The following is a 57,153-nucleotide window of genomic DNA, read 5'->3' on the forward strand; positions in this document are numbered from 1 at the left end:
TAACGACCCATCCTGAGAGATTCCTGAACGGCGGGCATCAGGTACGCAAAGCAATCGCACCCGGTCCGTTCGCCACCCCTATCAGCAAACTCGCAGGTTGAGGCAGCTACCGCCTGTCTATGCTGGCAGCATGTCGAACGACAGCGACCCTCCGAGTGCCCGCCGCCAGGTTGCCGGCAAGGGAGTGACCGGGCGGTGATGGAGTGGGCGCTACTCGGCGTCGCGGTGGTGCTGGTCGCTGTCAACGCCGTGTTCGTCGCCGCCGAGTTCTCGTTCGTCACGGCCGATCGCGCCACCGTGGAACGGCAGGCAGCGGCCGGCGACAACCGGGCGGCGAGCCTGCTCGCCGGCCTGCGTACCCTGTCCACCCAGCTGTCCGGTGCCCAACTGGGCATCACCGTGACCAGCCTGGTCGTCGGTTTCCTGGCCGAGCCGTCGCTGGCCGCCCTGCTGCGCGGCCCGCTCGGGCTGGCCGGCCTGCCGGACAGCGGTGTCACCGCCATCTCGCTGGTCCTGGCGCTCGCCCTGGCCACCGGCTTTCAAATGATCTTCGGTGAGTTGGTGCCGAAGAACTGGGCGATCGCCGAACCGCTGCGGGTAGGCCGGGTGGTCGCCGGTGCGATGCGCGGCTTCACCGCCGTCGCCGGGCCACTGATCCGGTTCCTCAACGGCACCGCCAACCGGCTCCTGCGGATCGTCGGCGTCGAGCCGACCGAGGAGCTGGCCTCCGCCCGGTCCCCGCAGGAGCTGGCATCACTGGTCACCCGCTCCGGCGAAGAAGGCACCTTGGACGCGGAGACCGCCGAGCTGGTGTCTCGATCCATCGATTTCGGCGCCCGGACCGCAGCCGACGTGATGACGCCCCGACCCCGGGTCCGGTTCGTGACCTCGGACATGCCGGTGGCCGAGGTCCTCGCGCTGACCGCCGCCACCGGGCACTCCCGTTTCCCGGTCACCGGTGCCGGGGTGGACGAGGTGCTGGGTGCCGTCCATTTCAAGCATGCTCTCGCCGTACCGGCGGCCGAGCGGACGAACCGCCAGATCCGGTCCATCATGGTGGAACTGCCCGAGGTGCCGGGCACCGTCGAGCTCGATCCGCTGCTGGCCACCCTGCGCAGCCGCGGCCTGCAGATGGCGGTGGTGGTCGACGAGTACGGCGGCACCGCCGGCGTCGTCACCCTGGAAGACCTGGTCGAGGAGATCGTCGGAGAGATCGCGGACGAGCAGGACCGGCCCACCGGACGCCACCGACGCACCCCGGACGGAGCCTGGCAGCTCTCCGGTCTGTTACGTCCCGACGAGGCGTCCCGGCTGGCCGGACTCGACCTGCCCGAGGGTCGCATCTTCGACACCCTCGGCGGGCTGGTCATCGAGCGGATCGGCAGGCTGCCGCAGGTCGGCGACCGGATCATCGTCACCGCCGACGATCGAGAACACCCCGATCCGGACGGGTTGCCGCGTCGCGTACCGGTCGAACTGACGGTAACCCGGGTCGACGGTCGCCGGATCGACCGGTTGCTGCTGCGCCGCGCCGGCACCCGGTCCCCGACCGGCCAGGCGCAATCGGCCGGCCAGGGACAAGCGGCCGAGCAGAGGCCGGCCGACGGGACGCAGCCGTGACCGACTCGGTCGCCATCCTGATCGGAGTGTTGCTGCTCGCCGGCAACGCGTTCTTCGTCGGTGCCGAGTTCGCGCTGATCTCCGCCCGCCGTACCCAGATCGAGCCACGCGCCGCCGCTGGCTCCCGGCCGGCCCGGATCACGCTGCGGGCGATGGAACACGTGTCGCTGATGATGGCCGGCGCCCAGCTCGGCATCACCGTGTGCTCACTCGGCCTCGGCGCGATCGGTGAGCCGGCGGTGGCACACGTCGTCGAGCCCGCCTTCGCCGCGGCCAACGTGCCCGAGGCGCTGGTCCATCCGATCGCGTTCGCCATCGCTCTCGTGATCGTGGTGTTCCTGCACATGGTGGTCGGCGAGATGGTGCCGAAGAACATCGCGCTGGCCGGACCGGAACGCTCCGCCCTCGTCCTCGGTCCGGCGCTGTACGGCATCGTCATCGTGCTCCGGCCGCTGATCTGGCTGCTCAACCAGCTCGCGAACCTGGTGCTGCGGGTGTTGCGGGTGCCGCCGAAGGACGAGGTGACCTCGGCGTTCACCCGCGAGGAGGTAGCCGGCTTCGTCGCCCAGTCCCGCCGGGAAGGGCTGATCGACGAACACGAGCATCGGCTGCTCACCGGCGCCCTCGCGTTCAGCGACCGACCTACCGCGCGGGTGGCCATCCCGCTACGGTCGCTGGTCACGGTCACCGCCACGAGCACTCCGGCCGAGCTGGAAGAGCACTGTGCGGCTACTGGCTTCTCCCGCTTTCCGGTCCTCGGTCCAGACCGCGAGATGGCCGGCTACGTGCACGTCAAGGACGTTCTCGGGCTGCCGGACGGCCAGCGGGACCAGCCGGTGGACAGCCGCCTGGTCCGGCCGCTGGTGACGGTCGACGCCGGCCAGCCGCTGCATGACACGCTCACCGCGATGCGGCGGCAGGGCGCGCACCTCGCCCGGGTCGTCGGCACCGACGGGCGGCTGACCGGCCTGGCCGCCCTGGAAGATGTGATCGAGGAGCTCGTCGGTGAGGTCCGGGACGCGACCCGGCCGGTCCTCGGGTAGCCCGGTGTCGGACTCCGCGCCGGATCAGGTCCGGGTGGGCTCGCCCACGGCTTGCCGGGCGAGTAGCGTCGCCCCGGCCACCGCGGCCGGCATGATCAGCACCGCGCCGAGGGGCACCAGACAGCAGCAGAAGACCGCCACGCCGAAGCCGAGCGCCTTGGACCGGTCGGCCCGCAGCGCCGCCCGGCGGTCCGGCAGTCGTAACCCGCGGCGGTAGAACGCCGAGCCGACCAGCTCCAGCGCGAGCCGCCAGCCACCGAGCACGGCTGCGAGCACCGGAACAACGGTCTGGCCGACGATCGGGACGAAGCCGCAAAGGAACAGCGGGATACCGACGGCGATGCCGAAGGCGATCAGCCGGGACGAGTCGATGAGGCTGTGCCACAGCGACCGCCACCATGGCACGTCGACCGCGTTCGGCACGCCACCGTGCTGTTCCTCCACCCACTCGGAGATTTTTTCGTAGAAGGGGTCGCCGATGAACAGGGTGACGGCGGTGAAGGTGAGCACCCCGAGCAGGCCGCCGAGGGCGAGCAGGGCGACGGCGACGGCAGCGCGAACGGCCTCCCGCACACTGCGTGACCAGCCGTCGGCGAACGGGGTGAGCCAGCCGGCCAGGTCGATCACGACGTTGATCCAGGCGACGAACGCGGCGACGAACAGGACGCCGGAGATCAGCGCCGGGATGATGCCGAGCAGCACCATCCTGGGATTTCGCAGGTACGTACCGAAGCCCCGCAGGAACAGCCGGACCCCGTCGAGGAACGAGGTGATCATGCCAGCCGGAGCCGGACCCGGCGGTTGGCCCGGCCTTTGCTCTCCACCTTGACCACCTGCACCTTTCCGATCTGCGCGGTCGAGGCGACATGGGTGCCGCCGTCGGCCTGCACGTCCAGGCCGACGATGTCGACGATCCGGATCTCCTGCTCGTCGGCGGGAATCAGGTTGGCCTGGGTACGGATGATGTCCGGGATGGCCAACGCCTCGTCGCGGGCGAGCACCCGGGTGGCTACTGCCCGGTCCGCCGCGACCTCGGCGTTGACCAGGTCTTCCAACTGGGTCTTGAAGCCGGGTGGCACCTCCGGCAGGTTGAAGTCCATCCTGGCCTCACCGGGTTCCATGTTGCCGCCGGTGACCAGCGCCCCGAAGTCGCGGAACACCACGCCACACAGCACGTGCAGCCCGGAGTGGGTGCGCATCAGCAGGCTGCGTCGCTCGTCGGCGACCGCGCCGGTGACCTGGGTGCCGACCGGCGGCAGCGGGTCGCCGTCGGCGGGGATCAGGTAGAGGTCGTCACCCTTGCGGGTGCCGGCGATCCTGGTCTGCACCCCCTGCCACAGCAGCACGCCGTGGTCCGGTGGCTGGCCGCCGCCGCCCGGGTAGAAGGCGGTCCGGTCCAGCACGATGCCCTGTTCGGCATCGGCGTGCAGCACCGTGCACTGCCATTCGCGCAGAGTCGGGTCGAGCAGGTCGAGTCGGTCGGTGCGACCGTGCCGGGTAACGCCCACAGCTGGTCAGGTTACCGCTGCCGGGGAGTTGAGGAATTCCGAGACCCGCTGACGCAGGTCGGTGCGATGGTTCCAGAGCACGCCGGGCCGGTCGTACAGGTGCAACTGCGCGGTGGGCAGGGCGGCGGCGAGTCGCCGCGCGACCTCGACCGGGTGCAGGTCGTCGCCGGCGCAGCCGATCACCAGGCAACGGGCGGTGACGGCCCGCAGTTCCTGCGGATCGGGTACGGCGACCGCGTCGGCGAGGTCGGCCAGCTCCGGAGCCAGCCCGTCGCGCAGCAACTGATCGATGCGGGTGCGCAGGTACGACCAGGCTGCCGGAGTGTTACGTACCTGAACCGGAGTTTCCGCGGCGATCGCCTCGGCGATCGATGAGACATCGCCTTCGCCGAGGGCTGCGACCAACTCGGCGATCCGGTGCTGGACCGACGCCGGTCGGGGCTGGTCCAGCACGTTCGGCAGGAAGAAGATCGCCTTGTCGAAGCGGTCCGGGCTGTCGGCCAGCAGCCGGGCGAGGGCGCCTGCGCCGAGGCTCATCCCGACCGCCTGCCGGGCACCCGCCAGATCGGCTACGGTCCGCAGGTCGCGGGCCAGGTCGTGGTAGTCCCAGGGGCCGGGCGGCGCGTCGGAGCGCCCGTGGCCACGGAACTGGAAAAAGACCTTGCGGCCGGCCACCGCGCTGCCGAGTGGACGGGTGGTGGCGATGCCGTGGGCGAATCCGTGGGCGAACACGGTCACCGGATCGCCGGCTCCAGTGACCAGCTGTTCCAGTCGTACCCCGTGCGGGGTGGCGATCAGCTCGGTTTCCGGCTCGGGCAGCACCGGACGTCCGGTACGCGGACCGGACGGGCCGGGGCCGTACGTGCGCGGGCCGCCATCTGGTGGCGGCGGCCAGCGAAAATCTCTCACCAGGATCCTCGGCCGTCGCTGATGTCACGTAGCCCGACCCGCACGTCGAGCAGGTAGACCAGGCCGGCGGCAATGCCGATCAGGCCGAAGAGGCTGATCTGCAACAGCAGGGTGAGCACCAGGCAGACGCCGAGAATGGCGAGCCAGGCGCCCTTGGGCAGGGTGCCGATCGCGGGAAACGCCTCAGCCTTCTGCGTGAGACAGTGCACGAGCGCGACGCCCTGCACGACGAGTGCGAAGACAAACAATGCCAGGTCAAGCACGTACCGGACATCGTGATAGAAGATCGGCGCTGCAGAGCCCATGGGTCAAAGCTTATGCCGCGAGCCCTGGATGCGTGCCACCTGCGTCGAGGGCTCGCGGACTCCCGGCCCGGTCAGGCCGCTGGCTCGGCGGCCTTGTCGGCCGGCTGAGCGGCCTGGCCGGTGGCCTTGTCGGCCGGCTGAACGGCCTGGCCGGCGGCCTCGACCTGGGCCGGGGCCTCGGTGGCATCCATATCGGCGTTGACGGTGTCGGCCGCCCGGACCACGCCGGTGCCGACGACCCGCTCACCGTGCGCGACAAGGTTGCCGTAGATGATGACGGCCCGGGCGCCGGCGGCCTGGGCGCCAGCGACCATCGCGTCCCGGTTGCGCAGCGCCAGCGCCCGCAGGCGGTCGAAGTCAGCGCCGTCGGTGGCCCGCTGCCGCAGCTCGGCACTGCTCTGGGTGGCCTTCTCCCGCAGTCCGGCGGTGGTCACCGCGGCCCGTCCGGTCAGCCTGGTCATGGCTACCGGCAACCGGCGGAGCCGTTGGTACGCCAGATCGCCGGCGCCGGCAACGGCGTACAGCGGGCCGGGAATGCGCTTGGTCTTCGACTGGCTCATCGCTACTCCTTCTCGTCCGCCGTGGCGGCGGTCTGCTCGGTCTTGTCGGCGCGGGATTCGGCCTTGTCGGCGCGGGTTGTCCGACGCCGGCTGGTGGTCGGCGGGGCCGGCGACGGGGCCGGCGCGGCGTCACTGTCGACGGCGTCACTGTCGCCGGGTGCGGTGGCGGCCGTAGGTGCGGTGGCGGCCGTACCGTCCGCTCCGTCCGCGTGCCGGGCGTTCTCCCGACGGAAGGTCTCGTAGATCTGGCTCAATGACTGCTTCTGCGACATCGTCAGGTCGGGGTCTGCGGCGATCGCCGCGAGGACGCCTTGACCGTCCTTGTCGTCGAGCAGACCGGCCCGTAGGTACATCACCGGGGTGGACACGCGCAAGGCGCTCGCCAGTTGCTGCAGTACTTCCGCGCTCGGCTTGCGCAGCCCGCGTTCGACCTGGCTGAGGTACGGATTGCTCACCCCGGCCTGCTCGGCGAGCTGGCGCAGCGAGATCCGGGCGTTACGCCGAAGATCGCGAATGAAGCCTCCGATGTCGCGAGGCAGGTCCTTTGGTGTGGCCATGGTTCCACGGTAGCCCGCCGCGCTTGCATCTGCTAGCGAAGTGCTTGCCCGAGTTAGCAAGGTCACCGGAAAGCGCGTCGCGCCGGCCATGCCCGGCCTGACGGTGAGCGGGCACGCTCACAGCGGTCGCAGCTCGCCGACCGGCTGACCACCGCCGAACACCGGCGGCGCGCCCAGGTCGGCCAGTGCCGGCTCGGCGGCGTCGTCATCGCTGACACCGAGCCGTCGCAACGCTGCCACCACCGGCGGGGCGACCGCCCGCGCACCGCCGTCGTCGATCTTGACGGCGACCGCACCGACCCCCGGCACGGCGACCGCGAGCACACCCTCCGCACCCCCCTTGGCGAGCAGGCCCGGCACCGCGCGCATCAACCGGGTGTCCACCCGCCCGGTGCCGGCGACCATTTCGGGGTACGCCCGCATCGCATCCGCCACGGTCCGTTCCACCGACCCGGGCACGCCGGACACCAGCCGCAGGAATGCCCGTGCCACCGCGGCCAGCGACAGGGCCAGCACCGGAGCACCGCAGCCATCCACCCCGACCGCGGCGACCGGCTCACCGGCGTACGCCTCGACGGCGGCCCGGATCCGTTCCTGCAGCGGGTGTTCAGGGTGCCAGTACTCCTCCAGCGGCCACCCCGCCGCCCGGCATGCCAGCAGCATCCCGGCGTGCTTGCCGGAGCAGTTCATCTGCAACCGGCTGGGTCCGCCGCCGGCGCGCAGTACGGCGGCGACCGCGTCGGTGCCGATCGGCAGATCCGGCGGGCAACGCAGCGCCGCTTCGGTCAACTCGGCGCTACGCAGCAGCGCGGCGACCCGGGCCAGGTGGAAGTCCTCGCCACTGTGGCTGGCACAGACCAGGGCCAGATCGGCCGGATCGGCCAGTCGCAGACCGCTGTGCAGCATGCCGATCGCCTGTAGCGGCTTGTTCGCCGAACGCGGGAAGATCGGCGAGGTCACGTCGCCGGCGTGTTCCCGTACCGCCCCGGCCGCGTCGAGCACGACCAACGAACCGCGGTGCACGCTCTCCCGACGACCAGAGCGGATCACCTCGACCAGCGGCACCCCGTCCGCGTTTTCCGATCGGTCCTCCCTCACGCCGCGAGTCCGAGCAGCTCGCGGGCCTGGGCGGCGGTGGCCGGCGGGCGCTGGGCCAGTTGGGCGAGGCTGACTGCCCGGGCGACGAGCTGCATGTTCGATTCCACCGGCCGGCCCTTGGCGTAACTGAGGGTGTCCGCCATGCCGACCCGCAGATGCCCGCCGCCGGACAGCGCGGCAAGCATCACCGGCACACTGGTGCGCCCGACCCCGGTGGCCGAATAGGTGGTGCCCGCCGGCAGGTCCCGCAGTGCCTGGCGACAGGCGACCAGGGCGTCGACGGTGCCCGGCATGCCCCCCGGCACCCCCATCACCAAATCGACGTGGACATGCCCGCCGGCCGGCAACCCGTACCGGCCCAGCAGCCGCTGCAGCGCGGCTAGTTGCCCCAGGTCGAAGATCTCGTACTCGGCCACGACGCCCCGGTCCTGCATCCGGGTGTGCAACTCGACGATGAACTCCCAGCGGTTGAGAAAGACGTCATCGCCGAAGTTGACCGTCCCCATGGTGCAGGAAGCCATGTCCGGGACGGCGTCGAGCACGGCCAGCCGGTCGGTCTCCGAATCGGTGACCGCACCGCCGGTGGACAACTCGACGATCAGGCCGGTGCCGGCCCGCAGCGCCTCGACGGTGGCCCGCAGCCGGCCCAGGTCGAGGGTGGGCTCGGCATCGTCGTCACGGACGTGGACGTGGATCACCGCCGCGCCGAGTGCGGCGCATTCGGTCGCCGTGCGCACCAACTCGTCGAGGGTGACCGGCAACGCCGGCACCTCGCTCTTGACCGATTCGGCCCCGGTCGGCGCGACCGTGATCAACGTCGTTGTCGTCATGCGGCGATCCTCGCACACCGTACGACCGGTGATCAGAGTTCGATCGCCTGACCAGGGTTCGACCGCCGCTGCGGATGGTCAGGGTTCGATCGCCGCCGCGAACTCGCCGACCCGCAACGCGGCATCGTCGGCCACGTTACGTTTGACCACCGCCAAGGTGATCATGCCAAGTTCGTAGTGCCGGACCGCGGTGCCGGCGAACCCGACCGCGCGACCGCCGAGCATCACCGCGGTACCGGCTGGCGGCGGGTCCTCGCTGGCCACACCGTCGAGGTGCAGCAGCACCAGCCGTCGCGGCGGGCGGCCCAGGTTGTGCACCCGGGCGACGGTCTCCTGCCCGCGGTAGCAGCCCTTGTCCAGGTGGACCGCAGGCCCGAGCAGCCCGACCTCCGCCGGGATGGACCGGTGGTCGGTTTCCAGGCCCACCCTCGGGGTACGGGCGGCGACCCGGACAGCCTCGTACGCCCACAACCCGGTGGGAGTCACTCCGGCGGCCGCCGCCTCGGCGACCAGTTGTGCCATCGCGGCCCGGGGCACCATCAGGTCCACCCCGAGCGGTACTCGACGCGCCCAGCCACCGGAGTACGGGCCATCGGCCGGCAACGGCGCCACCGGATACAGCGCGGTGGGTCGGCCCGGGATCGAGCCGGCGGCGAACTTGGCCTCGGGGATCGCCAGCAGGTCGGGCTCGTCGAGTCCGGGCACGCCGAGCGCGCCGACGGCCAGGGCTGCGCGCGGGCCGACCAGCGACAGCAGCGCCCAGTCGGCGGTCACCACCGTCGGATCGACCTGACTGAAAAAGCGCATCTTCAGCAGGTACGCCAACAGCTCGTCGGCCATCTGCGGCTCGGTGTCCAGCCAGGTGGTCACGCCGTCCTCGGCGACCATGGCATGCTGCTCGACGTGCCCGTGCGGGGAGAGCACCAGCAACTCGGTGCCCTGTCCGGCGGTCAGGGTCGCCAGATGCTGGGTGGTGATGGTGTGCAGCCAGCCGATCCGCTCGGCGCCGGCAACCGCGAGCACGCCACGGTTGCTCCGGTCGACCAGGCCGACGTCGGTGGCCAGTTGACGCTGCTCACGCATCGGGTCGCCGTAGTGGGCGGCGACCGCGGCGTCGCGGGAGCCGGGCGTCACGGCGGCGACGTCGACCGCCCCGGCGATGTCGATCATGGCTCGCCTCCGCACCGTCGGCAGGTGCCGAACAGCGCCATGTGGCCGATGTCGACCCGGAAGCCGCGCTCGTTCGCCAGCGCGGTGATCAGCGGCTCGGCGAGTGCCGGGTCCATCTCCGAGACCGCCTTGCAGGATCGGCACACCAGGTGCACGTGCTGATCGTCGGTGACCGAGTGATAGGTCGGCGATCCGTGCGACAGGTGGGCATGGGTGACCAGCCCGAGCTCCTCGAGCAACTCCAGGGTGCGGTAGATGGTGGTGATGTTGATCCCGGCGGCGACCTCGCGTACGGCGTTGTGCACCTGCTCCGGTGTGGCGTGCCCGAGGTCGTGCACCGCTTCCAGGATCAACTGGCGCTGCGCGGTCAACCGAAGCCCGCGCGAGCGCAGCATTTCAGCTAGAGATGATTCAGCCACCGTCGCCATCATAACCTCGTCGTAACGTGACGGCCCGCAGTCAGCCGCCGACCCGGATCAGTCGGGCGGACAGGTGCGGCGAGAGCGGCTGCCCGACCGCGGCCATCTCCTGGGCGTAGAGCAGGGCACCGTCGACGATGCCGAACAACCGGTGGCCACCGGTGACCTCCTTCGCGGTGGCGGTACGCACCACGGCGTCGGTAGCCAACTCGACCTGCACGCCGGTGACCCGGCCCAGGTAGAGCTCCATCACCCCGGTCGGGCTGATCATGAGCGCCTCAAGCTCACCGGTGGCCTTGCCGTCGGCCCCGGTCACCGCCCGCCACCAGCCGAGCTCCCGGCCGGACTGGCGCACCGGGCGGGACTGCCCGTCGAGCAGCCAGGCCCGCGACTCGTACTGCAGGAACGGCCGGCCGTCGTGGCTGATCCGGATTTCCTGCGCGTAGTCGAAATCCTCGATGGTCGGGAACCCGCCACGGCCCCGGCCCCGCCACACACCGATGTACGGCAGCAGCGCGCTCAAGGCCGAGTGCAGCTTCGGGCCGACCCGCAGGTCATGGCTTTCCTCGTACGGGTACGGGTCCACCGGCGGGGCGTCCAGCCACGGCGGCCGTACCGGATCCTCCGCCGCGCCCGGTCCGCTGCTGTCCGCCGCGCTGCTCGCGCTCATCGATCCTCCACCTCGTCGGTCTGCGTGCCGGTACGCGCCGCAGGGGCCCACGCCCGGGGAACGTCACACCGCCCGGGGTTCACCACCGGCCACGGCAGAACCGGACCGCGAGGTAGATCAGGCCACCGGCGAGCGCGCCGAAACCGGCGACCAGCAGGCTGACGAACCCGATCTCGGTAACCATGACAGGGTCATCCTATGCTGGCCGCATGGCTCGCACTCTCGTCGTGAAGGCGACCGCCGGCTCCGACGAACCGGAGCGGTGCGCCCAGGCGTTCACCGTAGCGGCTACCGCTGCGGCCGCCGGCGTCGAGGTATCGCTCTGGCTGACCGGGGAGTCCGCCTGGTTCGGGTTGCCTGGTCGGGCCGCCCAGTTCGATCTGCCACACTCGGCGCCGCTGCCGGATCTGCTGGCGGCGGTGCTGGCCGCCGGACGGGTGACGGTCTGCACGCAGTGCGCGGCACGGCGGCGGATCGGCCCGGACGAGGTCATCGCCGGGGTCCGCATCGCCGGGGCGGCCGTCTTCGTCGAGGAGATCATGGCCGACGGGGCACGGGCCCTGGTCTACTGATTCGTCGGCCCGGCCCGGTGGGCCGGTCAGCAGTCCGCTGTGGAGACGCTGTTGCTGGTGGTGGTGACCCGGATCTTGCCGCCGTCGGCCTCCACCACCAGCCCGCCGACCGTCGGATCCCACTGTACGTACACCGGTGGTTGGTCGGAGAGCACCGTGGCACCGGGCGAGATCGGCTGGGCGGCTTGCTCGGCCGTCTCGGCCGGCCCGGAGCCGACAGCGACGTCGGTGTGCCATGAGCCCCCGTTGGGGCAGCGGACCCGCACCGTCGGCGCCAACTCGATGTCATCCACGCCGAAGGTCTCGATCACCGTCTGAGCGCGCGACGTCGGTGGGACCTGATTCGCGACGGGTGTCTGCTCGGCCGGCGGGCGGCACCCGGTGCTGATCCGCAGCTCGACCACGCCCGGACGCGGCACATCGCCCCGGATCGCGACGAACTCACCGGCATCGGCGCCCAGTCGTGACCCCCCGGACGCACCGCCGTGCCGGGTCAGGGCCGCGTAGTCGGCCGGCAGCCGCTGCGCGATCCGGTCCAGCAGCGCCGGTCCGGCCGTGGGCGTGGTGTACGCGGTCAGGGTCCGGGTGAGCTCCGCACCGGTACGCAACGGCGTGATCCGGCAACCTTCGACGATTCGCTCCGCGCCGACGACCACCACGCCGGCGTCACCGACCGCGGCGATCAGGTGCCCGGCGGCCCGCTCGGCGACCGACCGCGCCTCGTCGATGCCGCGTTGCTCGCGTACGGTCGGTCCGTCCTGTCTGGTCGAGACCGTGGCGAGGCCGACCAACGCGACGATCCACATCACCGCGACGGCGGCCAGCAGCCAACGCCGCCACCGCTGTCGCGCCGGGGCGGACGCCGGTGCCGCCGGTGCCACCGGTGCGCCCGGCGGCACCGGCGGTCCAACTGCTGGTGGGTCGTGACTCACCCGGCCATCGTGCCAGGTGCCGACCAGCCGGTCGCCGGTCAGGACCCGAGTCGGCCGCCGGACAGCACCGCCACCTCGACGGACGTCCCCGTCCGCTCGCCGGACAGGTCCCGGGCCCGTTGGTCGGGCCGCTGTTCCGGCCGCAGGCTGGTGGCGCCGTCGGCGACGGTCGGTTCCAACCGCAGCCCGGCCTCGGCCAGGCCGTTCGCCGATCCGGTCCGCCGCCAGTCGCCCCTGCCCGGTTCGGCCTCGTCGGGCACGCGGTCTCCAGCCGGCCCGCCGTCGTCGGTGCCGGCCGGCAGGCCGTCGCCTACAGGCAGACCGTTACCTGCCGGCGCGGCCAGTCGGTAACCGACGCCGCGTACGGTTTGGATCTCCAGCCCGCCGCCGGCGCTGCGCAGTTTGCGACGCAGCCGCTTGACCGCCGAATGCAGGATGGCCGTGTCGCCGAGATAGGCCCCGCCCCAGACGGTGCCGAACAGTCTTTCGTAGGTCCAGACCACGACTGGCGGGGTCGCGAGCCGAGCCAGCAGTTCCCGCTCCAAGCGGGTCAGGGCCAGCGTCTCGCCCCGCCAGATCACCAGGTGACCAGGCACGTCGACGACCAGGTCGCCGAGGACGATCGGAGCGGCGGGCGCCGCGCTTTCCGCCGGTTCCGGCGGGAACAGCATTGCCCGAAGTTCCGCTAGATCCGTACAAATCACCACAGTTCCGCAGTCGTCAAGCCGTCTCACCACTCGTTCGCGAACCGCTACGTCAGCGGTGACACACACGACCAGTGGCACCTCACCGTTGACCACCGCATTCCTCCCCAGGTTGCTGCGTGTCATCAGACAACGCCGTTTAGTCGCCGTAGTCAACAGCGACGGTCACCGATCCCCGCGCCGCCCTCCGCTCGACCATAAGCTGTCTGATTACTGCCTGAAAACTGCCTGACAGAGCCCATTGATCACCAACGCTGCCCACTAAAGCATGACTCGTAGCCGTCGTGCGGGGACAATGCGTAGATCCGTGTCCACACACGCCGGGCGGAATCCGGGCTTTCCGGTCCGCTGACCCGGCGGCCTGACGAATACGGGCCGCCCACGAGCTTGGGGGGACCGTGGTCGACCTGACTCGCCGTCGTGCCAATACGAAGAATTCTCATCTTTGGCGGACCAGTGCCCAGGCACTGCGCCGCGCACTGATCACCGGGCTGGTCGTGCTGCTCGGCATCGCCGCGCAGCCCGCCACCGCCCTGGCCGTACCCGACGCCACCGCCGGCGCACCCGGTGGCGGAAGCACGCCAACCGCCGTGATCAGCCCGGACCTGATCACCGCACTGGCCGCGGAGGACACCGCCGACTTCCTCGTCTACCTGCGGGAACGCGCCGACCTGCCGCAGGCGGTCAGCGCGGCCGAGGCCGGCCTGCCCGCCGGGGACCGGCGGGCCGATGCCCGAGCCGCCGCCGTGTTCCGTGAACTGACCACCACCGCCGAGCGTAGCCAGCAAAACCTGCGCAAACTGCTCGACGAGCGGAAAGCCGGCTACACCGCGTTCTGGATCGCCAACGCGATCCGGGTCACCGGGGACCGGCAACTGGTCGAGCTGATCGCCGCCCAGCCCGAGGTGTTGCGGCTCGACCCGGCCCGCAGCTACCCGCTGCTCACCCCGGAGCCGGCCACACCGGTGGTCACCCCGACCGCGGTCGAGTGGAACATCACCAACGTCCGCGCGCCACAGGTCTGGTCGGAGTTCGGCACCCGTGGCGAAGGCACCGTGGTGGCCACCATCGACAGCGGCGTCGAGTACGACCATCCCGCGCTGGCCGCCAGCTACCGGGGAGCTGACGGCACCGGCGGATACGACCACGACTACAACTGGTTCGACCCAGCCGGGATCTGCCCGGCCGGCACCCCGTGCGACAACGACGGTCACGGCAGTCACGTCACCGGCACCATGACCGGGGATGACGGCGGCGCCAACCAGATCGGGGTCGCGCCCGGCGCCCGCTGGATCGCGGCGAAGGGCTGCGAGTCCAGCAGCTGCTCGGACGCGTCGCTGCTCGGCGCCGGCCAGTGGGTGCTCGCCCCGACCGACACCGACGGGCAGAACCCGCGGCCGGACCTGCGCCCCGACGTGGTGAACAACTCGTGGGGCGGCGGGCAGAACGATCTGTGGTACGAGCAGACCGTCGACGCCTGGGTCGCCGCTGGCATCTTCCCCGCGTTCGCCATCGGCAACGATGGCCCGTCCTGCGGGACCGCCAACTCCCCCGGCGACTACCCGCAGGCGTACGCGACCGGCAACTACGACGTCAACAACGTCATCGCCGCCCGGTCCAGCCGGGGTGCGTCCCTGGTGGACGGCGCGATCAAGCCGAACATCGCCGCGCCCGGCACCGCCGTGCGCTCCAGCGTGCCGGGCGGCGGGTACGCCGCCTTCAGCGGCACCTCGATGGCCTCCCCGCACGTCGCCGCCACGGTCGCGCTCGCCTGGTCGGCGGCGCCGAGCCTGCGCGGCGACATCACCGCGACCCGTGCCCTGCTCGACGGCACGGCCATCGACACCGACGACACCAGCTGCGGCGGAACCGCCGCCAACAACAACAACTTCGGCGAGGGCCGGCTCGACGCGTACGCGGTGGTCGAAACCGCCCCGCGCGGACCCGCCGGCCGGGTCACCGGCCTGGTCACCGGTGACGGTGAGCCGCTGGCCGGCGCGACCGTCGCCACCGCCGAGCGCAGCGTGACCACCGCCGCCGACGGCAGCTACTCGCTGACCCTGCCGGTCGGCGAGCACCCGCTCACCGTCAGCGCGTTCGGCTACCAGCCGGCGACCGCGACCGTCACGGTCACCGAGGACGGCACGGTCGAGCAGGACTTCGACCTGGCGGCCACCGTCCTGGTCACGATCAGCGGCCGGGTCACCGACGGCTCCGGCCACGGCTGGCCGCTCTACGCCCGGGTCGAGGTCGACGGGCAGCCGGGTACAGCCACCTACACGGACCCGGCCAACGGCCGCTATTCGCTGACCGTGCCCGGCAACACCGCGCTGTCGCTGACCGCGACCGCGGTGCCGGCCGGCTACCAGCCGACCAGTGTCGAGGTGCCGGCCGGTGACACCGACCGCACCGTACCGATCCGGGTGCCGGTGACCGCCGAGTGCGTCACCGACGGCTACGTGGCCGGCTTCGACGAGCCGATGCTCGCCGAGGACTTCCCCACCACCGAGGCCCCGGACGGCTGGTCGGTGGTCAACCGCACCGACGGCGGCGGCTGGGCCTTCGAAGACCTCGCCGGTCGGGGCAACATGACCGGCGGTACGGGCGGCTTCGCCATCATCGACAGTGACGACCTCGGCATCGGCGAGACACAGGACACCGACCTGATCACCCCGGTGCTCGACCTGTCCGGCATCGACGCGCCGTACCTGCGGTTCGCCAGCGACTGGCGGGCGGTCGGGCTCAGCGACAGCGCCGAGGTCGGCGTCTCGCTCGACGGTGGTGACAGCTGGACCACGGTGTGGCGCTACACCGCCAGCCGGCGCGGCCCGCGCGTGGAGGAGATCCCGTTGACCGAGGCCGCCGGCGCGGCCGAGGTGCTGATCCGCTTCCACTTCCAGGGCACCTACGCCTGGTGGTGGGAGGTCGACGACGTCGAGGTGGTCAACCGCACCTGCACCCCGCTGCCCGGTGGCCTGCTGGTCGGCACCACCACCGACCACACCACCGGGTCCGCGCTGAACGGGGTGACCGTGGCCAGCACCGCCGACCCGGACATCACCGCGGTCTCCGCGCCCACGCCGGACGATCCGGCCCTGCCGGACGGCTTCTACCAGCTGTTCTCCCCGCTCGTCGGCGAGCAGGAGTTCACCGCCAGCCGGCCGCCGTACCAGGCGCGGACCCGCACCGTGACGGTGGTCGCCGACGGTGCCCGCCGCGCCGACTTCTCGCTCAAGGCCGGCCGGGTGGTGCTCAGCCCGACCAGCCCGGTGATCTCCCACCAGCCGTACGGCAGCACCCGGCGGTCCACCGTCACGGTGACCAACACCGGTAGCGCACCGGCGACGGTGGAGATGCTGCCCAGCGGCGGCGGCTTCGAGTTGCTGTCGCGTCCCGGAGCGGCGTTGGCCGAGCACCGGGTCAAGGGCATCAGCAAGCAGTGGCGCGGTACGGCGTACGGGGCACCGGCCGGCGGCGCGCCGACCACCGTCACCCCGGCCCGGGCCGCCTCCGCCGCGGCCGACGCCTGGACCCGGGCGCCCGACTACCCGACGGCGGTGTTCGACAACGCGGCGGCCACCCTGGGCGGCAAGATCTACTCGGTCGGCGGTGGCAGCACCACCGGCACCGAACGTGACGCCTGGGTGTACGACCCGGTCACCGACGCCTGGAGCGCCCTGCCGGATCTGCCCTCGGCGCGCAGCAAGCCGGTGCTGGCCGCGGTCGGCGGCAAGCTCTACCTGTTCGGCGGGTGGGGACCGGGCGGTACGCCGGTAGCCACCGTCGACGTGTTCGACCCGGCGGTCGGGGCGTGGAGCACCCTGCCGGGGGTGACCAGCCCGGCGGCCCGGGCGGCGGCCGGCTCGGCGGTCATCGGCGACACGGTCTATCTGGTCGGCGGCTGCGTCGACGGCACCTGCACCGACTCGGCGACCGTGCTCGCCTTCGACACCACGACCGGCACCTTCCGGTCGCTGGCCAACTACCCGCTGGTCGCCTCCTGGCTGGCCTGCGGCGGCATCGGAGAGCGGATCTACTGCGCCGGTGGCGCGGGCGCCGTCGAGTACCGGTCGGCGTACGTCTACGACCCGGCGGCCGACAGCTGGAGCCCGCTGCCGGACCTGCCGCTGGACCTGTGGGGCGGGCAGTTCGCCGCCGCCGGCGGGCTGCTGGTGATCGCCGGTGGGGTGACCGCCGCGTCGACCACGATCACCAACCGGACCGTCGGGTACGACCCGACCACCGGCAGCTGGCGGGATCTGCCGAACACGCAGTTCGCCCGCTACCGAGGGGCAGGTGCGTGCGGTGCGTACAAGGTGGGTGGCTCGCCGTCGTCGTTCGTCGGCTCGCCGCAGGTGGAGCTGCTCGCCGGACTGGAACTCTGCGACGTCGGTGCGGACCTGCCCTGGCTGGGTACCGACCCGGGCAGCTTCACCCTGGCACCGGGTGCCTCCCGGTCGGTGACGGTGACGCTGTCGGCCACCGCCGAGGCCGGGGTGGACCAACCCGGTCGGTACACGGCCACGTTGGGCGTGAGCTCGGACACGCCGTACCCGGTGGGCACGGTCGCGGTGCAGATGAACGTGTCACCGCCGGCGTCGTGGGCCAAGGTGCAGGGCACGGTCTCCGGCCGCAGCTGTGCCGGGGTCGAGGTCGGGGTGGCCGGGGCGACCATCCGGCTGAACTCGCTCACCGACCCGGGCACCGGATACACCCTGCGCACCGATGCCACCGGCGGGTACGCGTACTGGCTGCCCCGCGGCCAGTACGAGATCATCACCGCCAAGGACGGCTGGGTGCCGCAGGTCCGGCAGGAACGGCTGCCGGCCGGGATCGTCACCACGGTCGACAGCCTGCTCGAACCGGTCGATCCGTGTCCGGCCCGTCTCGGCGGGATCTGAGGCAGGACCTGAGGCGGGATCTGCTCCCGCCTGGTTAGGCAAGGGTGCCGGGCCAGCCCAGCTCTGGCCCGGCACCCGCCGGCGGTCAATCCGTTGGGGTCACGGATTGACCGGGCACCGCACCCAGTTCCGGTCCGGGACGAAAGACCAGGAACAGGTATGCAGGGTTTGGCCTTTCCGGTTACGCAGGACCGCTTTGTCGCCGGATACGTCCCAGACGAATCCACCGCTGTTCCAGTAGACGGTCCGGGCGGTGTCTTCACCCGGACCGGAACGCAGCCAGATCCGACCGCCGTTGGCCTGGATGACGACGTCTCCGAATCGATAGGTCCGGCCGCTGTCGTCATGCACAACGTAGCCGCGCAGGTTGATCGGCTCGGTCCCCCGGTTCACCAGTTCCAGCCATTCACGATTCACCAGAGCGTGCGTCCCGTCGTCCGGGCCGCCCGGGTTGTACTGCACACTGTGCACCCGTAGTTTTTCGGCCACGCCTGCGGCGACCGGCGTGGCTCCGCTAATCGACGTGGTGACTCCGAACATCACCGCCGCCATGAATACGACAGTTCTCCGCATGATTCCCCCCACGGAACGAACAATTTTCGCGAGCGCCGGAATCTGTTGATTGATTCGCGATTCACTCGCTACCGGCTACGAAAATTGTGTTCGACCGGACCAGGAGAATGCCAGAGAGTGACGTCATCAAGTCAGTTCGACGTGAGCCTCCGGAATGGTGGCCGCCGGTGGCCTGTCAGCGCTGGCGCGCGACCCGGTGCCGGGGTGACGCCACCAGTCAGCCGTTTTAGGTGTCGATAGCGCGACAGTGCCATCGGAAATGAGTCGGCGATATGACAGAACCGCCGCCCGGAAAGATTCCCGGGCGGCGGTTCGGATCAGCAGCCCCGATCAACCGCCGACGGTGACGTTCACCTCGTTGACGCCCTGCACGGCGGACACCGGGGTGTCGCCGTTGCCGTGCCGGGACAGCGCACGCAGCGTCCAGGCGCCCGGCGCGGCGAAGAACCGGAACTGGCCGGCCGGCGAGGTCACCACCTCGGCGGTGAACTCTCCGGTGGCGTCGAGCAGTCGCACGTACGCCCCGGCGACGGCCTCACCGGCGGCGGACCGGACGGTGCCGGTGATGACGGTCTCCTTGGCCAGGTCCACACCGGCCGGCAGCGGCGCCGACTGGTCCGGCGCGGCGCACCCCGCCGCCGTCGCGGTGCTCGACGACGGGGTCACGGCGCTCGACGATGTCACGGCAGTCATGGTCAGGCCTTTCCGGGCTCGTCGCCGAGCACCACGGGTACGCCGATCAGCGAGCCGTACTCGGTCCAGGAGCCGTCGTAGTTCTTCACGTTGGTGTGTCCGAGCAGTTCCTTGAGCACGAACCAGGTGTGCGAGGAGCGCTCGCCGATCCGGCAGTAGGCGATGGTGTCCTTGCCGTCCTCCAGACCGGCGGCGGCATAGAGGGCGCGCAGTTCGTCGTCGGACTTGAAGGTGCCGTCCTCGTTGGCCGCCTTGGACCACGGCACGTTCACCGCCGACGGGATGTGCCCGGCCCGCTGCGCCTGCTCCTGCGGCAGGTGCGCCGGGGCGAGCAGCCGGCCGGCGTACTCGTCGGGAGAGCGCACGTCGACCAGGTTCTTGGCACCGATCGACGCCACCACCTCGTCGCGGAACGCCCGGATGGACAGGTCCGGCTCCTGAGCGACGTACCGGGTGGCCGGGCGGGCGACCACCTCGGTGGTCAACGGACGGCCGTCCAGCTCCCACTTCTTGCGGCCACCGTCGAGCAGCTTGACGTCGCCGTGGCCGTACAGCTTGAAGTACCAGTACGCGTAGGCGGCGAACCAGTTGTTGTTGCCGCCGTAGAGCACGACGGTGTCGTCGTTGCCGATGCCCCGCTCGGACAGCAGCGCCTCGAACTGCGACTTGTCGATGAAGTCGCGGCGCACCGGGTCCTGCAGGTCGGTCTTCCAATCGATCTTGATCGCCCCGGCGAGGTGGCCACCGTCGTAGGCGCTGGTGTCCTCGTCGACCTCGACGAAGACGACGCCCGGGGCGTCAAGGTTCTTCTCGGCCCAGTCGGCCGAAACGAGTGCGGTGTCGCGACTCATCAGATCACTCCCTGGTTGGTTCTCCCCCGCGCCGGGCGGATCGCCGGCCGGGCGAGGGGCGAGTTGGTGGTGAGTCCGCCGCAGGTTGTCGCACCCACGCGCAGACCCGGTAGGACGGATCACGGGCGTGCGACGGCGTCGCTGCCGGGCGATGGTGAGGGATCTCGGGCGCCGCCACCGACCTACGGAAGGGTCGGTGCGAGCCTGCCGGTCAGCCCGCCGTCAACGGACGGGGCGACACAGGCAGGTGGCCACACGGCACAGGTCGACCGCGCGCCGCTTGGTGAGGAACTTCCCCATGGGCACGGAGCTTACCAGCCTGTTTCCGGCCGGTCACCGCATCGACCACGCACTGAGACGGGGACCACCCACCTCGGTGACCCTCAGCCCAGCGTGTTCAGCGGCACGTCCCGGGCGGTCGCGGAGATCACCAGACCGGCCGGCTCCGCCCGTACCTCCTGCAGGTCGAGGTCGAACGGAAGCGTCGGCAGCGGTACGGCGATCGAGATCTGCTGCGCGTACGCGTTGACGAAGGCGCGGGCCGCCTCGTTGCCCGGCAGCTCTTCGGCGTCGAGGTCGTCGAAGCGCAGCAGTACCTCGCCGTCGGCCGTCTCGAGTTCGGCGGTGCCGGTGAGGGTGATCCGCTGCCCGAGGATTTCCACCGGGGCGGTCACCCCGAGTCGTCCGTCCTGTTCGGATAGTTGCAGGCCGGGCTGGCCGATCAGCTGCACCACGGTGTCGTACGCGACGGTGGCGGTGCCCGCCACGCTCGCCGCGGTGACCTCGCCCTGGCCGGTGCGCAACACGTCCAGCGGGGCCCGGACGTCACGGGCGTCCACATCGAGTACCGGCAGCCGGACGCTGTTGCCGTCCACCGCGGCGGAGACGTCGCGCAGCACGATGGAGACCGACCGGTACCGCCCGGCCGCCACCTGGGTCAGGAACGGAAAGCCACCGATCGACACCTCGGCCGTGGACGCCTCGATCTGCTGTGCCGCGATCTGCTGGTCGATCTGGTCGGCGACGGCCCGTTCCGCATAGGCGACGGCGACCCGGTCGGCGGCCACCAGCATGATCGCCAGGATCAGCAGCAACACCACGGCGACGGCGAGCAGCCGGCGAGCCCACCGCCGCCGGGGACGGGCCGGCGGCCGGGCATGTTCCTGCGGGTACGCCGAATAGATCGACACACTGCCTCCTCGCCTGCGGGCCGTCGATACCGGGCCGTCGAGCCGTACGGTAACTACCCAACCTGAGGAAGGCTCACCCGTCACAGGCGTACCCAATGTTTCGCCAAGGCGTCGGCCGAAGTGTGCTCAGCCGGGCGTCAAGTTCAGTTGAAGATCAGTACGCCGAGCGCGTACGACAGGGGGGCGGCCAGGGCGAACCCGCCCAGCGGGCCCTGCATGTGCCGGGCCACCCACATGGTCGGCGGATCCCCGGCCATCTGCCGGCTGGCCTCGGCGTACCCGGTTGCCAGGTCGACCAGTACCGCTGCGCTGGCCGCGACCAGTCCGACCAGGGCCGCGGTCACCGGGGTGAAGCCGACCACGTAGATGCCGAGCACCGCGCTGGTCAACGTCCCGCCCATCGCGCCGATCACCACGCCGGCCGCACCGCGCGGCACCTGAGGGGCGAGCCGTGGCCAGGCCAGCACCGCGTCGGTCAGCCGGGCGAGCATCAAAGCTGTCCCGGTGCCCGCCAGCGCCACCACGATGGTCTGGGTGCCGCCGAGCTGCAGCCGGCTGAGCACGATGAGGGTGGCGAAGGCGACCACACCGACGACGATCTGCCCGGTGGCGCCGAGCGATTCGGTGACCCGTGGCCGGTCGGCGGGTCGGATCAGCTGGGCGAGCACCGCGACGACGAACCCGCCGGCCGCGGCGTAGCCGACGGGGGCCAGGCTGGCGATGGTCGGCAGCAGGGCACCGATGTCGGCGGCGGCGGCCGCGGCGAGGCTCACCGCGCCGACCATCGGCATCGCCGGCGGCCGGATCGCCATCGTCCAGGAGACGACGAACAACAGCTGTACGCCGAAGACGACCACGGCGAAGGGCAACCGCGCCAGCCCCGGACCGGCGGTCTGCCCGCCGAAGATCAGCCCGAGGGCCAGCAGGACGGCGAAGCCGGCGACGGTGAACGACATGGCCCGACTGACCGGTACCGATGGTGCCGCAGGCCTACCGTCACCGCTCGGGTCGCCCCCGCCGGCGGCACCGCCGGCGGGGGCGTCGGTGGGGCGTTCGGGACGGGCACCGACGCTGGCTTGACCCGGTTGCTCGGGCTGCGCCGGCGGCACCGCCCGGGCCGCCGTCACAGCCGCCGCCGCGGTCGCTGACCCGGGTGCCGGCCGGGTGGCCGGTCCCGGACCGGGAGCCGGGGCCCGACCGGGAACCGGACCGGGCGCCGGAGCGCGACCAGGAGCCGGGGCGCGACCGGCTCCCGGCCCGGCTGCTGGTGGCCGGCCCGCGGATCCGGGTGGCGGCCCGGCCGGACCGGGGACCGCGGCCCGGCCGGGTACCGCACCCGGTGGTGGACCGCTTCGCCCGCCAGGTCCGGCCGGACCTTGCCGTTGGCCGTTGGGCCACTGCTCACGACCGGTCTCGGATGGCGTGGAGGGATACACGCCCTGATCGTGCCAGACGTACCGGGTGCACCGCTGGCGGCCGCCGGGATAGTCAAGGCTTCAACCTGTTCACCAGCGCCTTCGGCGCGGTAGTGCAACCCTCAACTGTTATGGCGGATCGCACAGATGAACGGCCGGCCGCCCGGGTGTTTCCAGCACCTAATCGGTTAAGCTCATGACTTAACCACCCGTCAGCGAAGCCGGGGTGCAACACCACTGTCTGCGGTAACGGCCGAAGGGCCGGTGACCGCGGTCACCATGCGCGGCCCGAGGAGGGCCGCGAGGACGGAGGTGATGTGTGGAAATCCTGCTGCTGGTGACCGCCCGCGCGGGCGAGCCGTCGGCTGTGCTGCCCGCACTGGACCTGCTGCCCCACTCGGTGCGGACCGCTCCGCGCGACGTCCGCACGCTGGTCTCCGGGCCGAGCCCGGACGCCGTCCTGGTCGACGCCCGCTCGGAGCTGTCCGAAGCCCGTGCGACCTGCCGGATGCTGCATGCCACTGGTCTGGGCGTCCCGCTGGTCGCGGTGGTCACCGAGGCCGGTCTGATCGCACTCAACGCTGACTGGGGCGTCGACGACGTCATCCTGGCCAGCGCCGGCCCGGCGGAGGTGGAGGCCCGACTCCGGCTCGCCGTCGGACGGCTGACCAACGCCGCCTCGGGCGCCGGCGGACTGATCCGGGCCGGCGAGCTGAGCATCGACCCGGACACCTACGCGGCAAAGCTCAAGGGCCGCCCGCTCGATCTGACCTACAAGGAGTTCGAGCTGCTCAAGTTCCTCGCCCAGCATCCCGGCCGGGTCTTCACCCGCGACCAGTTGCTGCGCGAGGTCTGGGGCTACGACTACTTCGGTGGGACGCGCACGGTCGACGTGCACGTACGACGGCTGCGCGCCAAGCTCGGCTCCGAATACGAGTCGATGATCGGCACCGTACGCCAGGTCGGCTACAAGTTCGTCGTGCCGCCGAACCGTTCGGCGCTGCCCGACACCGAGCCCGCACCACTGCCTGTCTGAGCTCCTGGCGTGCTGTCCTGAGCCTTGGCACGGCCTAGCACAGCTTCGTCGGTCCGGCAGGTCGTCCAACTGAACATGAACCGGGGCGCCATCCGATCCGACCGGATGGCGCCCCGGCCTTTAGAGCAAATAGACTAATTCGCCCGAGTTTTCCAGCTTGTCCTGACCGCCGGATGTGAAACCTCCTAGCCTCGGCACGACGGCGAGGCACGGAGGGCAGGGTGGCAGTGCTGGCAAGTCCCCGCGGGTTGACGCTAGCCGCACTGACGGTGACCGTGGTGCTGGCCGGTGCGTTCGTCATCGGCTACGGCACCGCCGCCGAGAACCGGACCAGCCCGACTCCGAGCCCGGCTCCCGCGCCGGTGCCCAGCAGAAACGTTCCCGACCCCGACCTCGGCCGGCCGCCGAGCCTGCCAGCAGCCACGACCCCCCAGCCGACGGCGCCGGTCGTGCCGTCGGCCCCATTGGCTCCAACGACCCCGGCCACTGCGGCAGGACCTGATCCACCGGTGGGTTCGCCGCCATCGACCGGTCTGCCGCCGTACGATCCGATCGCCACCGACCGTAGCGGGCCGTTCGGTACCCGCCGGACCAGCGGCAGCGCGGCGATCGCGCTCACCTTCGACGACGGCCCGCACCCGGTGCACACCCGGCAGATACTCGACGTCCTGCGTCGATACCGGGTCACGGCAACGTTCTGCCTGATCGGCCAGAACGTGGTCCGGTACCCGGATCTCGTCCGGGCGATCGCCGACGACGGCCACACTCTGTGCAACCACTCCTGGAACCACGATTTCGACCTGGGCAGCCGCTCACGAGCGGCGATCCGGGCCGACCTGATCCGCACCTCGGCGGCGATCCAAGACGCCACCGGCGGCCGGCCGGTCTCCTACTTCCGCCAGCCCGGCGGATTCTGGACCCCGGCGGTCGTCGGAGTCGCCCGGGAGCTCGGTATGGCCTCGCTGCACTGGAGCATCGACCCGGCCGACTACTTCCAGCCCGGGGCGGGCAGCATCACCGCCACGGTGACCGCACAGGCCGTACCCGGTTCGGTCGTACTGCTGCACGACGCCGGCGGCGATCGCACCGGCACCGTTCTCGCGCTGCGTTCCATCCTGCCCAACCTGCAGCGACGGTTCCTGGTCGACGCGCTGCCGCCGATGGCCGAGCCAGCCGAGCAGCGCAGCCGCCGGCTGCATCTGAAGACCGGCCAGCTCTGAACTCTGAGGACCGGCCAGCTCTGGCCACGGCCGACTCTGGGCCTACGGCAGACGCGGCTACCGTGATGCCATGGTTGCTTCCGTGACACCGGCCGGTCCCGCCGTACGCGTCGAACAGTCCGACCGGCTCGACGCCGGACAGGTCCGCGAGGTGCTGGCGCTGGCCGACACGGCCGCCGGGACCGACGGCGCGGATCCGCTGCCGGAGCAGGTCGTCATCGCACTGGGCACGGCGTCCGCCGCCCGGCATCTGCGGCTCACCGACCCCGGCGGCACGCTGGTCGGCTACGCCCACCTCGACCTGGCCGATCCCGGCGGCCCGGTCGCGGAGCTGGTGATCCACCCGGGTCAGCGGCGGCGCGGCCACGGACACCGGCTAACGCGTGCCCTGCTCGACGCGGCTGCCCGGGCCGCCCCCACGACCGTACGCCCCGGCTCCGGCCTGCGGGCCTGGGCGCACGGCGACCATCCGTCCGCCGCCGCGCTCGCGCTGGATCACGGGTTCACCCGGGACCGGGTACTGCTTCAACTGCGCCGCAGGCTCACCGCCCCGCTACCGGAGCCGGTGCTGCCGGCCGGAGTGGTACTGCGGGCGTTCCAGCCGGGCGTCGACGACGACGCATGGGTGACGGTCAACGCGCGGGCCTTCGCCGATCATCCCGAACAGGGCCGCTGGGGGCTGACCGAGTTGCGTGCCCGGACGGCCCAGCCGTGGTTCGATCCGAGCGGGTTCCTGCTCGCCGAGGAGCAGACCACCGGCCGGCTACTCGGATTTCACTGGACGAAGGTCCATCCCGACCCACCGGTGGGCGAAGTGTACGTACTCGGCGTCGATCCACGGACGCACCGTGGCGGTCTCGGCCGCGCGCTCACCCTCGCCGGTCTACGGTATCTGGCCGGCCGTGGCCTGGACCGGGCGATGCTCTACGTCGACGAGTCGAACGCCGCGGCGGTACGCCTCTACACCCGGCTCGGCTTCCTCCGTCGCTCGGCGGACGTGAACTATCGGGCGGAGTGACGAGCACGATCACTCCGCCCGGCCCGGCGCGGGATCTGCTCAGCCGAACCGTCCGGTGATGTAGTCCTCGGTGGCCTTCACCTTCGGGTTGCTGAAGATGCGCTGCGTGTCGTCCATCTCGATCAATTTGCCGGGCTGGCCGGTGCCGGCGATGTTGAAAAAGCCGGTACGGTCGCTGACCCGGGCCGCCTGCTGCATGTTGTGCGTGACGATCACGATGGTGAAGTCCGCCTTCAGCTGGTGCATCAGGTCCTCGATCGCCAGGGTGGAGATCGGGTCGAGCGCCGAGCAGGGCTCGTCCATGAGCAGCACGTCCGGCTTGACGGCGATCGCCCGGGCGATGCAGAGCCGCTGCTGCTGACCGCCGGAGAGGCTGGAACCGGGTCGGTTGAGCCGCTCCTTGACCTCCTCCCACAGGTTGGCGCCACGCAGAGTGCTCTCCACGAGTTCGTCGAGGGCCGCCCTGCGCATCCGGCCGCCGTTGAGTTTCACCCCGGCGGCCACGTTGTCGTAGATGGACATGGTCGGAAACGGGTTGGGGCGCTGGAACACCATGCCGACCTGCCGCCGTACGGCGACCGGGTCGACGCCGACGCCGTAGAGGTCTTCGCCGTCCATGTCGACCTTGCCGGTCACCCGCCCACCGGGCACGACCTCGTGCATCCGGTTGAGCGAACGGAGGAAGGTCGACTTGCCGCAGCCGGACGGGCCGATCAACGCCGTCACGGACCGCGGCTCGATGGTCATGTTGACCTGCTCCACGGCTTTGAAGGTGCCGTAGAAGATGTCCAGGTCGGAAACTTCGATGCGCTTGGCCACTGGGAGGGGTCCTTTCCGCGGTCAGCGGTTCGGCAGGGAGAAGAACCGGGAGATGAGGCGGGCGATCAGGTTGAGTCCCATCACGATGATGAACAGGGTCAGCGCCCCCGCCCACGCACGATCCACGCCGAACTCCGGCCGTGCCCCCGGGATGCTGTACGAGTAGTAGGTGAACACCGGCAGCGACGCCATCCTGCCGTCGAACAGGTTCCAGTTGAGCGAGGTGGTGGCTCCGACGATGATCAGCAGCGGCGCGGTCTCGCCGATCACCCGCGCGATCGCGATGGTCACGCCGGTGGCGATGCCGGGTGCGGCGGTACGCAGCACCACCCGCAGCACGGTGCGCCACTTCGGCACCCCGAGCGCGTACGACGCCTCGCGCAGTTCGTTCGGCACCAGCTTGAGCATCTCCTCCACCGAGCGCACCACCACCGGCACCATCAGCACCGACAGCGCGACCGAGCCGCCGATGCCGAACCGCACGCTCGGACCGAAGAAGATCGCGAAGAAGGCGAACGCGAACAGCCCGGCCACGATGGACGGGATGCCGGTCATCACGTCGACCAGCAGGGTGACCGCCCGGGCCAGCCGGCCTTTGCCGTACTCGACCAGATAGACGGCGCACATCACACCGACCGGCACCGAGATGAGCGCCGCCGCCCCGGTCATCAGCAGGGTGCCGACGATCGCGTGCAGCGCGCCGCCGCCCTCGCCGAGGACGCCCCGCATGTCGCTGCTGAGGAAGGTTGGGTCGAACCGGTTGATGCCGTTCTGGGTGACCGTGATCAGCAGGGACAGCAGCGGCAACATGGCCAGGGTGAAGGCGATGCTGACCATGATGGTGACGAATCGGTCCTTGGCCCGCCGGCCGCCTTCCACCTGCCAGGAAACAGCCGGCAGCACGACCAGGATGAGCAGCACGCCGATGGCGAGCGAGAGCGGGACGGCCATGCCGAGCGTGACGCCGCCGAGCAGGCCGACGGACAGGCAGGCACCCACCACGGCCCAGGGCGCCCAGGAGGGCAGCACACCGCGGGTGAGCGTGCTGGTGACCGCCGCCGGTGGCGGGGTGATGGTGGTCATGCGTTCGCTCCCGAGAAGTCCCGCCGGCGGGCCACCACGGCCCGGGCGGCGAAGTTGACGAGGAAGGTCAGCGCGAACAGCACCAGACCCGAGGCGATCAGGGCGTTCACCGCGATGCCGCTGGACTCGGGGAAGTCGAGCGCGATGTTCGCCGCGATGGTGCTGCTGTTGACCGAATCGATCAGGTTGATGGTGATCACATCGGAGGCGGACAGGACCATCGCGACGGCGAGCGTTTCGCCGAGCGCCCGGCCCAGGCCGAGCATGCTGCCGCTGATGATCCCCGAACGGCCGAACGGCAGCACGGTCATCCGGATCATCTCCCAGCGGGTGGCACCGAGCGCGAGGGATGCCTCCTCCTGCAGTCGAGGGGTCTGCAGGAAGACCTCACGGTTGACCGCGGTCATGATCGGCAGGATCATCACCGCCAGCACCAGCCCGGCGGTCAGCATGGTCCGGCCGGTCGCCGAGGTCGGGCCGGCGAACAGTGGGATGAAGCCGAGGTACTGCTCCAGCCAGCGGTAGACCGGGACGACGTTCGGGGCCAGGAAGAAGATGCCCCACAGGCCGTACACCACGCTGGGCACGGCGGCGAGCAGGTCGACCAGGTAACCGAGGCCGGCGGCGATGCGGCGCGGCGCGTAGTGCGAGATGAACAGCGCGATGCCGATCGCCAGCGGCAGAGCCACCACCAGTGCGATCACCGCGGCGAGCACGGTGCCGAACAGCAGTGGGGCGACGTACGCGATGAAGTTCTCGCCGCCGGGAAGTTCCTCGGGATCGGCGATCAGGGCCGGATAGCCCTCGTAGAGCAGGAACGCGGCGACCGCCGCGAGAGTGACGAGGATCAGGATGCCGGCGCCGACCGCGGTGCCGGAGAAGATCTGGTCGCCGATCCGCTTGCCGGACCGGCCCCTACGACGGTCCTTGATGCTGGGCGACTCGTCCGGTGACGTGCCGCGCGACGACGCGCCACCGGGGGGCGGGTCGCTCGATGGAGTGCCGCTGGTCGCGGTGGCGGGCTTTGTCACGGATTATGCCTCCTCAGGCCGTGTCGTGACCGGTGGTGCGAAATATGCCGCAGGTCCGGACGGCCACCGAGGGTGACCGTCCGGACCTGGAGTAGCGGTACTGGGCGTGGCGTGCTGCGCTCAGCCGGCTGGGCTCAGCCAGCGACGCTGATCGCGTCGATCGCCGTCTGGGCCTGGCTACGCAACTCGGCGGAGATCGGCGCGGAGCCGGCGTTGTCCGCCGCCGCCTGCTGGCCTTCCTCGCTGATCAGGTAGTTGAAGAACGCCTTGACCAGGTCGACCTTCTCCTGGCTGTCGTAGTTGACGCAGGCCAGCTGGTAGGAGACCAGCACGATCGGGTAGACGCCGGACTCGGTGGTGTCCCGGGGCAGGTCGATCGCGTAGCTGAACTCGGGGCGCCCGGAAACGGTCTCGGCGGCGTCGACGACCTTGGCGGCGGCCTCGGCCGAGTACTCGACGAACTCCTCGCCGACCCCGACCGCGACGACACCGAGGTCGGTGGCCTGAGAAGCGTCGATGTAGCCGATGGTGCCCTCACCGCCGCGCAACGCGGCGGCCACGCCCTGGGTCTGGGCCGCGGCCTCGCCACCGGTGCTCGGCCAGTCGCCGGAGACCTCGTACGGCCAGTCCGTCGGCGCGGCCTTGGACAGGTAGTCGACGAAGTTCTCGGTGGTGCCCGACTCGTCCGAGCGGTGCACCGCCGTGATAGCCAGGTCAGGCAGCTCGGCGTCCGGGTTGAGCTCGGCGATCGCCGGGTCGTTCCACTTGGTGATCTTGCTGTCGAAGATCTGGGCGATCAGCGACGCGGAGAGGTTCAGCGTCTCGACGCCCGGCAGGTTGTAGGCCACGGCGATCGGGCTGATGTAGCCGGGGAACTCGATGAAGCCCTGCTCGCCGCAGGTCTCCAGAGCGGCCGCGATCTCCTCCTCGTCGAGGTACGCGTCCGAGCCGGCGAAGTCGGTGCCACCGGTGGTGAACTGCTCACGGCCACCGCCGGAGCCGATCGGGTCGTAGGTGACGGTCGCGTCGGGGGCCACGGAGGTGAAGCCGGCGATCCACGCCTCCATCGCGGCGCCCTGGGAAGAGGCGCCGGCGCCAGCGAGGTCGCCGCTGACCGAGGTCTCGGAACCGCCTTCGGTTCCCGTACCGCTTTCACCGTCGTCGCCGCACGCGGCCACGCCGAGGGTAAGCATGACGGCGACCGGCAGGGCGGCCAGCCGGAGGGTCTTACGATTCACGGTGCGTTGCCTCTCTGAGGTCGGGTGGCGAGTCACCGCCCATGGTTGGGGGCGAGTCACCGTCTCGAACGCCGAGGACGGTACGAGCCGTGGCTAAACGCCTGACCGGAGCATGGTGAACGAAAGGTGAACGGGACCTGTAGTGTCGGCGTCACCGCGCCGATCGCGCTCAGCTGTGACGAAGCTCGCCGATGAAGGCTTCACCCGGTCGGTTGCTGCCCGCCTCGCACCAGCCGCCACCGACGCGCCTGTTCGGCGTTGATCCGGTACGACACGACCGCGGAGCGTCCCGGTTCCGGCCGTGGGACCCGCTGCAGCGGCAGCCCCCACTTGGGATAGTCGTGGTACGCCTTGACGATCCGGGTCAGCCCGCCCAGGGCACCGATCACCTTGTCGACCGGGCTGCCCAGCTCCGCGGCGAGGTCGCCGACGGCCATCGTCTCGTCCGGCCGGGTGGCCAGCAGGTCGAGGATCGCGAACACGGTCTGATGGGTCCGCGACCGGCCCTGGGCGAACCGGCGCAACTCCTCGACCGGCCATTCCTTCGGAGCACGGGCGACGCTGCGGCTGCGCCGCTGCGGCTTGGCGATCGGTCTCGCGCTGCGATCCAGCTCCTCGATCAGGCGGGCGATGTGATCGACGTACTCGGCGGGCACGGCAAGATGCACGAGCTCGCCACCACGCGACGGCGTGTCACTCGCGGAGGGGGTTCCTGATCGTGGAGCCATCGTTCCCGTCCGGTCACGGTGGCGGGTGGCACGCACCCGGCACTCATGGATCGCGTTCGTGCGCGCCAAAGTATCACCGCTCGGTAACGCAAGATCATCTATTCGCGTCCACCGAGGATCCGGCCGATCGCCGCCGGCCTGGTCGTCGTCGGCCGCAGCGACACGAAACGTCCCCTTCCAGAGGAGTTTTCGTGGCTAACGCCGGGGCACCGCGAAGCGGACCGTACCGGTCGGGTCGACCCGCAATTCCGGCGTGATCGCGGTCGCCGAGTCGCGGTGCGCGGCGGCGGCGAAGACCGCGTCGGAATCGGCGCAGGCCGCCACCTCGGTCAGGGTGACCCGGGTCGGCGGCAGCAACTGCCATTGTCCGGCCGCGGCTCGGGACAGTGCCTGCGCGGGTGTGATCCACACCGTGCGGTCCGCCTCTGCGGACGCGTTGCGGGCCAGCTGACCGGTCGGCAGCCGGGCGACGAAGAAGTACGCGTCGAAGCGACGCGGCTCGAACTCCGGGGTGATCCAGCGGCTCCACGGGGCCAGCAGGTCGGCTCGCAGGGTCAGTCCGCGCCGGCGGAGCAGGTCGGCGAAGCTGAGCCGCCGGGCGAGCAGGTCCTGCCGGTCGGCCTCCCAGTCGGTGCCGCTCACGTCGCCGACGACGCGGTCGCCGTGCGGACCGGCCAGCAGGACGCCGACCTCCTCGAACACCTCGCGGGCGGCGGCGCAGACGATCGCCTGGGCCTGGGTCGGCGAGCAGCCAAGCCGGCCAGCCCAAGCCGCCGCGTCCGGCCCGGTCCAGGCCACTTCGGTCTCGGCGTCGCCGGGGTCGACGCCGCCCCCGGGGAAGGCGTACACCCCGCCGAAGGCGACCGCCGGCACCCGGCGGAGCAGGTAGACCTCGAAGCCGGGCCGGCCGGGGTCGTCCGGTGGCCGTAGCAGCAGCACGGTCGCGGCGACCCGAGGGGTCACCGGGATCCGGCCGGCGGCATAGAACCGGCTGGCCTGCTCGACCATCGGCTCGGGAACCGCGAACAGCACGGCGTCGTCATCGGCAGGCACGCGGTGAGGGTAGGCCGGCGGTCGCCCGATCGCCCAATCCGGCTCGCCACGTGGACCGCCCCGGCACCCGACGCAGGCCCGGTCGGCACCTGGCACGCGCCTGGCCGGGCCAGTCGCCGCCCTGGTCGGATAGCTTCTCGGCATGACTCGTTGGGGAATCCTGGCCACCGGAGCCATCGCCGCCCGTTTCGTCGAGGACCTGCAGCTGCTGCCCGACGCGCAGGTGCTGGCGGTCGGCTCCCGCTCGCCGCACAGCGCCAAGACGTTCGCCGAACGCTACGGCGTCCCCCGGGCGTACGGCTCGTGGGAGGAGCTGGCCGCGGACGGCGACGTCGACGTCGTGTACGTCGCGACACCGCATTCGGCGCACCATGCCGCGACGATGACCTGCCTGACCGCCGGTCGGGCGGTGCTGTGTGAGAAACCGTTCACCCTCGACCTGGCGACCAGCACCGAACTGGTGGAGACCGCCCGGGCGCGCGACGTGTTCCTGATGGAGGCCATGTGGATGCGCTGCAATCCGACCGTACGGCGGGTGCGTGAGCTGATCGACGACGGCGCGATCGGAGAGGTCGTCGCCGTGCACGCCGATTTCGGACTGTCCGGGCCGTTCGCACCGCAGAGCCGGCTGCGGGACCGGGCACTCGGTGGTGGCGCCCTGCTCGACCTGGGTGTGTACCCGGTGAGCCTGGCCCATCTGCTGCTGGGCCGGCCGGACTCGATCCAGTCCTGGGCGAAGCTGACCCCGGAAGGAGTCGACCAGAACACCGGGCTGCTGTTCGGCTACGACTCGGGCGCGGTCGCCGCGCTGACCTGCGGGATCGTCGGTGCTACGCCGGTGCGGGCGACGATCAACGGCAGCGCCGGACGGATCGATCTGCCCGATCCGTTCTTCTGCCCCAGCGATTTCAGCATCCGTCGGGCAGGTGGGCAGCCGCAGACCGTCCGGGTGGTCGAACCAGCCGGCAACGGCTACCAGTACGAGGCGGCCGAGGTGCAGCGGTGCCTCGACGCGGGGCTTCGGGAGAGCCCGCTGGTGCCGCACGCGGTGACCCTGGAGGTCATGGAACTGCTGGACACCGTCCGCGGCCAGATCGGCGTCAGCTACGACTGATCCGCCTGACTGGCCGGCGCAGGTCGTCCGGGTGCCTTCTTGACATTCGGATATAGCTCAACGAACATTGACTCGATGTCTGCTGAGCGATTCATCTTCGCGTCCGCCCCGCCGCAGTCCCCGGACCTGCAGTCCCCGGACCTACGGCGGCGGGCCCGGGCGCACGCCGCGCTGGGCGATCCGGCCCGGCTGGCCATGGCCGATCTGCTCCGCCTCGGCGACGTCGCACCCGGCGAGCTGGGCCGGCGGCTGGGCCTGCCCAGCAACCTCGTGGCGCACCACGTCAAGGTGCTGCAGGAGGCAGGGCTGGTCCGCCGTACCCGCTCCGAGGGCGACCGTCGACGCAGCTACCTGCGGTTGGTGGACGCGACGTTCGCCGGGCCGCCACCCGCCCCGCTGGCCGGGGTGGACCGGGTCGTCTTCGTCTGCACCCGCAACTCCGCCCGGTCACAGCTCGCCGCCGCCCTGTGGCGGCGCTGCGGCCCCACCCCCGTCGCGTCGGCCGGCACCCGGCCCGCCGCGGCGGTGCATCCGCGAGCCGTCGCCCTGGCCCGTCGGCGCGGGTTGGACATCGACCCGGCTCGCACCGCCCACGTCTCGGCCGTGGTCGGCAGCGGCGACCTGGTGATCGCGGTGTGCGACAACGCGCACGAGGAACTCACCGGCCCGGCAACCGCCGACCTGCACTGGTCGGTGCCGGACCCGGTCCGGGTCGACACCGACGCCGCCTTCGAGGCCGCGTTCGCCGACATCGCCGGCCGCGTCGACCGGCTCGCACCCACCGTCACCTCCGGAGGCCACCATGCCTGACACCACCGACGCCACCATCCACAAAGTTCTGTCGATCGATCAACACGTCGCGCTCCGTACCGCCGCGACCCGGCTGGCCGCGGAATTCGACGGCACCTACAACGCCGAGACCATCGAACGCTTCCTGACCAGCAGCTACGACCAGTTCGCCAGCGGCAGCACGGTGCCCAACTTCCTGCCGCTGCTCGCCGAGCGATTCGCCCGGCAACGGTTGCAGGCACTGGCCCGGGTCGAGGGCCGGCACTCGGACGGGCGGCCGGTCGTGCTCTTTCTGTGCACCCACAACGCCGGTCGCAGCCAGATGGCGCTCGGCTTCCTGACCCGTTTCGCCGGCGACCGGGTCGTCGCCTGGTCCGGCGGCAGCGAGCCGGGCAACGAGGTCAACCCGGCGGCGATCGCCGCGATGGCCGAGCGGGGCATCGACATCTCCGGCGAATACCCCAAACCGTGGACCGACGAGGTGGTCCGCGCCGCCGACGTCGTGGTCACCATGGGCTGCGGTGACGCCTGTCCGGTCTTCCCCGGGACCCGTTACGAGAGCTGGGAGCTCGATGACCCGGCCGGGCGCGACGTCGCGGACGTACGCCCGATCCGCGACGAGATCGAGCGCCGGGTCCGCCGGCTGCTCGACCAGCTGCAGACCCCTGCCGGCTGATGCCCGGACGTCATCGGCAATCCCGACGAGAGCGGAGAGCTACGTGAATCCGACCGCCCGCTGGCGCCGGGTGACCGCCGAGTTCGCCGGCACGGCCTTGCTGGTCACGGCGGTCGTCGGATCCGGGGTGATGGCCCAGACGCTGTCCCCGGACGACGTCGGGCTGCAACTGCTGGAGAATTCGGTCGCCACCGCGTTCGCGCTCGGCGCGCTGATCCTGATCTTCGGGCCGGTGTCCGGTGGTCACTTCAACCCGGTCGTCTCGGTCGCCGACTGGTTCCTCGGCCGGCGCTCGGGCACCGGCCTGGCTGGCGGCGATCTGATCGGCTACGTGGTGGCCCAGGTCAGTGGCGGTGTGGCGGGCGCGGTCCTGGCGAACCTGATGTTCGCCCTGCCGGCGGTCACCTGGTCGACCACGGACCGGTCGGCGAGCAATCTGTGGCTCGGGGAGATCGTCGCCACCGCCGGACTGGTGCTGCTCGTCTTCGCGCTGGCCCGCTCCGGCCGGGCCACGGTCGCCCCGGCGGCGGTCGGCGGCTACATCGGCGCCGCCTACTGGTTCACCTCGTCGACCTCGTTCGCCAATCCAGCGGTGACCGTCGGGCGCGGTTTCACCGACACCTTCGCCGGCATCCAGCCCGGATCGATCCCGGCGTTCGTGATCGCGCAGTTCATCGGGCTGGCGGTCGGCGTCGGCCTGCTCCTTGCCCTCTACCCCGGCGTCGGCCGCGCCGCCGACCAGGTCGTGGTGCCCGCCGAGTCCCTTCGCCTGCCGATCACCCGTCCGGTGCCCGTCAGGCGAAGGGCGGCCCGTCAGGTGAACAGCGGGCGGACGGCGAAGTAGCTCAACGCGCCGATCGTACCGGCGGCGGGAAAGGTCAGGATCCAGGCACCGATGATGTTGCCGGCGACGCTCCAGCGGACCGCGGACAGTCGCTTGGTCACCCCGACACCCATGATCGCCGAGGTGATGGTGTGCGTGGTGGAGATCGGGGCGCCCAGCACCAGGGCGTTGAAGTAGAGCACCGAACTGGCCACGGTCTCGGCGGCGAAGCCCTCGGGCGGTCGCAGATCGATGATCTTCCGACCGAGCGTACGGATGATCCGCCAGCCGCCGGCGTAGGTGCCCAGCGCCAGCACGGTCGCCGAGGTCCAGAAGACCCACTCGGGGATGGTCTCGGCGTCGGACTGGAAACCGCCGACGTAGAGAGCGAGCACCACGATGCCGATGGTCTTCGCCGCGTCCTGCATACCGTGTCCGACCGACATGGCCGCCGCGGACACCGACTGGGCGATCCGGAACCCCCGGTTCAGCTTGCCCGGCTGACCGTGGCGGAAGATCCACTGTACGGCGAGCATGACGAGGAAGCCGAGCCCGAACCCGACCAGCGGGGAAAGCACCATCGGCGCGAGCACGTCGACCGCGATACCCGACCACAGCACGGTGCCGGCGGCCGCGATGGTCGCCCCGACGAGACCGCCGATCAGCGCGTGCGACGACGACGACGGCAGCCCGAAGTACCAGGTGATCAGGTTCCAGGTGATCGCGCCGACCACCCCGGCGAAGACGATGCCGAGGCTGGACACCCCGGTCGGCAACTCGACCAGCCCGCTGCCGACGGTCTTGGCCACCTCGGCGCCGAAGTGGGCCCCGACGAAGTTGCCCACGGCGGCCATGACCAGTGCGACCCGCGGGGTCAACGCCCGGGTGGAGATGCTGGTGGCGATGGCGTTCGCCGCGTCGTGGAACCCGTTGGTGTAGTCGAAGAGCATGGCGACGGTGATCACCGCGAGAACGGCGACGAGTTCGGGGTCCACGCGGCTCAGGACTCCTTGACCGCGATCGTCTCGACTGTGTTCGCCACGTGCTCGAAGGCGTCGCAGGCGGCTTCGAGCTCGTCGGCGACCTCCTTCATCTTGAGCACGGTGAGCGCGTCGTACTCGCCGGAGAAGAGCCGGACCAGCAGCATCCGGTACGACCGGTCGCCCTCGTTCTCCAGCCGGTTGCACTCGATCCAGTAGTCTTCGAGGTCCTTCATCGCCCGCAGTCGGGGCATCGCGTCGGCGGTGACCCGGGCCTGCTGGTCGAGCACGGCGATCAGCTCGTGCATCTCCCGGGGCAGCGACGGCAGCTGGGTGAGCCCGTAGAGGTAGAGCAGGTTGCCGACGGCTTCCAGGTGGTCCATCACGTCGTCGAGTTGGCTGCCCAGCCGGTAGATGTCCTCCCGGTCGAACGGGGTGATGAAGGCCGAGTTGATTTTCTTGTACAGATCGTGGGTGATCTGGTCGCTGTCGTGCTCCACCTCGGTCAGCCGTTCACTGACCGACTGCACGTCCACGCCGGGCAGGGCGAGCTCGTTGAGCAGCTCGGTGCCTCGCATGAGGTTCTGCGCGGCTTTGGTGAATAGTTCGTAGAAAGCGCCCTCAATGGGACGGAATGAGAACTTCACAGCGCAGACCTCGACACAGACAGGTAGCGGACAGGGGTCGGCCACGGCCGACGAGCGACGGACCTGCAGGAAATGCTAGGGAACCAGAAATCGCGTCTGCTCGCGGCCCACCCCCGTACACCTTCAAGTCAGTCCACGTTCATCCAACGTTAACCTTCGACGGACCCGCACCGTCTCCGGCGAGCAACCGGGCCCGCTCGAATCCCAGGTCGAAACGGGCCGGCGGGTAGGCCAGGTCCAGCTCCACGAAGTGCTCCCGCAACAGGTGCGCCAGCGCCCAGTCGCGGTACCACTTGCGGTCGGCCGGCACCACGTGCCACGGGGCCCGCTCGCTCGCGCACCGGCTGAGCGCCTCGGCGTACGCGGCCTGGTAGTCCGGCCACTTGGCCCGGGCGTCCACGTCACCGGGGTGGTACTTCCAGTGCTTGGTCGGGTCGGTCAGCCGGGACAGCAGCCGCTCCCGCTGTTCGTCGTAGGAGATATGAAGAAAAACCTTGATGACGACAAATCCGTCATCGATCAGCTCGGACTCGAAGGCGTTGATCTCGTCGTACCGGGGTCGCCAGACCTCCTCCGGCGCCAGCGAGTCGACCCGCACCACCAGCACGTCCTCGTAATGTGACCGATTGAACACCCCGACGTATCCGGCCGGCGGCAGCGCCCGTCGGATACGCCACAGAAAGTGGTGGTCCAACTCCTCGGCGGTGGGCGGGCCGAAAGCCCGGATGTGCAGGCCGAGCGGATCCATCGCCCCGGCGACCCGTCTCACCGCGCCGTCCTTGCCGCCGCAGTCCATCGCCTGCAGCACCAGCAGCAACCGTCGCCCGGTACCGGAGCCGGCGACCGCCTGGGCGTAGAGCATCTCCTGCTGCTCGGCGAGGTCCCGGCCGAGCTGGCGCACCTGCTCCCGGGCCCAGGACTTGCGGTCCGGACCGGTCACCGCGAGCGGCGGCAGGCCCGGCGTCGCCCGGGTATCGATCGCGGACAGGTCGACCGGACGACCCACACCGACCCGGAGCAGGCCACGGACAGGTACCTCATGCGCAGCAGTCATCCGACGATCATTACCCACCGGAGCAACTGGCGCCCACTACGGCCAGCGGGGACGCCCGCCGATCGGCGGGCCGGAGGCGGTCAGCTGACCAGGGCCAACCACTTGCGGTACGCCGACGCGAACGGTTCGGTGCCGTCACCGAGCACCTGCTGCAGCCAGCGGGCGGCGGCCCAGGCCGACTCCACCACGTCGTGCGGGTAGGCGTAGCGCACCCGGTGCTCGGCGAACTCGTCCTCGTCGCGCAACTCGACCAGGCCGGTCGCGCGCCGACGCACCACGTCCAGGTCGAGATCGATCAGGTGCACGGTGTCGTCGCCCTCCCAGCGGGCCGGGCTGGCGATGTCGCAGTAGACCTCGCTGGTGCGCGGGGGCGGATTGAACATGCCCGTCCACCACTGCTGGCGCGGGACCAGCAGCACGAACGGGATCTGCTCGACCGACGGGCGACCATGGTAGATCGACCGGGTTCCCTTGGGCACGCCGAGCCAGACGCCGAGTTCGTCCTCAGTCAACCGGCGGGCCGGGTAGTCGCGGTGCGCCGAACCGTCGTACTTGCGATAGACCACCCGTACGACTTCGCTCGACATGTCTGGCACCCTAGCCGATCCGATCACGCCGGAAGGTGACGTACGGGTGTCAGCAGGTGACGCGCGAGTGTGGAGTACGCCCGACGCGCTGTGGACAACCCACGGTGCCGCGGCCGGGATCGGTACTGTCTCCCGGTGACCCCTGCGACGACGACCACCGCGACCGACCAGGCAGCGCCGGGCGGCGCGAGCGACCAGGCGACCCCCGGCGGCCGGGCTCCGGCGCACCGGGGCAGGCCCGGCCGGCCGGGCGCCGCCGAGCTGCTCGCCGCCGCGGTCGGCGCCGTCCCCGGCGGAGCCGCCCGCACCGGCCAGCAGGCGATGACCACCGCCATCGCCGAGGCGATCCGGACCCGTACGCACCTGCTGGTGCAGGCCGGCACCGGGACCGGCAAGTCGCTGGCCTACCTGGCACCGGCGCTCACCGTCACCGGCCCGGTGGTGGTCTCCACCGCCACCCTCGCGCTGCAGTCCCAGCTCGTCGAGCACGATCTGCCCCGACTCGCCGACGCCGCCGAGCCGATGCTGCGCCGCCGGCCCACCTTCGCGGTGCTCAAGGGCCGCCACCACTACCTGTGCCTGGCCCGGCTGGAAAACTCGGCCGAGGAGGAGCCGGCGGACCTGTTCGACTCCCCGGCGGGCGGCGGCACCCAGTGGCTCGGTGCCGCCGGCCGGCTCGGCAAGCAGGTGGAGCGGCTGCGGGACTGGGCGATGGAGACCGAGACCGGCGACCGCGACGAGCTCGATCCCGGAGTCGACGACCAGGTCTGGCGGCAGGTGTCGATGCCGGCGCGGGAGTGCGTCGGTGCCGCCCGCTGCCCGTACGGCGAGGAGTGTTTCGCCGAGGCGTCGCGCGCCCGGGCCCGCGAGGCGGACATCGTCGTCACCAACCACAGTCTGCTCGCCGTCGACATGATCGCCGGGCGGCACATCGTCCCGCCGCACAAGCTGCTGGTCGTCGACGAGGCCCACGAGTTGGCCGACCGGGTCTCCTCGGCCGCCCAGGCGGAGCTGAACCCGGATCTGATCGACCGGTCCACCCGGCGGGCCCGCCCCCTGCTGCCACCGGAAACCGCGGAGATGCTGGTCGAGGCCGGCGACGCGCTCGCCGTCGGGCTCGCCGAAAGTCCCGCCGGCCGGTTGACCGGTGGGCTGCCCCCCGCGCTGCGGGAAGCCTGCACGCTGCTCGACTCGGCGACGCGCAACGCGCTGGAGGCCGTCGGCGACGTCAAGGCCGACGATCCGGACCCGGTACGCAAGCAGCAGGTCCGGGCGGTGCTCGACGAGCTCTCCAAGACCACCCAGCGGCTGCTGGAGAGCTCGGACAACGACGTGGCCTGGGTGGAGAAGCCGGACGGGCCGGCCGCCGGGCGGCGGGCTCTGGTCGTCGCGCCGCTGTCGGTCGCCGGCACCCTGGCCAATCATCTGTACGAGGAACGGACGGTGGTGGCCACCTCGGCCACGCTGACCCTCGGTGGCCGCTTCGACACGGTGGCCCGGTCGCTCGGGCTGGAGACGGCCGGACCGGTCCCGGCCGGGAGTCAGCCGGCCGGAGGTCAGCCGGCCGGGAGTCAGCCGGCCGGGAGTCAGCCGGCGCCCCCTGGTGGTGCCGACGCCAATGCCAACACCGACGCCAGGCCCTCCGGCCAGCTGGCCGACCTCGCGCCGGAGGACCTGTCCTGGCGTTCGCTCGACGTCGGCTCGCCCTTCGACTACGCCAAGCAGGGGATCCTGTACGTCGCCGCGCATCTGCCCCGGCCGACCGTGTCCGGGTTGCCGGCGCAGGCCGGCGAGGAACTGCTCACGCTGATCGGCACGCTCGGCGGACGTACCCTCGGGTTGTTCTCCTCCCGGCGGGCCGCGCAGCAGGCCGCGGAGCTGGTCCGGGCACGCACCGGCCTCACGGTGCACGTCCAGGGCGAACAGGCGCTGCCGTTGCTGGTCCGCCGGTTCCGCGAGGACCAGGCGAGCTGCCTGTTCGGGGTGATGTCGCTGTGGCAGGGCGTCGACGTGCCGGGCGACGCGTGTCAGCTGGTGGTGATCGACCGGCTGCCGTTCCCCCGGCCGGACGAGCCACTGGCCGCCGCCCGGGCAGCGGCGGTGGATTCCGCCGGCGGCTCCGGCTTCGCCGCGGTCAGCGTGCCGATCGCGGCGATCCGCCTCGCCCAGGGCGCCGGGCGGCTGATCCGCTCGGCCGGCGACAAGGGTGTGGTGGCCGTGTTGGACTCCCGGCTGGAGACGGCGCGCGGCTACGGCGCCTTCCTGCGCCGGTCGCTGCCGCCGTTCTGGTACACCACCCGGCCCGACGTGGTCCACGGGGCGCTGCGCCGACTCGCCGCCAGCTGAACGGATCCGCCGGACGGATCGCCGGGACCCCCCGCGTGGCGGCCGGCGGTCCACGCGGGACCACCGGCCGTCGTGCTCACGCCACCGGCCGTGGTGCTCACGCCGGCGGCTTGGCGCTGATGACGACCGATTCCGGCGGTGGTGGCGGTGGCACGTGCCGGCGGCGGGCCAGGCGGCGCACGGCGGTGTTGAGCACCGCGATCAGCGGTACGGCGACCAGCGCGCCGACGATGCCGGCGAGCACCACGCCAGCGGTGACCGCGAGCACCACCGCGAGCGGGTGGATGGCCACCGCCCGCCCCATGATCAACGGTTGGAGCACGTTGCCCTCCAACTGCTGGACCACGATCACCGCGCCGAGGATGATCAACGCGGTGACCCAGCCGCTGTCGACGAGAGCCACCAGCACCGCCACCGCCCCGGAGATCGTCGCCCCGACGATCGGGATGAACGCGCCGAGGAACACCAGGGCGGCGAGCGAGAAGGCGAACGGCACGTCGAACAGCACCAGGGCGATACCGATGCCGACCGCGTCGATGAACGCCACCAGCACGGTCGCGCGTACGTAGGCCACCAGCGTCATCCAGGCGGCCCGGCCGGCGTCGTCGAACCGCCAGCGGGCGGTGGTCGGGAACAGGCCGACGACGAACTGCCAGATCCGCGACCCGTCGCGCAGGAAGAAGAACGTCGCGAACAGCACCAGCAGGATGCCGGTGAACACCTCGACCACGGTCCCGGCGGTGGAGACCGCCCCGCTGGTCAACGTCTGCGTGTTGTCGGTGATCCAGTCCTGCCCGGCTTCGATGTACTGGTCGAGCGCGTCGTCGGACAGGTTGAGCGGGCCGTCGCGCAGCCACTGCTGGATCTCACCGATGCCGGCCGCCGCCTTGTTACTCAGGTTCGGCAGCTCGGTGATGAACTGGTTGACCACCAGGGTCAGCGTGCCGACCACCGCGGCCAGCCCACCGATCAGCACCACCGCGGTGGCCAACGTGCGGGGGAACCGCGCCCGCAGCAGCCAGCCGACCGCCGGGGCGAGCAGTGCCGCGAGCAGCAGCGCCACCAGCAACGGGATCACGACGATCCGGACGTTGCCGATCACCCGCAGCAACGCCCACCCGACGATGCCGATGACGATCAGTCGCCAGGACCAGGCGGCCGCGATCCGCAGCGCGTGCGGCACGTCGGCGTCGTCGCGGCTCGTGGTGGACAGATGCCCGTCGCCCGGTGGCGGGGTCTCCTGGAGGGACTCCGGGGGCAGCCCGTCTGCGTCGCCCGACCCGGCCGAGTTGGCCGCCCGGCGGGCACGTTCCCGCTCACGCGCGGTGCGTACCGACTCGCGTCCCGCCTCGTACGCCTGACGCAGCCGCCGGCGCATCTGCTCGAACCGGCTCAAGCGCACCTCCCGGGGAGTCGAGACCAAGCCTGTCCAAGGTAGCGGCCAGCCGGCCGCAAAGGGGCCCGCTGCCTCCCTGAAGTCTCCCTGATGTGGCCACGCACACTCCTGGGGTGAGAACCCCTGGCAGCGACCGGGCACGCACCGGGGACAGCCGGACGCGGCGGGGAAGAGCCACGCGGTACGGTTCCGTCGTGACTGCCGACTCCGACCACGAAAACGGCCTGCCGATCCGTCTGCTCCACGATCGGGTTCTGGTCAAGCTCGAAGGCAGCGAGGGCGAGCGCCGGTCGAGCGCCGGCATCGTCATCCCGGCGACAGCCTCGGTGGGGCGGCGGCTGTCCTGGGCGACCGCGGTCGGGGTGGGACCGAACGTACGCTCGATCGTCACCGGTGACCGGGTGCTGTTCGACCCGGAGGACCGCTCCGAGGTCGAACTGCACGGCCGGGGCTACGTCCTGCTGCGCGAACGCGACGTGCACGCGGTGGCCGCCCAGCGGGTGGAACCCGACTCGACCGGCCTGTACCTGTAGCTCAGAGGCCCACTCCGTCCCGCCTGTCAAAAAAGTCCTGGATGGTGTTGTGCTGACGCTGGAACGGGCGAAGCGCCGCGATCAGTTCGTTGAAACGGCCGTCGACGCGGCGGGATGTGATGCCGGTACGGTCATTGTGTGCGCGCAGCGCGACGCGGCCTGCTTCGTCGGGTTCGGCAGCGTGGAGAAAGGCTTGCGCGAGGCTGATCTGGTCGAGGACGCGGTTGCGGGCGAGTGACTCGCGCCTCAGATCTATGGCACGGGTGAGCCGGTCGACCGCGTCCTGGGCGTACCGAGGATGACGTCTGGCGAGGTCGACGTATGCGGCACCGGTGAGGCTGTACAGCTCGGCCTCGGTGACGTGTTGAGCCGCCCAAGCGGTTGACGAGGTGATCGGCGCACCCACGAACGCGTCCTCAGCGGTATCGACGGCGCGGATCACCTGATCGGCGTCCCCAAGTTGGGCGTGCGCCCAGGCACGGATACACGCCTGGTTGGCGCGATCGCCAGGAGTCAGGTCGCTGGTCTGGCGCTGTACGGCATCGAGTAGCGCGATGGTTTGGGTGGGTTGGCGCAGTTCGATGCTGTGGCCGGCCATCCGGACAATGGTGTGTGCGCCCAGGGCCGTTTCCCCCGCTCCGGCAGCGGCGGACAGGGCGAGGCGGGCGTGCTCGGCGGCACTAGCGTGTGCGCCGATGTCACGGGCGATGTAAGCACCGAGGCCGGCGAGATCGGCTAGGGCGACGAGGAGATCGTTTCGCGTCCTTGCGTCGGTAGCGGCAGCGTGTAGGTTCGCCGCCCTTTCGAGCAAGAGCGCAGCGGGCTGGCGTACGGCTGTGCCGCCGTGGCGAGAGACCCACGCTCGGTAGATCGCGGTGGTCTCAACCACGTCAGCTACGTGATCGGGCCCAACTCGGCGAGGCAGCTCAGCGGGACTCGACGTTGGCCAGCCGGCAACGGCCAGCCCCGCAGCGCCCAGCGCCCGCAGCACCGATCGTCGCTGCATGTCGGCTCCCCCTTCCGTGTCGTCGACGAGTGTGAGCAGGACACCGCTGGCGCGCAGGGCGGCATCGAGCTGCGCCGCCATAGCCGGCGTCGGCTGCCCGATTCCATTCTCTATCTTGCTCAGCCAGCCGACAGGGCATGGGACGGGGAGTGATCGGAGGGCCTACGGCTCCAGGCCGTCGGCGTGCGGATCCGGCTACGCACCAACGGCACCGGCGAGGTCATCTGGTACGGCGGCGGCCGCCTGGCCACCGACCTGACCATGCCCAAGCTCCGCCAGCGCTGGTCAGCAGCAGCGCGCACCCCCAAAGTGCGGGGATCTCCGACCTCACCATGACGATCAGCTCCACAGTCCTCAAGGGAAGATTGCACGCTGATGACCAGAGTGCCTCGACCTCATGGTCCGTACCCGTGGTGCTCTGTTCCACGAATCGGCTCCCGACCCGCGCTGGTGGGCCGCCGGTCGCTGAGCAAGGCGTTCAGGAGGCTGTCCAGGCGAGCCCGACAATCCTGCAACTGGACCGTCAGGTTGTTCAGCAACGCCGGCTCGACAGGTTGTCTGATCTTGGTGGATCGTAGCGTCAACACATCGATGGCGGCCTCGTCATCGCTGCTGCCGAGCCACAGCGCCCGTATCGCGGCGTGACCTTGCGCAAGCAGACGACCGGCGTCGCCCACCGCTTCCAGGAAGGCTTCGCGGTACGCGGCCGGGGCGAACTCGACCGATCCACGGGCAGCGCGTACTGCCTCACCCGGCTTGGCAAAGACCTTGCCCTGATCGCCGCCTTCCTGGTCAGCGCCGATCCAGGCCAACGTGAACTCGAGATCAGTCATGGCCACCGTGAGCCGCCCGATGGCCGCCAGTGCCTCATCCGAGATCGTGGCCACGACGCCTACTTCCAGCCGGCATCGCCGAGCGCGGCGGCCAACCGTGGCGCGACGATGCTCGCCTGCTGCACAGCACCGAGATGGTCCAAGCCGTCGAAGCGCAACACATCAAAGCCGGCACGATGCAGATCGTCGGTGGCGGCGTTGATGCGCTGCGCGACCGCGGCTCCGCCCAGCAGGTCGTGCATGGCACAACCAGGTTCGCTGTCCCGGTCGCCGTACCAGAGGATCTTCGGTCCCGGCAGCCGGGACAACGCAGTATGGTCATCCCTTGCCACCCACTCGCGATACAGCAGGACACTGACCCAGGCCAGCTCGGCCTGGGCATGCAGCCCGGCGCTCTGGCACGCCATCCGGGTCCCCTCGACACAGCCAAGCCAGTAGTCGTACGAGCACAACAGCGGAAAGCCTCCGACCATGACACCCGCAACGCGCCCGCTGGAGGGCGCGAGGAACCCAGCCAGGGCGGCAGTCCCAGAGTAACCGGACAACACGAACTGATCGGCACCTACCGCATCGGCGACCGCGTGAAGATCATTGATCTCCATCTCGATCGGATAGGTACGCAGAGCTTGCGGCTCCCACGGACCGCCACCACCCTCATCCGGCTCCATGACCGTCATCTGCCGGGGCTTATACCGCACCACCTGAAAGGTCTGCGCCAGCGCAGTCAACAGGTCGTCGTACTCCGCCCGACGACGAACCGGGAACAGCAGCGTGGGACCATACCCTGCCTGCTCGTACCAAAGGTTGAAACCATCGCTGGTCCGTACACCTGCCACGCTGCCCCGCTTCCGTCGTCAGCACTCAGACTCTAGCGGCACCCATGTCGAGCAGCCCGGCGAGTGTCACGACCCCATGATCAACCGAATCCGCCAAGTAAATCTGAACAGATTCGCCTCCAACCCTCCAGACCTACCTGACGAGGCCCAGCTCAGCCGCAGGGCCGCCGCCACTTTGAATCGGACGAGACACCTACCGATCGATAGACGGAAATGACCGTGATCTAACATCGGACTGGCTCCCGCCTTGCGGACAAACATGCTGCGGTCGGAGCCCATGGCGCGAGCATGCAAATGCTTGATGAGGTTCACGCGGTCGCCGACGCCACCGGATCGATCCGGCTGCGTCGAGCTTTTCGCAAGCGGCCGGCGAACGGCTGAGCCGTAGACCTCACCGCGCGTTGCCACCAGGCTGTTCGCTCGCGGCAAGAGCACCGTACAGCTCCGCCGCCTAGTGCACGGCCATATCAGTAGCTCTGGATAGGGACAGCTACGCGGAGTAGTGTCTCGTGTGGTGGCCCGCCAGGGATAAGTGTAACTGGTGTGCCGCTGTCCAGACCACTAGCGGGGAAGGACCACCCGATGGCCACCATCGGTGACAACATCGCGCAGGTCAGGCGCCGGCAGTCGATCACCCAGGAACAGCTCGCGGCGGCGGCCGGGGTGAGCACGGAGACGATCCGCAAGCTGGAGACGAATCAGCGTACGACGCCTCGGATCGCGACGCTGCATGCGATCGCGCGGGCGTTGGGGGTGCCGACGACGACTTTGCTCGGCGATGCGAGCACCGGGGCGGCCCGCCGGGAGCCCGGTCATCGTCCGCTGGCGTTGCTCGACCTGCGTCGGGTGTTGATCCCTGCCCGTGGCCCGGCCGGGCCCATCGCCGACGAGGTGACCGCGTTGCCGGCGGCCGGCGTGCCGGGCCGGCTCGCCGAGGCGGACCGCGCCTACCACCGGGGCGACTACGCGGCCGCCCTGGCCGTGCTGCCGCCGAGATCGCCGAGATCGCCGACGACGCCAACAGGCCGGCCGCGTACCGGGCGCTGGCCCGCACCTATGACCTGACCTGCAGTGTGCTGATCCAGGTGCGCGCGGTCGACCTCGCCTACCAGGCGGTGAATTCCGCGTTGGACGCTGCCTCATCCGCCGGGGACGAGTTGCTGAGCGCGGTGACGGTCAAGCGCATGTCGTGGCTGCTACTGCGCCAGGGCCGGCTGACCGATGCGGAGCGGCTGGCGGTCACCACCGCCGACCGGATCGAGCCCCGGTTCTCCCGCGCTACTCCGGACGAGCTGGCGGCATGGGGCTGGCTGATGGTAGCCGCAGCTGCTGCTACCGCCCGCGACAATCGGCCGGACGACGCGGTCGCCCAGCTCGACGCGGCGGCGGCTGCTGCTGCCCGGCTGGGCACCCGGCCGGTCAGTCCTGATCAACTAACGATCGTCGGCGGGATGCGGTCGAGCATGGTCGACATGATGCGGGCCGAGGCGGCGGCGGTCGCCGGCGAGCCTCGCCGGGTGCTCGACCTGGCGGCCAACGTCAGTCGTGGTGGTGCCGAGAAGACGACGTGGCGGCGGCACCGGCTCGACGTCGCCCGCGCCCACGCCGAGCTGCGGGACTGGTCGGAGGCGACGGCGGCGCTCAGCGAGCTGGCCGCCGACGCTCCAGTGTGGCTGCGACACCAGCGGTACGCCCGCGACACCGTACGCATGATCACTACCAGTCGACGTCGGGCGATGGGCCAGGAGCTGGCGAAGCTCGCCGCGCTGATGGACGGTCAGGCCGCCTGACCTGCACAATCGGTACCGAGAGTACCAGTTTTGGCGTGCGCCGATCGACCGGCACCACCCTTGCATTCACTCTCAGTGATCAACTCGGCATCCTTCTACGTAGGACGGCGGAGCCGGGTGCCGCACCATCACACCGGCGGAACACCACCCGGCCCGCCGTCCGCTCAGCCGGGCCCGACGCCGTACCCCGTGATCGCTCTTTTCGCGCGTCGGGCCCGCCCGCTGGGTGGCGGCTCCGGGGTCGACGTGGAGAGTCCCTCGGGGTCGCCGCCCGTCCAACTCTTGCCGAGAGGGGCCGTCTGTGTTCGGGAAGTGGTTTCAGCGAGCGGATGTACCGGTGGATGTCGTGTATCCGGTGCCAGGTCGACGCCGGCACGCCGAGGTGAGTGCATCGCCGCCGGACCGTCGGCCGGCGACGCGATCGGATCGAGCGCAGCGGCGTGGTGGTAACGCCGGCCGGCACTACCTGTCGTGAAGCCCAATCCAAGTGGTGGGGAGCGGGTACACGAGCCGGTACGGCCGTCCTGGTGGTGCGCGGTGTGTCCGGACGGGACGCCGTGGCCGTGCCCACCGGGCCGGACGCAGCTCGCGAGCCACGGTGTACGGCCCACGCCGCTCCGATCGTCCGCAGCCGCGCTGGTCCCACCGGATAGTGCGGACATCTGCCTTGAGGAGCCGGGCGAGTGGATGAAGGTAGTCCCACAGGCCCGGACCTCCGTGACAGAACACTAGCAGCGGCCCAGCGCCGGACTGCTCGACCCACATGCGGCAGCCGTCGTCGCTACGTACATCCAGACTCATGAGCGCCAGTATGGCGTTGGCGTAGTCCGCAGGTATCGTCCAATATGAGGCTGAGGGTAGCGCCCAGCGAGCCGGTTACCACCGCCAGACTCATCGCCCGGGAGCCTGCTCATGATCATTGTCGATCCCCGTTGGCCAATTACACTGCGGTCGTTGCGGCAAGCCGCTGGTCTGTCCTACCGAGCGCTAGGCCGCCAGGTTGCGTACTCAGCGAGCTATCTATGTGAGCTCGAGGCTGGTCGCAAGACGCCGACCATTTCGGTAGCCGAACACCTGGACGTGGCATTGGGGGCGGGTGGCAGACTCGCTTGTCTCGTTATCGATGACGCCGCCAGCCTTGACGGTGACCAGCGTTCCCGCCTCGCTGCCGGGGACACGAGCAGCACTGCTGTCGATGCCCTTGCGGTGATTCTGGCTCAGCACCGTCGGCTCGAAGACGCAGTGGGATCAGCTGCGGTGGTGGATGCGGCTGCCGCGCAGTTGGCCGCCGTGGAGCGACTGGTGGCCACCGCCGCAGAGTCCGGGCGGATTCAGTTACAGCACCTCTACGGACAGTCAGCGCAGCTCGTGGGATGGCTCCAGATAACTCTCGGCCAGTACGGAGCTGCTCGCCGTACCCTTGCTCGGGCTGAGACAGCTGCTAAGGCGGCCGGAGATGTGGATCTGGTCGCTCTCGTGGTCAGCTTCCGAGGGCACCTGGCAGAGCTGTGCGGCCGACCGACGGAGGCCGCAGAGTTGTCCCGAGCGGCGCTCGCCGGAGGTCCGAAGGTCTACATCGGCGAGCGGGTGTACGACACCTTGCAGTTGGCACGCGCGGTGGCTCAGGTGGATGGTCGTCGGGCGGCGACCGAGACGATCCGCGAGTCGGACCGACTGGTGGCGGAGTTCGACGTCGTCGGCGGCGATCCACCACCGTGGCACTACTACCGGTCCGCCGCCTTCCTGACGATGGAGCGTGGCCTTGTGCACGCCATCCACGCCAGCGCCGATCGGCGTGCAGCCGATGCCGCGATCAGTGATCTGACCGCCGGTCTTGCTGCTCTTCCCGATGCGCAGCGACACGCCGAGTGGGCTGGCGACTACCTCCTCGCGCTTGCGGACGTACATGCTGCGGTCGGAGCTCACGTCGCGAGCGTGCAAATGCTCGATGAGGTCCACGCAGTCGCCGACGCCACCGGATCGGCCCGGCTGCGTCGAGCTGTTCGCAAGCGGCCGGCGAACGGCTGAGCCATAGACCTCACCACACGTTACCGCCAAGCTACTCGTAGAGGTTGAGCGGCGCTGCTTGATACGCCAGGTTGCGGCGGCGTGGGAAGAACCGCGAGAGATCTCATCAGCTGGGCCCGACGCCGTACCCCGTGATCGCTCTTTTCGCGCGTCGGGCCCGCCCGCTGGGCGGCGGCTCCGGGGTCGACGTGGAGAGTCCCTCGGGGTCGCCGCCCGTCCAACTCTTGCCGAGAGGGGCCGTCTGTGTTCGGGAAGTGGTTTCAGCGCGCGGATGTACCGGTGGATGTCGTGTATCCGGTGCCAGGTCGACGCCGGTACGCCGACCGCACGGTGCCGCCGGCGGATCGGCGGCCGGCGACCCGGACGGATCGGGCGCAGCGGCGTGGTGGTAACGCCGGCCGGCACTACCTGCCGTGACCCTGCGGCGGATCGTGGCCGGCGGCGGTGAGCCGGTCGAGTTGTACGAACGCTTCGTCTGCTGGACGTGGGTCGGGGTCGATCGCCGGTGAGTGTGGCGGTCGGGCGTCGGGTTGCCCTGTGGCGGGTCCGGCGACGGATGACCCAGCAGGTGTTCGCCGACCGGATCGGCCGGTCGAAAAGCTGGGTGGAGAAGGTCGAGCGCGGCGTCCGGACCCTGGACCGGTTCTCACTGATCCAGCAGATCGCCGACGTGCTGCGGGTCGACCCGGCGGAGCTGCTCGGCGGTGACCGCCGATCGGAGACCGGCACCGTGACACCCGGTGTAGACGCGGTCCGGGCGTCCCTGGCCCACTACGACATCTTCGCCGCCGCCGACAGTGAACCGACAACGGAACAGGAGGTCACACAGCGGGTCGAACACGCCTGGGCGACGTACCGGCACGGCGACCATCCCCGGCTGCTGCGGATGGTGCCAGCGATGCTCGACGGCGCGCGACGGCTCGATTCGATACGACCGTCGGATGCAGCGGAGCCGCTGGTGCGGGCGTACCACGTCACCGCGCAGGCACTCGTCAAGGTCGGCGAGCCGGACCTGGCCTGGTTGGCCGCCGACCGGGCGCTCGCCACCGCCCGCGACGACCGGCTACTGGCGGCATCGGCGGCGGTGCCGCTCGCACAATCACTACGCGGCCTCGGCCAGCACCGACTGGCGATGACCGCAGCGGTCGCCGCCGCGCACCAGGTTGCCGCCGCGCACCAGGTCGCCGCCGCCGACCGGACCACCACCGCGTCGACCGGTGGGGCCACGTCGACCGACCACCGGCCGCTGTGCGGGACACTGCTGCTGCAGGCCGGACTGGCCGCCGCCGGCGGCGGAGACCAGAACAGTGCCGGCGAACTGCTCGACCGGGCCGCCGACCTCGCCGGGCAGGCCGGCGACGGCCAGGACTACCGACAGGCCAGCTTCGGCCCCGCCGCCGTCGAATGTGCCCGGGTCACCGCCGCCGTGGCGCTCGACGACCCCGCCGACGCCGTCCGGCGGCACGCGACGATCATCCGACGCGACGGCTGGCAGCGACTGCCAGCCGAACACCGGGCCGCCTACCTGCTCGACGCCGCACAGGCACACCTCGACCACGGCGACCCGGCCACAGCGGGACGGTGGCTCGTCGAAGCCGACCGCATCGCACCGGCCGAAGTCCGCTGCCGACCCTGCGCCCGTACCCTCATCGCCGAGATCAGCCGGTGCGGACCGCAGGCCACCGGCGTCGCCCGACTGGCGACGACGCTCGGCCTGACCCGCTGACGACGGGTGGTATCCGGGGCGGCGGTCTGCCACCCGATCGGTGCTAACCGGGCGGCGGGGGCGGGCCGTAGCCGGGCGGCGGCGGGCCGTAGTGGCCGGGCGGGGTCGAATATCCCGGTGGTGGACCGTAGCCGGGAGGCGGTGGACCGTAACCAGGTGGTGGCGGACCATAACCGGGCGGCGGGGGCGGGCCGTAGCCGGGCGGGATGCCCGGACCGGTGGGCCAACCCGGGTAACCGGCGAACATTGGGGGCGGTGGTGGTGGCGCGGTGAGAATCACCGGGATCGGCACCACCGGGTCGTCCGGTGCGTCGACCTGCCGCTGGCTGCCGTCCGGGAAGGTCATCTGGTAGCGCGCGCCGTCCCAGGTCGCCTGCGGTGCCTGCGGGTCGCGACCCACGAACGCCTGTCGGTAGCTGGACAGCGCGGCGAGTAGCCGCTTCTCCTCCCGGGAGTGCCGGGCCAGCTCGGTCGGTTTGGTCTCCAGACCACGCAGCAGTCCGTCGCGCAGCAGCGCCAGTTTCGTCGCGGCGGCCTGGAAGTCGCGCATCGCCCGGCGGCCGGGCTCCCCGGCGACCCGGGCAGCCCAGCGCCGTGCCGAATGCCGTCGGCCCAGGCTGCCGAGCGCGGCGACCTCCGGCGGGGTGAACCATCCGGCTCGTACGTAGTCCGGCAGCACCCGCTCGGTCAACCGGCCTTCCCAGCTGCGCAGCCAGATCGCCAGCCCCACCATGCCGAAGAAGATCGGCACCATCAGGCCGATGTAGCCGTACAGCAGGATCAGCGTCTGGCCGGTCGCCTCGACCAACGTCGGGATGAGGTTCCACGCACCGTGCAGCATCATCGCCAGCAGGAGGCCGGCGGTCGGCGCGAGGAGCCGGATCCGCCAGTCGGCGCTGCGGGCGGCGACGCCGAGGCCGATCCCGGCCATCGAGGTGAACAGCGGGTGGGCGAATCCGGTGAACAGGATCCGGACGATGAAGATCGCGAAAACGTTCTGTGCTCCGGTCGCCGGCCCGTACTGTTCCGCGCCTGCGGCGTAGCCGTACCCGCCCAGGTAGAGGATGTTCTCCACCATCGCGAAACCGATCGCGGACAGGCCGCAGTAGACGATGCCGTCGGTTACCCCGGACCACTCGCGACGGCGGGTCAGCAGCAGCAGGATGGGGCCGAGTGTCTTCGTCAGCTCCTCGATGAACGGGGCGACCAGCACCGCGACCAACGCCTCGGGATATCCCCACCAGTCGAGCAGGTACGCGGAGAGATTGTTCACCGCCAACGACGCCGACGTGGCCACGAACGCGCCCCAGGCGAAGCAGAAGGCGAGATACCGGACCGGCTCGGGTTCGTACCGGTCCAGCCAGAGGAAGCAGGCGACCAGCACCGGCACCGGTAGCACGGCGGCGACCATCCCGACGGTCAGCGCGGCGATGCCGAGCTGCATGCCGAGATAGCTCAGGATGGCGACCCCGCAGCCGGCGATGAAGACCACGATGCCGACCAGGGCAAGCCAGCGCAGCCAGACACTCTGCCGGGCCGGCTTGGTTGACCGGATGACGTCCGGCTCCGCCGGCTCGGGCTCGGCCGGTACGGCCGCAGCAGGTGCGGGGTCCGGTTCCGCGCCGCTGGTCTCGACGGGTCCACCGGGCTGAGAGTCGACCATTGGGTCAGCGTAGCCAGCGCCGTGACACGACGCGGAACATGCCGGCCGGCTACTCGTCGGCGTCCTGCTTCTCGGCCCGCTCGTCGAACGCTTCGCCGACCAGCTGTTCCACGTCCTCGGCGCTGGCGCCGCTGGCCCGTACCAGGTCGCTCGTGGTGGCCCGGATCTGGGCCACCACGACGCTGCCGTTGAAACCCACTCCCGTTTCGTACGCGTCGGCGGCGCCCCGCGCGGCGTCGAGGGCGAGCCGGCGGGTGTGCACCGGCTCGACGCCCGCGTCGAGCTCGTGGCGCAGGGTCCGGACCGCGTCACCGAGTCGGCAGATCGCCCGTGGCAGAGATTCCGGCACCGGCTCGTCCTCGGTCAGGATGGACGCCGCCCGCCGGGTCAGCACCCGGGAGTTGCGCAGCCCACGGGTGACGTACTCGGCGCTCTCGGCGTACTGGGCCAGCGGTGCCCGCGAGCGCCAACGCACCGGAGCCAGCACCGCGGTTTCGTGTCCGGCGTTGACCGCGTCACGGAAGGCGGAGAGTTCCTTCTCCGCGTCGTGCAGCCGCTGTGCGGCTGCCTGTGCCCTGCGGCGGTCCCGGTCGGCGAGGGCGGTGCCGCACCGCACCAGCGTGTCGGACAGCAGGTCGAGCGCCGGGTCCGCGGCACGGCGTACCACCGTGAGCGGGTTCAGCGGCAGCAGCAGGATCAGCACCACCAGCCCGACCAGGCCGCCGACCAACGCATCGACGAACCGCTCCAGGTAAAGATTGTCGGTCGGCGGGGTGAGGGTGGCCACCAGTACACCGGAGGACGCGGCCTGGGTGATCAGTGGGGCACCGCTGCCGAGGAAGACCGCGGTGATCACCGCCAGCGGCACGATCAGCGCCAGCTGCCAGGTGCCGGTGCCGATGGACAGGATGATCGCGTCGCCGATGGCGATCCCGACAGCCACCCCGACGACGAGCTCGGCGGTGCGCTTGAGCCGCTGCCCGACCGACGCGCTGAGGATGATCACCGCCGAGATCGGGGCGAAGAACGGGATCTGGTGCCCGATCACCCGCCGGGCGATGAACCAGGCCAGGGCCGCCGCCAGGCCGGCCTGCAGGGCCAGCACCAGATTCGCCCGCACCCGGCCGGAACGTTCCCGAATTTCCACCGAAGCCCATCGACGAGCCTTGGTGAGCGCGCCGGCGAGGCGTGGCGCGACCGCGGTGCCCGGTGACTTTCCGGCAGCGGCCATGCCGGCAGCGTACCCAGCAGGAGCAGCCCGAATGGCCAGATCACGCACGCCGGCGCGAGGTGGTCAGCCAGGCCCCTGGCTGGCTAGCCTGCGACCATGTCCGACCTCATCGACGCGCTGCGGGCGGCGCTGCCCGACACCGCCGTGCTCACCGACCCTGACCTGCTCAGTGGCCACCAACGCGACGAGGCGGACCTCTGCGCCGCCGGCATCCCGGCGGTCGTGGTCCGGCCCCGCACCACCGCCGAGGTGGTCGCCACGATCGGCGTCGCCGCGCGGTACGGCGTACCGGTGGTGCCGCAGGGCGCCCGGACCGGACTCGCCGGGGCCGCCAACGCCGTCGACGGGGCGGTGGTGCTCTCCACGGTGGCGATGAACAAGATCATCGAAGTCGATCCGGTGAACCGGATCGCCGTCGCACAGCCCGGGGTGGTCAACGCCGCCCTGGCCGCCGAGGTCGCCCGGCACGACCTGCGTTACCCACCGGACCCGGGATCGTGGGAGTCGTCGACCATCGGCGGCAACGTCGCCACCAACGCCGGCGGCATGTGCTGCGTCAAGTACGGGGTGACCAGCGAATACGTCATCGGGCTGGAAGTCGTGCTGGCCAGCGGTGAGGTGCTGCGCACCGGCCGGCGGACCGCCAAGGGGGTCGCCGGCTACGACCTGACCCGGCTGTTCGTCGGCTCGGAGGGCACCCTCGGCGTGATCACCGAGGTGACCGTCGCGCTGCGACCCGCCGCCGAGGCCTCGCTCACCCTGGTCGCGGTCTTCGACTCGACCGCCGCCGCCGGCACCGCGGTGGCCGGGATCGCCTCCGGTGGGCTCAGTCCCAGCCTGCTGGAGCTGCTGGACCGCACCCACCTGCAGGCGATCGAGGCGTACCGGCCGATGGGGCTGCGCACCGACGCCGCCGCGCTGCTGCTCGCCTCGGTCGACACCGGCGCGGCCGCCGCGAGCGACCTGGAACGCATCGCCGAGGTCTGCACCAGCGCCGGGGCCGCCGAGGTCTACGCGGCCACCGACGCGACGGAGGCCGCCGCGCTGCTGCAGGCCCGGCGGCTGGCCCACCCGGCGATGGAACGCTTCGCGGTCGACGCCTTCCCGGACGGCAGCGGCGGGTTGATCATCGACGACGTGGCCGTCCCCCGGACCGCCCTCGCCCGGATGCTGGACGGCATCGAGGCGGTCGCCGCCGAGCACGCGATCCCGATCGGGGTGGTCGGGCACGCCGGCGACGGCAATCTGCACCCCAACATCGTGGTCGACCGCACCGACCCGGACAGCCTGGCCCGGGGCCGGGCGGCGTTCGACGCGATCATGCGGATCGGGCTGGATCTCGGCGGCACCTGCACCGGCGAGCACGGCGTGGGCCTGCTCAAACGCGAATGGCTGGCCACCGAGATCGGACCGGTCGGGATGCGGGTGCACCGGGCGGTCAAGCAGGCGCTCGACCCGGCCGGCCTGCTCAACCCGGGAAAACTGCTCTGACGTCCGTCGTCGTCAGGTCACCGGCACACCGGTGTCCGACGGCCAGTCCACGCCGCGGTCGGCGGCGAACCCCCGGACGTCGGCCGCGCCGAGGCGGGCCGCGTCGGCGGTCGCGTCGTCCGGCATCCGCTGCGACTGCAACTCGGCGGCCACCTGCGCCTGATAGTGGGTGACCTCCCGGTCACGCACCGCCGCGTCCCAGCCCAGCGCCGCCCCCATGACTTCGGCCGTCTGCTCGGCCGACTCGGCGCCCCGGTGCGGCGACTCGATCGAGATCCGGGTACGCCGGGTGAGCACGTCGTCGAGGTGCAGTGCCCCCTCGGCACGGGCCGCGTAGGCGATCTCGGCCGCGAGGTACTCCGGTGCCCCCGGCACCGGGCTGGCCAGCAGTGGATCGTCACGGATCAACGCCAGCAGCTCCAGCGACAGGGTGCCGTAGCGTTCCAGCAGGTGCTCCAGCACTCCGCCGGGTACGCCGTGTCGGCGGGCCACGTCGGCCCGGTCGCGCCACATCGCCGTGTACCCGTCCGCGCCGAGCAACGGCAACTGCGCCGTACGCGACGGCCGGCTCACCCCGAGCCGGGCCGCCGCCCGGTCGACCACGTCGGCCGCCATCACCCGGTACGTCGTGTACTTGCCGCCGGCGACCAGCAGCAGCCCGAGCATCGGCTCGACCACGGCGTGCTCGCGTGACAGCCGGGACGTCGAATCCGCCTCGCCGGCCAGCAGCGGGCGCAGCCCGGCGTACACGCCCTCGATGTCGCGCGGGGTCAGCGGCCGGTCCAGCACCGTGTTCACCTGGTCGAGCAGGTAGCCGATGTCGCGTTCGGAGGCGGCCGGGTGGGACCGGTCGAGCCGCCAGTCGGTGTCGGTCGTACCGATGATCCAGTGCCCGCCCCAGGGCAGCACGAACAGCACCGAGGTGGCGGTGCGCAGGATCAGCCCCGCCTCCCCGGTGATCGCCGAACGGGGCACCACCAGGTGCACCCCCTTGGACGCGCGTACCCGCAGGCCGGGCCGGACCCCGACGTCGCCGAGCATCCGGGACACGTCGTCGCTCCACACCCCGGTGGCCGCGATGACGGTGCGCGCCCGTACCTCGAACTCGGCGTCCGGATCGCCGGGCCGCGCCTCCATGTCGCGCACCCGGACCCCGGTCACCTCGCGGGCCTGGCGCAACAGGCCGACGGCGCGGGCGCTGGTCACCACCGCCGCGCCGAGGCTGGCCGCGGTGCGCGCCATGGTGACCACCAGCCGGGCGTCGTCGACCTGCCCGTCGTAGTAGCGAATCGCGCCGGAGACCACGTCGGGACGCAGGCTGGGAAACACCCGGCGGGCGCCCTCGCGGGACAGGTGCCGGTGCAACGGCATGCCACGGCCGCCACCGAACAGGCCGGCGAACGCGTCGTACGCGGCGACGCCGGCACCGTAGTAGGCCCGCCGCCACGCCCGCGCCGGCAGGGCCCGCACGCCGGTGCCGCCGCCGGTGGGCAGCGGCACCAGGATCGGTACCGGGCGGACCAGATGTGGGGCGATCCGGGTGGCCAGCAGGCCGCGCTCGGTCAACGCCTCGTGCACCAGGCCGAACTCCAACTGCTCCAGGTAGCGCAGGCCGCCGTGGATCAGCTTGCTGGACCGGCTGGAGGTGCCGGCGGCGTAGTCACGGGCCTCGATCAGGCCGACCTTGAGGCCACGGGAGGCGGCGTCGAGCGCGGCGCCGACCCCGGTCACCCCACCCCCGATCACCAGTACGTCGAAACGCTCGCCGCGCAGGCGGCGCAGGTCGGCGGCGCGGCGGGCCGGGGAGAGCTGGCCGGCGGCGAACCGGGAGACGGCTGGGTCACGCACCCCTCCACGG

The 57,153-nt window shown here is 71.0% G+C and carries 55 protein-coding genes and 2 pseudogenes; 18 read left to right on the forward strand and 39 right to left on the reverse strand.

Going from position 1 to position 57,153, the window contains the following annotated elements; genetic code table 11:
* Positions 1-198 precede the first annotated feature (198 nt).
* Positions 199-1,620 carry a hemolysin family protein gene (locus ACN27F_RS14355; protein ID WP_421440206.1) on the forward strand — a complete coding sequence of 474 codons (1,422 nt, stop codon included), beginning with the start codon at positions 199-201 and terminating at the stop codon, positions 1,618-1,620.
* The gene (locus tag ACN27F_RS14360; protein ID WP_421433929.1) at positions 1,617-2,663 is read left to right on the forward strand and encodes a hemolysin family protein; all 1,047 of its coding nucleotides are present in this window, start codon (positions 1,617-1,619) and stop codon (positions 2,661-2,663) included. Before ACN27F_RS14355 ends, ACN27F_RS14360 begins: the two co-directional genes overlap by 4 nt.
* A gap of 24 nt (positions 2,664-2,687) precedes the next feature.
* Here the strand turns inward: ACN27F_RS14360 and ACN27F_RS14365 are convergent, their stop codons facing one another.
* From ACN27F_RS14365 to mtfM, 12 genes are all read right to left on the reverse strand, one after another.
* Positions 2,688-3,440 carry an EI24 domain-containing protein gene (locus tag ACN27F_RS14365; RefSeq protein ID WP_421433931.1) on the reverse strand — a complete coding sequence of 251 codons (753 nt, stop codon included), beginning with the start codon at positions 3,438-3,440 and terminating at the stop codon, positions 2,688-2,690.
* Positions 3,437-4,171: an alanyl-tRNA editing protein gene (locus tag ACN27F_RS14370; RefSeq protein ID WP_421433933.1), complete on the reverse strand. Its 735-nt coding sequence runs from the start codon at positions 4,169-4,171 to the stop codon at positions 3,437-3,439. The genes ACN27F_RS14365 and ACN27F_RS14370 overlap by 4 nt, the downstream gene beginning before the upstream one ends.
* Positions 4,172-4,177: 6 nt before the next feature.
* Positions 4,178-5,080 (reverse strand): alpha/beta fold hydrolase, encoded by a 903-nt coding sequence (locus ACN27F_RS14375; RefSeq protein WP_421433935.1) that lies wholly within the window; start codon positions 5,078-5,080, stop codon positions 4,178-4,180.
* Positions 5,077-5,385: a DUF2516 family protein gene (locus ACN27F_RS14380; protein ID WP_421433937.1), complete on the reverse strand. Its 309-nt coding sequence runs from the start codon at positions 5,383-5,385 to the stop codon at positions 5,077-5,079. Before ACN27F_RS14380 ends, ACN27F_RS14375 begins: the two co-directional genes overlap by 4 nt.
* A 71-nt stretch (positions 5,386-5,456) precedes the next feature.
* Positions 5,457-5,945, reverse strand: a complete 489-nt coding sequence (locus ACN27F_RS14385) for a hypothetical protein (RefSeq protein WP_421433939.1) — start codon at positions 5,943-5,945, stop codon at positions 5,457-5,459.
* A 2-nt stretch (positions 5,946-5,947) separates the two neighbouring features.
* Positions 5,948-6,502, reverse strand: a complete 555-nt coding sequence (locus tag ACN27F_RS14390) for a helix-turn-helix domain-containing protein (protein ID WP_421433941.1) — start codon at positions 6,500-6,502, stop codon at positions 5,948-5,950.
* Between the two features lie 117 nt (positions 6,503-6,619).
* Complete coding sequence (locus ACN27F_RS14395; RefSeq protein ID WP_421433942.1) at positions 6,620-7,600, reverse strand: asparaginase; 981 nt, start codon at positions 7,598-7,600, stop codon at positions 6,620-6,622.
* Positions 7,597-8,430, reverse strand: a complete 834-nt coding sequence (locus ACN27F_RS14400; protein ID WP_421433944.1) for a 3-keto-5-aminohexanoate cleavage protein — start codon at positions 8,428-8,430, stop codon at positions 7,597-7,599. Before ACN27F_RS14400 ends, ACN27F_RS14395 begins: the two co-directional genes overlap by 4 nt.
* Before the next feature lie 78 nt (positions 8,431-8,508).
* Positions 8,509-9,600 carry a YgfZ/GcvT domain-containing protein gene (locus tag ACN27F_RS14405; protein WP_421433945.1) on the reverse strand — a complete coding sequence of 364 codons (1,092 nt, stop codon included), beginning with the start codon at positions 9,598-9,600 and terminating at the stop codon, positions 8,509-8,511.
* Complete coding sequence (locus ACN27F_RS14410) at positions 9,597-10,019, reverse strand: Fur family transcriptional regulator (RefSeq protein WP_421433947.1); 423 nt, start codon at positions 10,017-10,019, stop codon at positions 9,597-9,599. The genes ACN27F_RS14405 and ACN27F_RS14410 overlap by 4 nt, the downstream gene beginning before the upstream one ends.
* A gap of 40 nt (positions 10,020-10,059) precedes the next feature.
* Positions 10,060-10,689: an FABP family protein gene (locus ACN27F_RS14415; RefSeq protein ID WP_421433948.1), complete on the reverse strand. Its 630-nt coding sequence runs from the start codon at positions 10,687-10,689 to the stop codon at positions 10,060-10,062.
* A 79-nt stretch (positions 10,690-10,768) separates the two neighbouring features.
* On the reverse strand, positions 10,769-10,873 hold the full coding sequence (gene mtfM / locus ACN27F_RS14420) for a small membrane protein MtfM (RefSeq protein ID WP_421433949.1): 105 nt from the start codon (positions 10,871-10,873) through the stop codon (positions 10,769-10,771).
* A 25-nt stretch (positions 10,874-10,898) separates the two neighbouring features.
* Between mtfM and ACN27F_RS14425 the strand changes: the two genes are divergently transcribed.
* Positions 10,899-11,261, forward strand: a complete 363-nt coding sequence (locus ACN27F_RS14425; protein ID WP_421433950.1) for a DsrE family protein — start codon at positions 10,899-10,901, stop codon at positions 11,259-11,261.
* Positions 11,262-11,287: 26 nt separating this feature from the next.
* Here the strand turns inward: ACN27F_RS14425 and ACN27F_RS14430 are convergent, their stop codons facing one another.
* A complete protein-coding gene (locus ACN27F_RS14430) occupies positions 11,288-12,193 on the reverse strand; it encodes a hypothetical protein (protein ID WP_421433951.1) in 906 nt (301 codons plus the stop codon).
* 341 nt (positions 12,194-12,534) lie between these two features.
* Positions 12,535-13,023, reverse strand: a pseudogene (locus ACN27F_RS14435) (winged helix-turn-helix domain-containing protein); the annotation flags it as partial.
* A 341-nt stretch (positions 13,024-13,364) separates the two neighbouring features.
* Between ACN27F_RS14435 and ACN27F_RS14440 the strand changes: the two are divergent.
* The gene (locus ACN27F_RS14440) at positions 13,365-17,798 is read left to right on the forward strand and encodes a S8 family serine peptidase (RefSeq protein ID WP_421440208.1); all 4,434 of its coding nucleotides are present in this window, start codon (positions 13,365-13,367) and stop codon (positions 17,796-17,798) included.
* Positions 17,799-17,897: 99 nt separating this feature from the next.
* On the opposite strand, the gene ACN27F_RS14445 is transcribed toward ACN27F_RS14440, so the two are convergent.
* The 7 genes from ACN27F_RS14445 to ACN27F_RS14475 all read right to left on the reverse strand — a co-directional run bounded on the left by ACN27F_RS14445 (position 17,898) and on the right by ACN27F_RS14475 (position 22,510).
* Complete coding sequence (locus ACN27F_RS14445; RefSeq protein WP_421433953.1) at positions 17,898-18,371, reverse strand: lamin tail domain-containing protein; 474 nt, start codon at positions 18,369-18,371, stop codon at positions 17,898-17,900.
* 330 nt (positions 18,372-18,701) lie between these two features.
* On the reverse strand, positions 18,702-19,055 hold the full coding sequence (locus tag ACN27F_RS14450) for a DUF1416 domain-containing protein (protein WP_421433954.1): 354 nt from the start codon (positions 19,053-19,055) through the stop codon (positions 18,702-18,704).
* 11 nt (positions 19,056-19,066) lie between these two features.
* Positions 19,067-19,915 (reverse strand): sulfurtransferase, encoded by an 849-nt coding sequence (locus ACN27F_RS14455; protein WP_421433956.1) that lies wholly within the window; start codon positions 19,913-19,915, stop codon positions 19,067-19,069.
* Positions 19,916-20,137: 222 nt separating this feature from the next.
* Entirely contained in the window at positions 20,138-20,215 is a 78-nt protein-coding gene (locus ACN27F_RS14460) for an Ms5788A family Cys-rich leader peptide (protein WP_421440209.1), read from the reverse strand.
* An 83-nt stretch (positions 20,216-20,298) separates the two neighbouring features.
* Positions 20,299-21,099 (reverse strand): DUF2993 domain-containing protein, encoded by an 801-nt coding sequence (locus ACN27F_RS14465; protein WP_421440211.1) that lies wholly within the window; start codon positions 21,097-21,099, stop codon positions 20,299-20,301.
* A gap of 149 nt (positions 21,100-21,248) precedes the next feature.
* Complete coding sequence (locus ACN27F_RS14470; protein ID WP_421433958.1) at positions 21,249-22,232, reverse strand: hypothetical protein; 984 nt, start codon at positions 22,230-22,232, stop codon at positions 21,249-21,251.
* A complete protein-coding gene (locus ACN27F_RS14475) occupies positions 22,229-22,510 on the reverse strand; it encodes a hypothetical protein (protein ID WP_421433960.1) in 282 nt (93 codons plus the stop codon). Before ACN27F_RS14475 ends, ACN27F_RS14470 begins: the two co-directional genes overlap by 4 nt.
* A gap of 329 nt (positions 22,511-22,839) precedes the next feature.
* Between ACN27F_RS14475 and ACN27F_RS14480 the strand changes: the two genes are divergently transcribed.
* The 3 genes from ACN27F_RS14480 to mshD all read left to right on the forward strand — a co-directional run bounded on the left by ACN27F_RS14480 (position 22,840) and on the right by mshD (position 25,794).
* Positions 22,840-23,556 (forward strand): winged helix-turn-helix transcriptional regulator, encoded by a 717-nt coding sequence (locus tag ACN27F_RS14480; RefSeq protein WP_421433961.1) that lies wholly within the window; start codon positions 22,840-22,842, stop codon positions 23,554-23,556.
* Positions 23,557-23,777: 221 nt separating this feature from the next.
* The gene (locus ACN27F_RS14485) at positions 23,778-24,776 is read left to right on the forward strand and encodes a polysaccharide deacetylase family protein (RefSeq protein WP_421433963.1); all 999 of its coding nucleotides are present in this window, start codon (positions 23,778-23,780) and stop codon (positions 24,774-24,776) included.
* A gap of 70 nt (positions 24,777-24,846) precedes the next feature.
* The gene (mshD, locus tag ACN27F_RS14490; protein WP_421433965.1) at positions 24,847-25,794 is read left to right on the forward strand and encodes a mycothiol synthase; all 948 of its coding nucleotides are present in this window, start codon (positions 24,847-24,849) and stop codon (positions 25,792-25,794) included.
* A 39-nt stretch (positions 25,795-25,833) separates the two neighbouring features.
* Here mshD and pstB read toward each other — a convergent pair whose 3' ends face one another.
* The 6 genes from pstB to ACN27F_RS14520 form a co-directional block, all read right to left on the reverse strand.
* Positions 25,834-26,613 carry a phosphate ABC transporter ATP-binding protein PstB gene (gene pstB / locus ACN27F_RS14495; protein ID WP_421433967.1) on the reverse strand — a complete coding sequence of 260 codons (780 nt, stop codon included), beginning with the start codon at positions 26,611-26,613 and terminating at the stop codon, positions 25,834-25,836.
* 21 nt (positions 26,614-26,634) lie between these two features.
* On the reverse strand, positions 26,635-27,696 hold the full coding sequence (pstA, locus tag ACN27F_RS14500; protein ID WP_421433969.1) for a phosphate ABC transporter permease PstA: 1,062 nt from the start codon (positions 27,694-27,696) through the stop codon (positions 26,635-26,637).
* On the reverse strand, positions 27,693-28,727 hold the full coding sequence (pstC, locus tag ACN27F_RS14505; RefSeq protein WP_421433971.1) for a phosphate ABC transporter permease subunit PstC: 1,035 nt from the start codon (positions 28,725-28,727) through the stop codon (positions 27,693-27,695). The genes pstA and pstC overlap by 4 nt, the downstream gene beginning before the upstream one ends.
* A gap of 134 nt (positions 28,728-28,861) precedes the next feature.
* Positions 28,862-29,965, reverse strand: a complete 1,104-nt coding sequence (gene pstS / locus ACN27F_RS14510) for a phosphate ABC transporter substrate-binding protein PstS (protein ID WP_421433972.1) — start codon at positions 29,963-29,965, stop codon at positions 28,862-28,864.
* Positions 29,966-30,165: 200 nt separating this feature from the next.
* Positions 30,166-30,633, reverse strand: a complete 468-nt coding sequence (locus tag ACN27F_RS14515; RefSeq protein WP_421433973.1) for a hypothetical protein — start codon at positions 30,631-30,633, stop codon at positions 30,166-30,168.
* A 255-nt stretch (positions 30,634-30,888) separates the two neighbouring features.
* Complete coding sequence (locus tag ACN27F_RS14520; protein ID WP_421433975.1) at positions 30,889-31,746, reverse strand: NUDIX hydrolase; 858 nt, start codon at positions 31,744-31,746, stop codon at positions 30,889-30,891.
* A 142-nt stretch (positions 31,747-31,888) separates the two neighbouring features.
* Between ACN27F_RS14520 and ACN27F_RS14525 the strand changes: the two genes are divergently transcribed.
* The 4 genes and pseudogenes from ACN27F_RS14525 to ACN27F_RS14540 form a co-directional block, all read left to right on the forward strand.
* Entirely contained in the window at positions 31,889-32,860 is a 972-nt protein-coding gene (locus tag ACN27F_RS14525) for a Gfo/Idh/MocA family protein (protein WP_421433977.1), read from the forward strand.
* Positions 32,861-32,935: 75 nt separating this feature from the next.
* Positions 32,936-33,670 carry a MarR family transcriptional regulator gene (locus ACN27F_RS14530; protein ID WP_421433979.1) on the forward strand — a complete coding sequence of 245 codons (735 nt, stop codon included), beginning with the start codon at positions 32,936-32,938 and terminating at the stop codon, positions 33,668-33,670.
* Positions 33,663-34,325, forward strand: a complete 663-nt coding sequence (locus ACN27F_RS14535) for an arsenate reductase ArsC (RefSeq protein ID WP_421433981.1) — start codon at positions 33,663-33,665, stop codon at positions 34,323-34,325. Before ACN27F_RS14530 ends, ACN27F_RS14535 begins: the two co-directional genes overlap by 8 nt.
* 43 nt (positions 34,326-34,368) lie before the next feature.
* A pseudogene (locus ACN27F_RS14540) lies at positions 34,369-35,142 on the forward strand (aquaporin); the annotation flags it as partial.
* On the opposite strand, the gene ACN27F_RS14545 reads toward ACN27F_RS14540, so the two are convergent.
* The 4 genes from ACN27F_RS14545 to ACN27F_RS14560 form a co-directional block, all read right to left on the reverse strand.
* Positions 35,139-36,143 (reverse strand): inorganic phosphate transporter, encoded by a 1,005-nt coding sequence (locus tag ACN27F_RS14545; RefSeq protein ID WP_421433982.1) that lies wholly within the window; start codon positions 36,141-36,143, stop codon positions 35,139-35,141. The pseudogene ACN27F_RS14540 and the gene ACN27F_RS14545 sit on opposite strands and share 4 nt — an antisense overlap.
* A gap of 5 nt (positions 36,144-36,148) precedes the next feature.
* Complete coding sequence (locus ACN27F_RS14550; RefSeq protein WP_421433984.1) at positions 36,149-36,775, reverse strand: DUF47 domain-containing protein; 627 nt, start codon at positions 36,773-36,775, stop codon at positions 36,149-36,151.
* A 139-nt stretch (positions 36,776-36,914) separates the two neighbouring features.
* The gene (locus ACN27F_RS14555; RefSeq protein WP_421433986.1) at positions 36,915-37,829 is read right to left on the reverse strand and encodes a PPK2 family polyphosphate kinase; all 915 of its coding nucleotides are present in this window, start codon (positions 37,827-37,829) and stop codon (positions 36,915-36,917) included.
* An 80-nt stretch (positions 37,830-37,909) separates the two neighbouring features.
* Positions 37,910-38,416, reverse strand: coding sequence for a DUF402 domain-containing protein (locus ACN27F_RS14560; RefSeq protein WP_421433988.1), 507 nt, complete (start codon positions 38,414-38,416; stop codon positions 37,910-37,912).
* A 135-nt stretch (positions 38,417-38,551) separates the two neighbouring features.
* Here ACN27F_RS14560 and ACN27F_RS14565 point away from each other — a divergent pair, with 135 nt between their 5' ends.
* Positions 38,552-40,762, forward strand: a complete 2,211-nt coding sequence (locus ACN27F_RS14565; protein WP_421433989.1) for an ATP-dependent DNA helicase — start codon at positions 38,552-38,554, stop codon at positions 40,760-40,762.
* Positions 40,763-40,859: 97 nt separating this feature from the next.
* On the opposite strand, the gene ACN27F_RS14570 is transcribed toward ACN27F_RS14565, so the two are convergent.
* A complete protein-coding gene (locus tag ACN27F_RS14570; protein ID WP_421440212.1) occupies positions 40,860-42,140 on the reverse strand; it encodes an AI-2E family transporter in 1,281 nt (426 codons plus the stop codon).
* A gap of 212 nt (positions 42,141-42,352) precedes the next feature.
* Between ACN27F_RS14570 and ACN27F_RS14575 the strand changes: the two genes are divergently transcribed.
* Positions 42,353-42,691: a GroES family chaperonin gene (locus ACN27F_RS14575; RefSeq protein ID WP_421433990.1), complete on the forward strand. Its 339-nt coding sequence runs from the start codon at positions 42,353-42,355 to the stop codon at positions 42,689-42,691.
* A 1-nt stretch (position 42,692) separates the two neighbouring features.
* On the opposite strand, the gene ACN27F_RS14580 is transcribed toward ACN27F_RS14575, so the two are convergent.
* From ACN27F_RS14580 to ACN27F_RS14590, 3 genes are all read right to left on the reverse strand, one after another.
* Positions 42,693-43,778 (reverse strand): hypothetical protein, encoded by a 1,086-nt coding sequence (locus ACN27F_RS14580; RefSeq protein ID WP_421433991.1) that lies wholly within the window; start codon positions 43,776-43,778, stop codon positions 42,693-42,695.
* 314 nt (positions 43,779-44,092) lie between these two features.
* Positions 44,093-44,584 carry a hypothetical protein gene (locus ACN27F_RS14585; RefSeq protein ID WP_421433992.1) on the reverse strand — a complete coding sequence of 164 codons (492 nt, stop codon included), beginning with the start codon at positions 44,582-44,584 and terminating at the stop codon, positions 44,093-44,095.
* Between the two features lie 5 nt (positions 44,585-44,589).
* Positions 44,590-45,366: an alpha/beta fold hydrolase gene (locus tag ACN27F_RS14590; RefSeq protein ID WP_421433993.1), complete on the reverse strand. Its 777-nt coding sequence runs from the start codon at positions 45,364-45,366 to the stop codon at positions 44,590-44,592.
* Between the two features lie 582 nt (positions 45,367-45,948).
* Here ACN27F_RS14590 and ACN27F_RS14595 point away from each other — a divergent pair.
* Entirely contained in the window at positions 45,949-46,431 is a 483-nt protein-coding gene (locus ACN27F_RS14595; protein ID WP_421433994.1) for a helix-turn-helix domain-containing protein, read from the forward strand.
* A 20-nt stretch (positions 46,432-46,451) separates the two neighbouring features.
* Positions 46,452-47,156 (forward strand): hypothetical protein, encoded by a 705-nt coding sequence (locus ACN27F_RS14600; protein WP_421433995.1) that lies wholly within the window; start codon positions 46,452-46,454, stop codon positions 47,154-47,156.
* A 462-nt stretch (positions 47,157-47,618) separates the two neighbouring features.
* Here ACN27F_RS14600 and ACN27F_RS14605 read toward each other — a convergent pair whose 3' ends face one another.
* Positions 47,619-47,957, reverse strand: a complete 339-nt coding sequence (locus ACN27F_RS14605) for an alpha/beta fold hydrolase (RefSeq protein ID WP_421433996.1) — start codon at positions 47,955-47,957, stop codon at positions 47,619-47,621.
* A 111-nt stretch (positions 47,958-48,068) separates the two neighbouring features.
* Between ACN27F_RS14605 and ACN27F_RS14610 the strand changes: the two genes are divergently transcribed.
* On the forward strand, positions 48,069-49,184 hold the full coding sequence (locus ACN27F_RS14610) for a helix-turn-helix domain-containing protein (protein WP_421433997.1): 1,116 nt from the start codon (positions 48,069-48,071) through the stop codon (positions 49,182-49,184).
* Positions 49,185-49,689: 505 nt separating this feature from the next.
* A complete protein-coding gene (locus tag ACN27F_RS14615; RefSeq protein WP_421433998.1) occupies positions 49,690-50,910 on the forward strand; it encodes a helix-turn-helix domain-containing protein in 1,221 nt (406 codons plus the stop codon).
* Positions 50,911-50,953: 43 nt separating this feature from the next.
* On the opposite strand, the gene ACN27F_RS14620 is transcribed toward ACN27F_RS14615, so the two are convergent.
* Entirely contained in the window at positions 50,954-52,573 is a 1,620-nt protein-coding gene (locus ACN27F_RS14620) for a PrsW family intramembrane metalloprotease (protein ID WP_421434000.1), read from the reverse strand.
* A 49-nt stretch (positions 52,574-52,622) separates the two neighbouring features.
* The gene (locus ACN27F_RS14625; RefSeq protein WP_421434001.1) at positions 52,623-53,804 is read right to left on the reverse strand and encodes an FUSC family protein; all 1,182 of its coding nucleotides are present in this window, start codon (positions 53,802-53,804) and stop codon (positions 52,623-52,625) included.
* A 96-nt stretch (positions 53,805-53,900) separates the two neighbouring features.
* On the opposite strand from ACN27F_RS14625, the gene ACN27F_RS14630 reads away from it, so the two are divergent.
* Positions 53,901-55,295, forward strand: coding sequence for an FAD-binding oxidoreductase (locus ACN27F_RS14630; protein ID WP_421434002.1), 1,395 nt, complete (start codon positions 53,901-53,903; stop codon positions 55,293-55,295).
* A gap of 12 nt (positions 55,296-55,307) precedes the next feature.
* Here ACN27F_RS14630 and ACN27F_RS14635 read toward each other — a convergent pair whose 3' ends face one another.
* Complete coding sequence (locus ACN27F_RS14635) at positions 55,308-57,143, reverse strand: glycerol-3-phosphate dehydrogenase/oxidase (protein ID WP_421434003.1); 1,836 nt, start codon at positions 57,141-57,143, stop codon at positions 55,308-55,310.
* Between the last annotated feature and the right edge of the window lie 10 nt (positions 57,144-57,153).

This window comes from Solwaraspora sp. WMMB335, assembly GCF_049179075.1.
Classification (GTDB): domain Bacteria; phylum Actinomycetota; class Actinomycetes; order Mycobacteriales; family Micromonosporaceae; genus Micromonospora_E.

Bases quoted from the DNA above. Each gene is read 5' to 3' on its own strand.
- ACN27F_RS14355 (WP_421440206.1), top strand. From the start codon at position 199: ATGGAGTGGGCGCTACTCGGCGTCGCGGTGGTGCTGGTCGCTGTCAAC.
- ACN27F_RS14365 (WP_421433931.1), bottom strand. From the start codon at position 3,440: ATGATCACCTCGTTCCTCGACGGGGTCCGGCTGTTCCTGCGGGGCTTC.
- ACN27F_RS14380 (WP_421433937.1), bottom strand. From the start codon at position 5,385: ATGGGCTCTGCAGCGCCGATCTTCTATCACGATGTCCGGTACGTGCTT.
- ACN27F_RS14385 (WP_421433939.1), bottom strand. From the start codon at position 5,945: ATGAGCCAGTCGAAGACCAAGCGCATTCCCGGCCCGCTGTACGCCGTT.
- ACN27F_RS14390 (WP_421433941.1), bottom strand. From the start codon at position 6,502: ATGGCCACACCAAAGGACCTGCCTCGCGACATCGGAGGCTTCATTCGC.
- ACN27F_RS14400 (WP_421433944.1), bottom strand. From the start codon at position 8,430: ATGACGACAACGACGTTGATCACGGTCGCGCCGACCGGGGCCGAATCG.
- ACN27F_RS14405 (WP_421433945.1), bottom strand. From the start codon at position 9,600: ATGATCGACATCGCCGGGGCGGTCGACGTCGCCGCCGTGACGCCCGGC.
- ACN27F_RS14415 (WP_421433948.1), bottom strand. From the start codon at position 10,689: ATGAGCGCGAGCAGCGCGGCGGACAGCAGCGGACCGGGCGCGGCGGAG.
- mtfM (WP_421433949.1), bottom strand. From the start codon at position 10,873: ATGGTTACCGAGATCGGGTTCGTCAGCCTGCTGGTCGCCGGTTTCGGC.
- ACN27F_RS14425 (WP_421433950.1), top strand. From the start codon at position 10,899: ATGGCTCGCACTCTCGTCGTGAAGGCGACCGCCGGCTCCGACGAACCG.
- ACN27F_RS14445 (WP_421433953.1), bottom strand. From the start codon at position 18,371: ATGCGGAGAACTGTCGTATTCATGGCGGCGGTGATGTTCGGAGTCACC.
- ACN27F_RS14455 (WP_421433956.1), bottom strand. From the start codon at position 19,915: ATGAGTCGCGACACCGCACTCGTTTCGGCCGACTGGGCCGAGAAGAAC.
- ACN27F_RS14460 (WP_421440209.1), bottom strand. From the start codon at position 20,215: ATGGGGAAGTTCCTCACCAAGCGGCGCGCGGTCGACCTGTGCCGTGTG.
- mshD (WP_421433965.1), top strand. From the start codon at position 24,847: ATGGTTGCTTCCGTGACACCGGCCGGTCCCGCCGTACGCGTCGAACAG.
- pstA (WP_421433969.1), bottom strand. From the start codon at position 27,696: ATGACCACCATCACCCCGCCACCGGCGGCGGTCACCAGCACGCTCACC.
- ACN27F_RS14525 (WP_421433977.1), top strand. From the start codon at position 31,889: ATGACTCGTTGGGGAATCCTGGCCACCGGAGCCATCGCCGCCCGTTTC.
- ACN27F_RS14530 (WP_421433979.1), top strand. From the start codon at position 32,936: ATGTCTGCTGAGCGATTCATCTTCGCGTCCGCCCCGCCGCAGTCCCCG.
- ACN27F_RS14535 (WP_421433981.1), top strand. From the start codon at position 33,663: ATGCCTGACACCACCGACGCCACCATCCACAAAGTTCTGTCGATCGAT.
- ACN27F_RS14555 (WP_421433986.1), bottom strand. From the start codon at position 37,829: ATGACTGCTGCGCATGAGGTACCTGTCCGTGGCCTGCTCCGGGTCGGT.
- ACN27F_RS14560 (WP_421433988.1), bottom strand. From the start codon at position 38,416: ATGTCGAGCGAAGTCGTACGGGTGGTCTATCGCAAGTACGACGGTTCG.
- ACN27F_RS14570 (WP_421440212.1), bottom strand. From the start codon at position 42,140: ATGCGCCGGCGGCTGCGTCAGGCGTACGAGGCGGGACGCGAGTCGGTA.
- ACN27F_RS14580 (WP_421433991.1), bottom strand. From the start codon at position 43,778: ATGGCGGCGCAGCTCGATGCCGCCCTGCGCGCCAGCGGTGTCCTGCTC.
- ACN27F_RS14595 (WP_421433994.1), top strand. From the start codon at position 45,949: ATGGCCACCATCGGTGACAACATCGCGCAGGTCAGGCGCCGGCAGTCG.
- ACN27F_RS14605 (WP_421433996.1), bottom strand. From the start codon at position 47,957: ATGAGTCTGGATGTACGTAGCGACGACGGCTGCCGCATGTGGGTCGAG.
- ACN27F_RS14610 (WP_421433997.1), top strand. From the start codon at position 48,069: ATGATCATTGTCGATCCCCGTTGGCCAATTACACTGCGGTCGTTGCGG.
- ACN27F_RS14620 (WP_421434000.1), bottom strand. From the start codon at position 52,573: ATGGTCGACTCTCAGCCCGGTGGACCCGTCGAGACCAGCGGCGCGGAA.
- ACN27F_RS14625 (WP_421434001.1), bottom strand. From the start codon at position 53,804: ATGGCCGCTGCCGGAAAGTCACCGGGCACCGCGGTCGCGCCACGCCTC.
- ACN27F_RS14630 (WP_421434002.1), top strand. From the start codon at position 53,901: ATGTCCGACCTCATCGACGCGCTGCGGGCGGCGCTGCCCGACACCGCC.